This is a genomic window from Pseudomonas sp. 22085, from assembly GCF_052045815.1.
Classification (GTDB): Bacteria; Pseudomonadota; Gammaproteobacteria; order Pseudomonadales; family Pseudomonadaceae; genus Aquipseudomonas; species Aquipseudomonas glycinae.
In genome coordinates this window covers 287469-344818 of sequence record NZ_JBQEQA010000002.1, presented here as the reverse complement: position 1 = coordinate 344818, position 57350 = coordinate 287469, and the positions used below count along the sequence as shown (strand labels likewise).

Annotated in this window: 49 protein-coding genes and 1 pseudogene (2 of these 50 cut by a window edge); 18 read left to right on the top strand and 32 right to left on the bottom strand. The window is 62.5% G+C overall.

The genetic code is table 11. The annotated features are described in order from the left end of the window. From ACTJK7_RS03810 to ACTJK7_RS03775, 8 genes are all read left to right on the top strand, one after another. Positions 1–1801 carry the 3' portion of a hypothetical protein gene (locus tag ACTJK7_RS03810; RefSeq protein ID WP_108560902.1) on the top strand. Its footprint begins 119 nt before the window's first position, so 1801 of the gene's 1920 nt are visible here — the last part of the coding sequence; the start codon falls outside the window, past its left edge; its stop codon occupies positions 1799–1801. A 67-nt stretch (positions 1802–1868) separates the two neighbouring features. After that, the gene (locus ACTJK7_RS03805) at positions 1869–2558 is read left to right on the top strand and encodes a GNAT family N-acetyltransferase (RefSeq protein WP_108560899.1); all 690 of its coding nucleotides are present in this window, start codon (positions 1869–1871) and stop codon (positions 2556–2558) included. Positions 2559–2562: 4 nt separating this feature from the next. Next, positions 2563–3750, top strand: coding sequence for a GNAT family N-acetyltransferase (locus ACTJK7_RS03800; protein ID WP_108560896.1), 1188 nt, complete (start codon positions 2563–2565; stop codon positions 3748–3750). Beyond that, positions 3722–4501, top strand: a complete 780-nt coding sequence (locus ACTJK7_RS03795) for a ChbG/HpnK family deacetylase (protein ID WP_323151237.1) — start codon at positions 3722–3724, stop codon at positions 4499–4501. The genes ACTJK7_RS03800 and ACTJK7_RS03795 overlap by 29 nt, the downstream gene beginning before the upstream one ends. Before the next feature lie 109 nt (positions 4502–4610). After that, positions 4611–6389, top strand: coding sequence for a hypothetical protein (locus ACTJK7_RS03790; protein ID WP_440781004.1), 1779 nt, complete (start codon positions 4611–4613; stop codon positions 6387–6389). 151 nt (positions 6390–6540) lie between these two features. Beyond that, positions 6541–7233: an N-acetyltransferase family protein gene (locus tag ACTJK7_RS03785; protein ID WP_440781006.1), complete on the top strand. Its 693-nt coding sequence runs from the start codon at positions 6541–6543 to the stop codon at positions 7231–7233. Positions 7234–7381: 148 nt separating this feature from the next. Continuing rightward, entirely contained in the window at positions 7382–7675 is a 294-nt protein-coding gene (locus ACTJK7_RS03780) for a type II toxin-antitoxin system RelE/ParE family toxin (RefSeq protein ID WP_108560887.1), read from the top strand. Positions 7676–7677: 2 nt separating this feature from the next. Beyond that, positions 7678–7986, top strand: coding sequence for an addiction module antidote protein (locus ACTJK7_RS03775; protein ID WP_085748448.1), 309 nt, complete (start codon positions 7678–7680; stop codon positions 7984–7986). A 12-nt stretch (positions 7987–7998) separates the two neighbouring features. Here the strand turns inward: ACTJK7_RS03775 and ACTJK7_RS03770 are convergent, their stop codons facing one another. Continuing rightward, on the bottom strand, positions 7999–8805 hold the full coding sequence (locus tag ACTJK7_RS03770) for a class I SAM-dependent methyltransferase (RefSeq protein WP_323151233.1): 807 nt from the start codon (positions 8803–8805) through the stop codon (positions 7999–8001). A gap of 174 nt (positions 8806–8979) precedes the next feature. Between ACTJK7_RS03770 and ACTJK7_RS03765 the strand changes: the two genes are divergently transcribed. After that, entirely contained in the window at positions 8980–9348 is a 369-nt protein-coding gene (locus ACTJK7_RS03765; RefSeq protein ID WP_108560880.1) for a hypothetical protein, read from the top strand. Here ACTJK7_RS03765 and ACTJK7_RS03760 read toward each other — a convergent pair. The 5 genes from ACTJK7_RS03760 to ACTJK7_RS03740 form a co-directional block, all read right to left on the bottom strand. After that, the gene (locus ACTJK7_RS03760) at positions 9339–10775 is read right to left on the bottom strand and encodes a sigma-54-dependent transcriptional regulator (protein WP_064378923.1); all 1437 of its coding nucleotides are present in this window, start codon (positions 10773–10775) and stop codon (positions 9339–9341) included. The genes ACTJK7_RS03765 and ACTJK7_RS03760 overlap by 10 nt on opposite strands. After that, a complete protein-coding gene (locus tag ACTJK7_RS03755; RefSeq protein ID WP_064378922.1) occupies positions 10744–12237 on the bottom strand; it encodes a sensor histidine kinase in 1494 nt (497 codons plus the stop codon). The genes ACTJK7_RS03760 and ACTJK7_RS03755 overlap by 32 nt, the downstream gene beginning before the upstream one ends. Before the next feature lie 104 nt (positions 12238–12341). Beyond that, on the bottom strand, positions 12342–13412 hold the full coding sequence (locus tag ACTJK7_RS03750; RefSeq protein WP_234420610.1) for an SCO family protein: 1071 nt from the start codon (positions 13410–13412) through the stop codon (positions 12342–12344). A gap of 17 nt (positions 13413–13429) precedes the next feature. After that, complete coding sequence (locus ACTJK7_RS03745; protein WP_108563659.1) at positions 13430–16237, bottom strand: multicopper oxidase domain-containing protein; 2808 nt, start codon at positions 16235–16237, stop codon at positions 13430–13432. Positions 16238–16396: 159 nt separating this feature from the next. Next, positions 16397–17845 carry a sensor histidine kinase gene (locus ACTJK7_RS03740; protein ID WP_108560874.1) on the bottom strand — a complete coding sequence of 483 codons (1449 nt, stop codon included), beginning with the start codon at positions 17843–17845 and terminating at the stop codon, positions 16397–16399. 413 nt (positions 17846–18258) lie between these two features. Here ACTJK7_RS03740 and ACTJK7_RS03735 point away from each other — a divergent pair, with 413 nt between their 5' ends. The 4 genes from ACTJK7_RS03735 (at position 18259) to ACTJK7_RS03720 (ending at position 23888) form a co-directional block, all read left to right on the top strand. Then, entirely contained in the window at positions 18259–19605 is a 1347-nt protein-coding gene (locus ACTJK7_RS03735; protein WP_064378919.1) for a hypothetical protein, read from the top strand. Positions 19606–19640: 35 nt separating this feature from the next. Beyond that, on the top strand, positions 19641–21875 hold the full coding sequence (locus ACTJK7_RS03730) for an Ig-like domain-containing protein (RefSeq protein WP_108560871.1): 2235 nt from the start codon (positions 19641–19643) through the stop codon (positions 21873–21875). 70 nt (positions 21876–21945) lie between these two features. Next, a complete protein-coding gene (locus tag ACTJK7_RS03725) occupies positions 21946–22410 on the top strand; it encodes a curlin (protein ID WP_064595177.1) in 465 nt (154 codons plus the stop codon). A 26-nt stretch (positions 22411–22436) separates the two neighbouring features. Continuing rightward, the gene (locus ACTJK7_RS03720; protein ID WP_103387229.1) at positions 22437–23888 is read left to right on the top strand and encodes a curlin; all 1452 of its coding nucleotides are present in this window, start codon (positions 22437–22439) and stop codon (positions 23886–23888) included. Between the two features lie 177 nt (positions 23889–24065). Here ACTJK7_RS03720 and relB read toward each other — a convergent pair whose 3' ends face one another. The 22 genes from relB to ACTJK7_RS03610 form a co-directional block, all read right to left on the bottom strand. Continuing rightward, entirely contained in the window at positions 24066–24293 is a 228-nt protein-coding gene (relB, locus tag ACTJK7_RS03715; RefSeq protein WP_108560865.1) for a type II toxin-antitoxin system RelB family antitoxin, read from the bottom strand. 71 nt (positions 24294–24364) lie between these two features. Further along, positions 24365–24745 (bottom strand): DUF6124 family protein, encoded by a 381-nt coding sequence (locus tag ACTJK7_RS03710; protein WP_108560862.1) that lies wholly within the window; start codon positions 24743–24745, stop codon positions 24365–24367. 980 nt (positions 24746–25725) lie between these two features. After that, positions 25726–26586, bottom strand: a complete 861-nt coding sequence (locus tag ACTJK7_RS03705) for a CsgG/HfaB family protein (protein WP_064378912.1) — start codon at positions 26584–26586, stop codon at positions 25726–25728. A gap of 29 nt (positions 26587–26615) precedes the next feature. After that, positions 26616–27047 (bottom strand): curli assembly protein CsgF, encoded by a 432-nt coding sequence (locus ACTJK7_RS03700; RefSeq protein WP_108560859.1) that lies wholly within the window; start codon positions 27045–27047, stop codon positions 26616–26618. After that, positions 27044–27436 carry a curli production assembly/transport protein CsgE gene (gene csgE, locus ACTJK7_RS03695; RefSeq protein WP_108560856.1) on the bottom strand — a complete coding sequence of 131 codons (393 nt, stop codon included), beginning with the start codon at positions 27434–27436 and terminating at the stop codon, positions 27044–27046. The genes ACTJK7_RS03700 and csgE overlap by 4 nt, the downstream gene beginning before the upstream one ends. After that, on the bottom strand, positions 27433–27969 hold the full coding sequence (locus ACTJK7_RS03690; RefSeq protein ID WP_440780291.1) for a type II secretion system protein: 537 nt from the start codon (positions 27967–27969) through the stop codon (positions 27433–27435). The genes csgE and ACTJK7_RS03690 overlap by 4 nt, the downstream gene beginning before the upstream one ends. Then, positions 27944–28318 carry a type II secretion system protein gene (locus ACTJK7_RS03685; RefSeq protein ID WP_011333435.1) on the bottom strand — a complete coding sequence of 125 codons (375 nt, stop codon included), beginning with the start codon at positions 28316–28318 and terminating at the stop codon, positions 27944–27946. Before ACTJK7_RS03685 ends, ACTJK7_RS03690 begins: the two co-directional genes overlap by 26 nt. Before the next feature lie 5 nt (positions 28319–28323). Continuing rightward, complete coding sequence (locus ACTJK7_RS03680; protein ID WP_064378909.1) at positions 28324–28797, bottom strand: type II secretion system protein; 474 nt, start codon at positions 28795–28797, stop codon at positions 28324–28326. Between the two features lie 2 nt (positions 28798–28799). Then, the gene (locus tag ACTJK7_RS03675; protein WP_011333433.1) at positions 28800–30647 is read right to left on the bottom strand and encodes a secretin N-terminal domain-containing protein; all 1848 of its coding nucleotides are present in this window, start codon (positions 30645–30647) and stop codon (positions 28800–28802) included. Next, on the bottom strand, positions 30644–31162 hold the full coding sequence (locus ACTJK7_RS03670; protein WP_108560850.1) for a hypothetical protein: 519 nt from the start codon (positions 31160–31162) through the stop codon (positions 30644–30646). Before ACTJK7_RS03670 ends, ACTJK7_RS03675 begins: the two co-directional genes overlap by 4 nt. After that, positions 31162–31710, bottom strand: a complete 549-nt coding sequence (locus ACTJK7_RS03665) for a GspMb/PilO family protein (RefSeq protein WP_011333432.1) — start codon at positions 31708–31710, stop codon at positions 31162–31164. Before ACTJK7_RS03665 ends, ACTJK7_RS03670 begins: the two co-directional genes overlap by 1 nt. Continuing rightward, positions 31697–32242, bottom strand: coding sequence for a PilN domain-containing protein (locus ACTJK7_RS03660; protein ID WP_108560847.1), 546 nt, complete (start codon positions 32240–32242; stop codon positions 31697–31699). The genes ACTJK7_RS03665 and ACTJK7_RS03660 overlap by 14 nt, the downstream gene beginning before the upstream one ends. A gap of 1 nt (position 32243) precedes the next feature. After that, on the bottom strand, positions 32244–33047 hold the full coding sequence (locus ACTJK7_RS03655) for a hypothetical protein (RefSeq protein ID WP_064378907.1): 804 nt from the start codon (positions 33045–33047) through the stop codon (positions 32244–32246). Further along, positions 33028–34749 (bottom strand): GspE/PulE family protein, encoded by a 1722-nt coding sequence (locus tag ACTJK7_RS03650; RefSeq protein WP_440780287.1) that lies wholly within the window; start codon positions 34747–34749, stop codon positions 33028–33030. Before ACTJK7_RS03650 ends, ACTJK7_RS03655 begins: the two co-directional genes overlap by 20 nt. A gap of 83 nt (positions 34750–34832) precedes the next feature. Further along, positions 34833–35366 carry a response regulator gene (locus ACTJK7_RS03645; protein ID WP_440780286.1) on the bottom strand — a complete coding sequence of 178 codons (534 nt, stop codon included), beginning with the start codon at positions 35364–35366 and terminating at the stop codon, positions 34833–34835. A gap of 236 nt (positions 35367–35602) precedes the next feature. Further along, positions 35603–36556, bottom strand: coding sequence for a peptidylprolyl isomerase (locus ACTJK7_RS03640; RefSeq protein WP_108560838.1), 954 nt, complete (start codon positions 36554–36556; stop codon positions 35603–35605). Positions 36557–36571: 15 nt separating this feature from the next. Beyond that, entirely contained in the window at positions 36572–38122 is a 1551-nt protein-coding gene (locus tag ACTJK7_RS03635) for an ABC transporter substrate-binding protein (protein ID WP_085655714.1), read from the bottom strand. Positions 38123–38131: 9 nt separating this feature from the next. Continuing rightward, entirely contained in the window at positions 38132–38764 is a 633-nt protein-coding gene (locus tag ACTJK7_RS03630; protein ID WP_108560835.1) for an SCO family protein, read from the bottom strand. Then, on the bottom strand, positions 38761–39411 hold the full coding sequence (locus tag ACTJK7_RS03625; protein ID WP_011333425.1) for an SCO family protein: 651 nt from the start codon (positions 39409–39411) through the stop codon (positions 38761–38763). Before ACTJK7_RS03625 ends, ACTJK7_RS03630 begins: the two co-directional genes overlap by 4 nt. A 13-nt stretch (positions 39412–39424) precedes the next feature. Continuing rightward, the gene (locus ACTJK7_RS03620; RefSeq protein ID WP_108560832.1) at positions 39425–41347 is read right to left on the bottom strand and encodes a YVTN family beta-propeller repeat protein; all 1923 of its coding nucleotides are present in this window, start codon (positions 41345–41347) and stop codon (positions 39425–39427) included. Between the two features lie 75 nt (positions 41348–41422). Further along, on the bottom strand, positions 41423–47245 hold the full coding sequence (gene mnxG / locus ACTJK7_RS03615) for a manganese-oxidizing multicopper oxidase MnxG (protein WP_440780284.1): 5823 nt from the start codon (positions 47243–47245) through the stop codon (positions 41423–41425). Between the two features lie 203 nt (positions 47246–47448). Continuing rightward, positions 47449–48060 carry a lytic transglycosylase domain-containing protein gene (locus ACTJK7_RS03610; RefSeq protein ID WP_221615678.1) on the bottom strand — a complete coding sequence of 204 codons (612 nt, stop codon included), beginning with the start codon at positions 48058–48060 and terminating at the stop codon, positions 47449–47451. A 203-nt stretch (positions 48061–48263) separates the two neighbouring features. Between ACTJK7_RS03610 and gspG the strand changes: the two genes are divergently transcribed. The 3 genes from gspG (at position 48264) to ACTJK7_RS03595 (ending at position 50621) form a co-directional block, all read left to right on the top strand. Continuing rightward, entirely contained in the window at positions 48264–48692 is a 429-nt protein-coding gene (gspG, locus tag ACTJK7_RS03605) for a type II secretion system major pseudopilin GspG (protein ID WP_011333421.1), read from the top strand. Between the two features lie 14 nt (positions 48693–48706). Continuing rightward, positions 48707–49894: a type II secretion system F family protein gene (locus ACTJK7_RS03600; RefSeq protein ID WP_007956102.1), complete on the top strand. Its 1188-nt coding sequence runs from the start codon at positions 48707–48709 to the stop codon at positions 49892–49894. A 76-nt stretch (positions 49895–49970) separates the two neighbouring features. Beyond that, positions 49971–50621 carry a hypothetical protein gene (locus tag ACTJK7_RS03595; RefSeq protein WP_440780283.1) on the top strand — a complete coding sequence of 217 codons (651 nt, stop codon included), beginning with the start codon at positions 49971–49973 and terminating at the stop codon, positions 50619–50621. A 149-nt stretch (positions 50622–50770) separates the two neighbouring features. Here ACTJK7_RS03595 and ACTJK7_RS03590 read toward each other — a convergent pair whose 3' ends face one another. Continuing rightward, the gene (locus tag ACTJK7_RS03590; RefSeq protein WP_236197446.1) at positions 50771–51670 is read right to left on the bottom strand and encodes a LysR family transcriptional regulator; all 900 of its coding nucleotides are present in this window, start codon (positions 51668–51670) and stop codon (positions 50771–50773) included. Positions 51671–51832: 162 nt separating this feature from the next. On the opposite strand from ACTJK7_RS03590, the gene ACTJK7_RS03585 reads away from it, so the two are divergent. Continuing rightward, positions 51833–52849 (top strand): alpha/beta hydrolase, encoded by a 1017-nt coding sequence (locus ACTJK7_RS03585; RefSeq protein WP_440780282.1) that lies wholly within the window; start codon positions 51833–51835, stop codon positions 52847–52849. A 63-nt stretch (positions 52850–52912) separates the two neighbouring features. Continuing rightward, on the top strand, positions 52913–54340 hold the full coding sequence (locus ACTJK7_RS03580; protein ID WP_108560820.1) for a mechanosensitive ion channel family protein: 1428 nt from the start codon (positions 52913–52915) through the stop codon (positions 54338–54340). A 58-nt stretch (positions 54341–54398) separates the two neighbouring features. Here ACTJK7_RS03580 and ycaC read toward each other — a convergent pair whose 3' ends face one another. From ycaC to ACTJK7_RS03565, 3 genes and pseudogenes are all read right to left on the bottom strand, one after another. After that, entirely contained in the window at positions 54399–55025 is a 627-nt protein-coding gene (gene ycaC / locus ACTJK7_RS03575; protein ID WP_040068711.1) for an isochorismate family cysteine hydrolase YcaC, read from the bottom strand. Between the two features lie 69 nt (positions 55026–55094). Further along, positions 55095–56933 (bottom strand): annotated as a pseudogene (locus tag ACTJK7_RS03570) (amidohydrolase). Positions 56934–56978: 45 nt separating this feature from the next. Further along, positions 56979–57350, bottom strand: the 3' portion of a protein-coding gene (locus ACTJK7_RS03565) for an antibiotic biosynthesis monooxygenase (RefSeq protein ID WP_011333415.1). The gene runs 255 nt beyond the window's last position; only the last 372 of its 627 coding nucleotides appear in the window; its start codon lies off the right edge, out of view — the gene reads right to left on this strand; the stop codon is at positions 56979–56981.

Here is a 57350-nt window from a genome sequence, read left to right as displayed (position 1 = left end):
GGTGACCGTGCGCTGGGCGCCGGCGTGGCAGGCGGAGGCCAACGAAGAGCACATTTACCTGCTCGACGGCCGCGGCCAATTGCAGGGCGAGCGCTTCATCAAGGCCAGTGAAACCCGTGGCAGTCAGAGCTGGCCGTTGGCGCCGGGCGCCGCGAGTTATCAGCTGGAAATCCCCGGCTACAGCTTCCGCAGTTATCGGGTCGAGCACGACGAAACCACCGTGGCGCTGTTTGCTCCGGCCAAGGTGCATTTCAGTGCAGAAACCCGTAATGGCGATGAACTGTATTTCAAGGTCGCCGCCGGTGAGCACGCGATATTGGCGGGCAAGTTCCACGGCGGGGTCAGCGCCCTGCAAGCGCAGCGGGTCGGTGATGGGCAGCCCCTGACACTGGCGCTGAAACCCTATCGCGCCTATTGGCAGTTCGATCAGCTGGCGCTGCCGGTCAGCGAACGCGAGCAGATCTGGCGCCTGCGTCTGCAAGGCAGCGGCAAAGCGGCGTTCTGGCTCGACGGCACGGCCAATCTGTTTGCACAGACCCCGCAACAGCTCAAACCGCTGCGTGAAGACGACGGCCAGACGCGCCTGACCCTGCACGACAAAGTCCTCGGCCGCACCCCGGATCTGGGCATCGCCCTGCCCTACGTGATGCCGCCGCCCGCCAGTCATCCGGTGCTCGATGCGCTGAAACCGACGGCCGCCAGTTACTACAGTTTTGTCGACGTGACGGCGAGACAACCGCACTTCGAAGATGCGTTTCGCCAGGTCTATCAGGATCGCTTCGGCATTCGCCAGGACATCACCTTGCTTGCCGGCAGTCAGCGTCAGGCCGATCTGCGCGCCGACGTGCAAAGCAACAACGGCCTCGACGCCTGGCTCGCCAGCACCCGTGCGCTGGGCGGCAAAGGCACGCACTACATCGGGTTCGCCGACGAGCCCAACCTGAATTATTCGAGTTACGAGCAATACCGTTCGATCTTCACCAGCATGGCCCGGCAAGTGCGCAGCGATCCGGCCAATGCCAAGGCCGGCGTGCGTATCGCGATGCCGGCCAGTTCACGGCTGGTCAACGGCCCGTTCGCCGATAACGCCGCGAACAAGCGCGGCATCGACTGGGCCCGGCGCCTGCTCGGTGAGTCCGCCGATCAGGTCGATGCGCTGGCCTGGCACGAATGGATGATTCGCGACCTGCTCGCCACCCGCGTGTACCGCGACAGCGTGCGCCGGGCGGCGGATCTGGTCGGCCTCAATGCCAAGGGTCAGCCGCGCAAAGCCTTGCTGCTGGATCAGACCAACCTCTCAAGCGGATCAAGCCTGAGCCCCTACGATCAGGAAACCCATTTCACTTCGCTGTGGTGGGCCTCGGTGGTGATCAACGCCTCCCAGGACGGCTTGCTGAGCATGCTCAACTGGTTTCAGGCCGCCGATGAGCCGCAATACCCCAAAGGCATGTTGCGGGTGCTGGGTGATGACCGCTTCGAGTTGAAACCGGTGGGTCTGGCTCAGCAGTTCATCCAGCAGCACTGGCTGCACAACGTGCTGTGGCTGGAGAACGACGCGTTCGAAGTCGATGTGCTGGCGATGGCCGGCGACGATCAGCGCGGGCTGCTCGGCGTGAACAAGGGCACGCGCTTGCAGCATGTCGATCTGGCGGGCGCCAAATGCCCGCTAAGCGGCGGCGCACTGCGCTATTTCGGCGCCGACAACCGCAGCCGCGACGCGCCGTTTCGCTGTCAGGACGGCCGCGTGCGCTTCGAACTGCCGGGACAGACCCTGTTTGCCCTGCGCTGGAGCGCCTCATGACCGCCCCGTTGATGTCCGGCCGCGCTGGCCTGTGCCGCGCGATGACTCGTCATCAGGAGCCACGACCATGAATGTTTTGCAAAAAATCCGCGATCACATCAAACACAAAGGCCTGCGGGCCACCTTGGCCAAGGTGTGGAAACACTACGTCTTTTCTCATCAGGAACTGCTGTGGATGGAGCGCGACCTTGTCAGTCCGGTGCCACCCCACAGCCTCAAGCCCTACCCGCCACTGCGGGTGGTGAAGATCACCCCGGACAACGTCAGCGCCTTCGCCCGCCACTTCGGCGACCGCGTCGGCACCATGGCGGAGCTTGCCCGGGAACATCACACCGGGCACATGCACCTGGACGATCAGGGCCATGCGGTGGCCTTCATCTGGGGCACCGCTCAAGACTATTTCGACCGGCACTACTACGGCTGCCTGTTCCCGGTGAAACCCGGTGAGTTCTTCGAATTCGGCGGCGAACTGACCCGTGCCTACTGGGGCACCGAACTGTCGGTGGATCTGCAACTGGAACTGTGGAAAGCCATGGCCGCCCAGGGCTGCGACAAGGTCGTGGACGTCTGCGAATTCCACAACATCCCGGCGCTCAAGCTGCATCTGCGCATGGGCTATACCGAACAGGGTCGGATCATGAACATCTACAAACTGTTCGGTCGCTGGCGCTTCTACCGCGAAACCCGCTACAGCGGCTCGCGCCTGGAGGCGTTGCGCAAACCTTCCCGTCCACCTGTCACAGCAACGGCGACCTGAGCCTATGGCGCGATTCGAATGGCGCACCTCGTTGTGCGCACCCGACTTCCCGGCGGCGGCCTATGAAGCGCTGCGCCTGCGGGTGACGGATCACACGCCGTTCAACAGCCTCGACTGGCTGGGTGCGGCAGAGCAGACGCTCGACACGCATGAGCAGCTGCACGTATTGCTGGGTTGGGAAGCGGACGAATTGCGCCTGTGCCTGCCGCTGGTGAAAAGCCGTGAACGGTTTTTCGGTGTGCCGTTTCGGGTGGTGCATCACCTGGGTTATCCGCTGGCTGATCGCCTGGCGTTGTTATCACAGCTGAATGCCGACGACATGCGCCAAGCCCTGCGGCTGATTCGCCAGCGAGTGCCCCACGCCCTGCTGCAACTCAATGAAATCACCGAGCCGGTCGGTGCCGAAAGCATGCTCACCGAATGGATGGCCCACAGCTCCACCGGCGAACGTCGCTTGAGCTGCCGGGTGCCGGTGCACCTGATCAGCGACGCCGACCGCCAGGAAGTCTCGGGCGACCCGCGCTACAAACTGCGCCGGGCGCGCAAGCGTATTGCCGCGTGCGGCGCCGAAGTCCGGCGGATCACGCCCGACGCGACCAGCATGGGCCCGTTGCTGCAGGTCATCAGCGAAGTCGAAGCGGTGAGTTGGAAAGGTGACGAAGGCGTCGGGATCTTTGCCAGCGAGCGCAGCCGCCGTTGCATGGAAAACGCTTTCACCGCCCTCGCCGCTTCGGATCGGGTGCGCGTGGTGATGCTGGAACTCAACGGACGTTGCATCAGCTATCGGCTCGGCCTGTTCGAGCAGGGCCGGCTCTACGATTACAACCTCGCCTTCCCGCCGCAATACGCCGATCTGGGCAGCGGCCGGGTGCTGCTGGAGGAATGGATTCGCTGGGGGCTGGACGACAACTGGCGCTGGATCGATGCCTCGCGGGTCAGCCTGGAAAACTCCAGCCATCAACTGCACGAACGCATGACCGGGCAACTGGAACACTGGCGCTGGAGCTTCTACTCGTGGCGCCCGAGCGGGCTGCTGCTGGGACTGGGGCTGCGCGTCTGGCACCGGCTCAAGCCTGGGTTGCAACAATGGCGGGCGAAGCGTGCGGCGGCCAGAGCGGCGGTCATTGTGACACCTGTGATCAACCCCACCAAGGAGGGCGAACATGCCTCGCCAAGTCATAGTCAACGCTGACGATTTCGGCCTCAGTCCGAACGAAAACGCGGTGATCCTCGGCGCGTTCCAGGCCGGGGTCATCAGTTCCGCCACGGCCATGGCCAACATGCCGGCGTTCGAAGCAGCCTGCGCCATGGCCCGGCTGCCGTTGCTGGAAGGCCGGATCGGCCTGCACTTCAACCTGACCTACGGTCGGCCCTTGAGCCGGGCCATTCTCCAGCGTCGCACCTTCTGCGACAGCCACGGCGTGTTCGACCTCAACCTGCCTCGCCAGAGCCTGTGGCTGGGCCGGGAAGACCGCGAGGCGGTGCAGGAAGAATTGCAGGCGCAGTGGCAGCGCTGCGTCGATCATGGCGTGCGTCCCAGCCACCTCGATTCGCATCAGCACGTGCACAACATCTGGCCGATCGGCGAGATCGTCGCGCGTTTCGCCGCCCATCAAGGTGTACCGGTGCGCCTGGCGCGCAACCTGGGGCAAAACCTCAGCCTGCCCAAACGTGTGTTCAAGGGCTTGCTCAACCGTCGTTTGCAGGGACTGGCCGGGGTCACTGCCGATTACGTCTGCACCCCGGTGGACCTGCGCAACGCCCCCGCGCCGACCGACGGCGTGCTGGAAATCGTCGCCCATCCGAACCAGCTCGGGGCGGACTTCGGTGATGCGTATCTTGAACCAGGGGAGTCTCTGAGTGCGGTGTTGAATGGCCGATTACAAGGAGTGCCGAGGATCGGTTATCGAGCCGTGAGTCCGGCTGGAATGCACACAGAGTAATCGATCACAGGAAAATAGACTTTGCAGTATAGATAGTGGCACCCTAGCATCATTCTTCAGCAACTGGCTCAAATGCCGGTTCTGCTCAAATTCGCCAGGGAAAGTTTTCATGGAAGAAGCCTGCAAATGGGGAGCCGATTTTTTCCCCTTGGTCAAGGATGCACCGAAGTTTTTTGGCTTTTCTGATTTTCTCGCAGCATCGGCGCTATTGGTGCTTGCCTGGACAATCAGCGGTGCGCGGTACCAATTCAGATTGGAGACGGCACCCTTCTCCATTTTCAAGCTGTCCTATTACTCCGTCGGCTTTGTGGGTCTGTTGACGCTCCTGACCGACTTCTGGCGCGCCCAACAGCTGTGTGTACCCAAGGGTTGGCTTCTTACGCCAGAATCCTGGCAACTTGTGCTGGCAAGCCTGTACTTTCTGACTTTTCTGGTTTGGTTGCTCTTTTCTTTCATCAGACCGTTGAAGTTTTGCCGTTTAAATGATGATCGTTATCTGGAACAGTTCAAGAAAATCATCATCCGGGGCAACACATCGGAAATGGCGATTCTCGCAGAGGAATTGCTTACTTCTGTCGACAACATAATGCACTACGCATTAATCGAACTGCCACCCAGCGACCCCAACCATGACAAGCCCTACCGGGTCACCGTCAATGCAAGTAAGTTACTGTTTTTGATTTCTGATCCGCGCTTTTGCAAAGCGCTGGTTGCAAATGCGCCTGATACTTGCATTGCCTTTTTCAATGCAGTGAACAAACTGCAAGCATTTCCGGCACGCATGAATATCCTCGCAAAAAACATCGTCAACGAAGCGCTGCAAAATAAAGATTCTCAGCTATATCACGAGCAAAGCGGATACGAATCAGGATCCCACGGTGTTGAAAAGCCATTCAGCAATGCGATCTTTTCCAAACATGAAATGGTTGAGTCGTTCGGGATTCTGTTCAAACTGGATCAACATAAACTGGAGCAGTGGGACGCAAGGCAGTGGGAAGTTCTGATCAGCGTCACGATGCAAACGCTCGAGGATTACGTAAAACGGGCGTTTGGCAATCAATTCAATTCATTTGATGACATGTCGGACAATATAGCGGTGGCTACGGCCGATCTGCACTTGATCAATGAACAGGCAGATCCGCGAGTGACTGCAGAACCGTTGAGAAAAGCCCGGATCGCCACACAGTTCATCGATGACGTTCTGCATCTCTTTGATGAACATCCGCTCGCAAAGAATGCCGCTACATATATTCAATCAGCGGGGCGCCCACCCGCCAATTCATACATTTTTGCGGGATTGACCACCTACTACGATCTGCTGGCGGAGATGATTTACACCGTTATCATCCATGCCGCGAAAGTTCAGTCTCCAGTTGCCTTGTGCGACCAACTGCACAAAAAAATCATCTGGCGCCGCTTTTTCGATAGCGAATCCGACTTCCCTGCCTCCTCCGTGATCAAGCAATGGGTCTGCGCCAAGATAATCGATGAAATCAACCTCCATCTGCATCGCACAACTTACGAACGTGCCTACTTGCTGGGCTTTTGCTGGAGCGTAATGGGCATCGCCAGAGATCAACGTGCGATGGGCAACTGTCAGACACTCAAAAATGCCGTGCTGGCCTGGACGCAAAAGCACTACCTCGAGCTTCACTGCAAGTCCCCAAAAATGGCAGCAGCCAGCCTGTTTGAAGGCGTCATCTTCGATCAAGCACGATCTCGACTGATCAAGCCCTATACTTTGGGTGGCCTTTGGCATGAATCCGAGCGAGCGGAACTTAAATTATGGCTCCCGGGCATGCGCTTGCAATTCATCTCAAGCGGCCGGCAACCGTACCAGTATTGGTCGCTGAGAACAGTGGCAGACTTGATCCAAGCCTGTGAATAAAGCGTAATTTTGACGCCTGAAAACCGTGTCAAATCATTTACACAAGTTGCAACAAATTCGATACAGAAGATTGCCATGTACTGACCATCGCTCATCTATACCCAAGTGGAGCGTCACCCACCAGACCCTGGCTCCGGCCACGGAGGGCATCATGACCGTCATTGAAAAGCTGCGTGAACGTATCAAGCAAAAAGGCCTGGGCCGCACCTTCGGCACGTTGTGGAAACGCTACGTGTTCTTCCATTGGGAACTGTTGTGGATGGAGCGCGACCTGGTCAGCCCGGTACCGCCGCACAAGCTGCGCCCCTACGACGGCCTGCGCAAGGTCGACATCACCGCCGAGAATGCCGGCGCGTTCGCCAAACACTTCGGTGACCGCGTGCAGACCATGGCCGAACTGGCCAACGAGGGCCACACCGGGCACATGTACCTGGACGCCGACGGCCATGCGGTCGGATTTATCTGGGGCAGCACTCGTGACTACCACGACCGCCACTATTACGGCTGCACCTTCCCGGTCAAACCCGGCGAGTTCTTCGAGTTCGGCGGCGAAATGACCCGCGCCTACTTCGGCAGCAGCCTGTCGGTGGACGTCCAGGTCGCCCTCTGGGAAGCCATGGCCGCCCAGGGTTGCAACAAGGTGGTCGACGTCTGCGAAACCCACAACATCCCGGCGCTGAAACTGCACATCCGCATGGGCTACCACGAACAGGGTCGCGTCACCCACGTCTATTGCCTGTTCGGCAAATGGCGCTTCTTCCGCGAAACCCGCTACGAAGGCTCACGCCTGGACCCGCTGCGCAAACCGGGACGGCCGGTGGTGACGGCGGCTGCGCAGGCTTGAAGGTCCAAAGCAGCACTGTGGGAGCTATCGGAGACGCTAGCTCCTACATAATCTGAGACTACTTGCCTACACCTGCAGACGACACATCCAAGGCCGATAACAGAACCGGCTGACTGCTCGACCGTATCCAAATGGATACAGTCGAGCCATGAACTATTTCGTGCAACAGACATCCGTGTTCGTGACCTGGCATGCCTCTATTCGAGATCTCCGTGCCAAGGTAGCTATTGCCCGTCGCATAGATCGTGCATCAGCAGGTAATCTAGGCGACATTAAACCCGTAGGTGATGGTGTGTCGGAAATGCGCGTTGATGTCGGCGCCGGGTATCGGGTCTACTTCACGATGCGTAACGGTGTAGTTATCGTTTTGCTGGCCGGCGGCGACAAATCCTCACAAAGCGCGGACATCAGACGTGCAAAAAAAATGGCAAAGGAGGTTTAACCATGAGCCAGACTTTGACAGCTTTTGATATGGCAGCACTGCTGGACAGTGATGAAGCCATCAGTGAATACCTATCCCAAGTGTTGGCCGACGGTGACAACGAAGAGTTTCTTCGTGCAATCGGTTATGTCGTCAAGGCGCGTGGCATGACGCAGATCGCGAAGGATTCGGGCATGGGGCGCGAAAGTCTGTACAAGGCCTTCGCACCGGGAGCCAAGCCTCGCTTCGACACGGTACTTAAAGTCATTCATGCCCTTGGCATCGATCTGTGTGCGCAACCGGGACATGTGCTGAATCACTCCACGTCCTGAAGGCTGCGCTACTCAGCGATTCACCCCCACCCACGTAAAACACATCGGCATCTGCGCCTCGCGGTTCTGGTACTGGTCATACACTTCTTCCCGGTTCGAGTGCGGGTATTCCTTGAAGTGCGTGATGGTCAGGCCGGCCTCGAGGGCGGCGGTGAAGATCGCGCCGAGGGTGTGCGCGAACCAGTAAGACTTCGCCGCCGGCTGTTCGACCTTGCCGACGTAGACGATCGGCTCCTCCTGCACGAACGGTTCTTCGCGGAAATACGAGCTGGCGAGGCGAAACGGGTCTTCGGCCTCGGGGTCGACCATTTCCAGGAACGGGTGGGTCTCGTAGATCACCAGTTGTCCGCCCGGTTTGAGGGTCGAGGCGACGTGGCGAAAGAACTCGCCGATGTCAGGCATCCAGCCAAAGACGCCGATGGTGATCAGCGCAACGTCGAAACGGGCGCGCAGCGATTCGGGCAAATGATGAATATCGGCTTCGATGAACTCGGCGTTATGCGGCGAACGCTTGTTCAGTTCGCGGGCCTGTTCGAGAAACGCGCTCGACTGATCGATGCCGACCACGCTCCGTGCGCCGAGGGCAAACAGCGACAGGCTTTCGCGACCGTTGTTGCAACACAGCTGCACAACGTCTTTGCCATCGACACCGACCTGCTCGAGCAAGCCGCGAAGGGTGTCGTCGAGGCAGGAAAAATCGGCCTGCGTGACTTCGGTCAGCAAGGCCTGCCAGTCGGGGGAGTCCTGGTGATGACGGGCGGAATCGTTCCACGCCTGACGATTGCTCTCGACGGCGTTTTTATTGTTCGGCACTTCCATGGCGCACTCCGGGCGATGCTCACCATTGAGCGGCCCGAGTCTAGTTCAGCCTCGCGTTACAGGTTGTTGCGAACTTGTAAGCCGACAAGTTTGCACCAGCGCCTGCACCAACGCCTGCAACGCGGGCAGCTATAGTTAACAGCCTTGGGGAAATCCGCTTCCACAGGTGCTGCCATGGGAATGTTCAATCGACTGCTGTTGTCCGCCTGTCTGCTCGCCGCCGCCCAGGCGCAGGCGCTGGACAGCAATTTCAACTACTACGGGGCGGACCAGCCCTTTGCCCACCCTGCTCCACCGTCGCTGTCCGCCCAGCCGCCTCGGCCGTTCGATGACACGCCGCCGCAGGATTTCATCGTCATCCCGGATCGCCGTGTATTCCATGACTCGCAACTGCCGACCGTGGCCGATGCGACGGTGCGGGTGTTTATCCGCACCTACGATGCCGAGCGCGGCATTTACGTCAACGACGAGGTGCTGGACCCGACGTGCGTGCTGGAATGCCTCGGCTCGCCGAATCCACGCAGCACCGCCGTTTACCACTGACGCTTGTCCGGCCGCGCCAGGCCGAGCTTTTCGATACGGTAGCGCAGCATGTCGCGGCTCAGGCCCAGCAGGCGCGCCGATTTGGTGACGTTCCAGTCGGTCTTGTCGAGCATCTTGCGCACCATGTCGCGCTCGACCTCCGGCAGGTTCATCGACTCGGTGTTGCTCGCCGGGCGCGGTTCGAAGTGCGGGTGCTGTACCTCGTGCTGATGCTGCGGTGGCAGCTCATCGCACAGGCTCATGCACACGTTCAGTTGATGAGCGGCAATGGTGTCGTTCGGCGCCAGCAGCACGGTCTGTTCAAGCATGTTGCGTAGCTCGCGCACGTTGCCCGGCCAGGTGTAACTGAGCAGCAGTTCTTCGGCCTGATCGCTGAAATGCAGGTTCGGTTTGCCATATCGCTTGCCGTGACTGGCGAGGAAGTGCCGGGCCAGCAGCAGGATGTCTTCGCCACGGGCGTACAGACGCGGCACCTTGATCGAGATGATCCGCAGCCGGAAAAACAGATCGCGGCGGAACTTGCCCTGCTGGACCATCTGTTCAAGGTTGCAATTGGTGGCGCTGATCACCCGCAGGTTGACCTTGCGCTCCTTCACCGAACCGACCCGCCGAATGGTGCGATCCTCCAGCAGTTTCAGCAGTTTGGCCTGGAGCACCAGATCCATTTCACCGATTTCATCGAGAAACAGCGTGCCGCCATCAGCGGCTTCCACCAGCCCGACCCGGCGGTCCTTGGCATCGGTGAACGCGCCTTTCTCGTGACCGAACAGCTCCGACTCCACCAGGTTGGCCGGAATCGACGCGCAGTTGAATTCAATGAACGGGCCTTTGCTGCGCGCGCCGTCGAAATGCAGCGCACGGGCGACCAGTTCCTTGCCGGTACCGGTTTCGCCCTCCACCAGCACCGGCGGCAGATCACCGTTGGTCATGCGCCGCTCGGCTTCGAGCAACTGACCGATGGTGTTCTTCAAATGCAGCATCGGCGCCGATTCGCCGATCAGCGCCTGTACTCCGGATTTCTGCGCCTCACGCTCCTGATAGAACGACAGCGTGCGCTCCATCCGTTCGGTGGCCAGGGCCTTGTCCAGCAGCAGTTTGAGTTCCGGCAGCGCGACCGGTTTGGTGACGTAATGAAAGGCGCCCTCCTTCATTGCGACCACCGCGTCTTCGACGTTGCCGTAGCCGGTCATCATGATCACTTTCAGGTCCGGCGCGCTGATGCGCAGCTTCTGGATCAGATCGTGACCGCTCATGCCCGGCAGCGAGTTGTCGGTCAGGACGATGTCCGGCATGAAGCTTTCCAGTTGCCCCAGCGCGTCCTCGGCCGAGTGGCAGACCGTCACCTCGAAGTCCTTGCGCTCCAGGTAGGTCTGAATATTCTCGGCCAGCAGTTCGTCATCCTCGACCAGCAGAATGCTGTGTTCCATATTCCCCTCCCGATGCCACTCTAAAGTTGAGACTGACGCGGGTTCCTTCCTGCTCGCGGCTGGTCAGCATGACCGAACCCTGAAACCGCTCCATGATTCGCTTGACCAGCGCGAGGCCGACCCCGAGGCCGCCCTGCTTGGTGGTGAAAAACGGTTTGAACACCAGTTGTTGCTGCTGCGCGCTCATGCCTTTGCCAGTGTCGCTCAGGGTCATGCGCACCTGACCGGTCTGCGCCGTTTCAATCTCGACACTGAGTACGCCGCCTCTGGGCATCGCTTCCAGGGCATTGGCAAACAGGCTATTGAGAATTTGCGTGAGCAGCACCTGTTGACTGACCACCGGCGGGCAATCTTGTGGTGCGAATCGCACTTCGACGCCGTTGCGCCGGATCAACGCATCAAACGCCCCCAGGGTGTCCTCGACCGCCGCCAGCAGGTCCACCGCCTCGCCGTCGTCACTCATCGGGCGCAACGACACCAGCAGTTCGCGAACCCAGCGCGACATGCGGTCGACCTGGCTGATGATGTCGCCGATGTTGCGTTGCGCGCCGGGGCTGGCGATTTCCTGGGCCAGCTCGGCGCTGGAACGAATGGTCGCCAGCGGATTGCGCAGGCTGTGGGCCACCGCCGAAGACATCTCGCCCAGAGCGACAAAGGTTTCATTGCTGATCAGTTGCTGCTGCTGGCTCTGCAGCAGCGTCGAGGCGCGCCGCACGATCCAGAACAAGCCGAGGTAAATCGCTGCGCCGCCGAGGATCGTCGCAGCCCAGATCGAGGCGAACCCTCGGTCGATACGGTCGACCAGATCCGCCGGTTCCTTGTAGATCTCGACCATGGCGACCACTTTGCTTTTGTCGGCGTTGAACATCGGAATGTAGTTCTCGATGAACAGGTATTTGGGTTCGCGAGACAGCCGCTGCTCGGGTTTTTCATCGTCGATCTTGTGATAACTGGAAGACACCGGGACTTTCATCTCGAACGACTCATCCAGCTCGTCGTCGTCTTCGAACTTGACGTTGATCAGCTCGGGGTTGGTCGACCAGATAACCGTGCGGTCCAGGGCGTACACCGTGGCCAGCAGAACATCCGGCAAGTGTTCGACGTGATCGAGAAACTCGGCACGGGCCATTGCATGGGACAGCGGATCGACGTCGGGGTAGTTCCCGTCCTGGCGTGAGTCGAGCATCTCGCCCATGGTCCGTTGCGGCGTGATGTTGGCATGGCGCATTTCCGCATCGCCGATGGCCTGCACGAATTGCGCGGTGAGCAGCGCATCGCGCTCCACGCTTTCGGTGACCACGAAGCGCGTGGAGATATACCCCAGCCCCAGCGCCACGGCCGCGATGATGAAAAAACTGGCCAGCGAGAACCAGCGCAGCAGATTGAACTGCCCGCCCCAACTCTTGATGGCTGCCAACGCTATGTTCGGCGCTGCTGTTTTTTGTTCTTCCAGTTGCTGCATGGGATTGCCCTGGCTTTTTTGTGTCGAGCCCGTTACAGCCGCCTTCTCGAATGAGTGTAGGTGGCAATGACCGTGACACACGGTTCAATGATGCTATTTAGCCGCTACTGCATACGACTCACCGCTTCGCTCGCAGAACCCGGTTTTACTGGCGTCAATGTCCCGTCGGCCAAGGGCTGCTCGGACGGATGCTGACGCTCGGTTTCGGCACTCAGAAAGTCGATGATCGACTGCGCCGAGGCCTCGTCCAGGCGCAGATTGGGCATCGGAATACGCTCGTATTGCTCGAACAGTTGCAGTGCGATCGGGTCTTTCTCCGCCAGAACACGATCCGGTTCGCGGATCCAGCGATTGAGCCAGGCCGCGTCGCGCTGACGGGTCACGCCGATCAGGTCCGGGCCGATGTTGCGCATGCCGATGCCTTCGCCATCCTGCGGGCCGAGGCTGTGGCACGAAGCGCAGCGGGTGCGGAACAGTTCTTCGCCATTGCTCGGCGGCCGGATCTGCGGGGCGTCGGCGTAGCTTTCTTCGGTGCTGGCCTGTTTCCAGTTTTGCAGCGTGTTGGCCAGTTGGTCGGCGAGGATCCATGGGTTTTCGAACGGCGAGGCTTTCATCCAGCGCCCGGTGCTCTGGTTGCCGACGATCAGGCTCAGGTTGTGGTCCTTGGTGCGCCCGTTGTCGACGCCTTCGATGAACAGCCCGAGCTTCTTGCGCAGCTCGGTGACGTCTTCGAACTCGCCGGTGAGGAATTTCCAGCCGGGGCCGACCTTGAAGCGTTGCGCATAGGCCTTGAGCACTGCGGGGGTGTCGCTCAACGGGTCGATGGTGATCGAGTAGAAAAAGATGTCTTTCCCGACCCGGTCCCCCAGCAGTTTCTGCACCTGGCGCAGGCGCGCGGTTTCCAGTGGGCAGGAGTCGCTGCACGAAGTGAAGATGAAGTTGATCACCACCACCTTGTCTTTGATCAGGTCATCGAAAAAGCGCACCTGCCGACCGTCCTGGTCGGTCAGCAGGGTGTTGGGGAAATAGTCGCCACCCCACGGGGTGGCGGATTCACTGGCGCCTTCGGGCTGCGCCTGATGGGCGATGAGCACCTGGCTGCCGAGCAGGCAGGTGACCAGCACCAGAATCAGGTGCATGCCCAGGGCGCGGGAGCGCGGCGTTGGCTGGTTCATGTCGGCTCCCTCCCTTTTCATGGTTTCACGGTCACTTGCGGGCCGAAGCCGTCGCCGGTGCGGAAGGTTGGCAGCGCGGCGGAGTTGACGTAGCGCACGCCATCCCAGCTCGGCAGCGGTGTCGGCATCAACTGCAGTTGCCCGGGTTTTTCCAGGTCCCAACGCAGCAGCATCGAGTTGTCCTCATGCTGGGTGTTGTGACAGTGCTCCATGTAGGTCCCGGCAAACTCGCGGAAGTTGATCGCCATCTCGACGTTGTCCAGCCCGTCGGCCTCCGAACCGATCCGGTAGACGTCCTTGCGCGCCCATTTTTCCCACTCAGGCGGGGCCTTGCCGCCACGGCTGAGGATGATCCCCTCCTCGAAGTGCACGTGCACCGGATGGCTCCAGCCCGTGCCGCCAGCCCTGATGTTCCAGACTTCCAGGGTGCCGATGCCGTTGACCCCGGCGTCGGTCGGGCCGCTGGCCAGTTTGGTCGAGGCATTCAACCGGCGTGGGTCCATGTGGAAGCCGAAACCGCTATCGGTCTTGATCGTCCACGGCGCTTCATCGGTGCCGTCGGCGCGACCGAAGGTGAAGGTCCGGTGCAGCGCCTTGGCCAGCAATGCCTTGTCGGCAGCGTTGTCGCGGTGGATCTTCAGCGGAATCATCACCAGGCCTTCGGCCTTGCCCGGTTTGGCCGGTTCGTAGGCCGCCGGGTTCATCGACAGATCCTGGCCGGTATAAGCCTTGACGTTGAGTTGCAGGACCTTGCCTACCACCGGGTCACCCCGATCCCATTGTGGACCCTTGCTGGTCTGTTTGATGACTGCCAGGTATTTCTCCGACAGCACGTCGGCCAGCGGGATCACTTCTTTCGGGCCCTTGCCGTCGTCCTGGGCCTGCAGGTTGACGAAGAACAGCTTGTCGCCCGGCTTGATGCCGTTTTTCGCGAAGTTGACGATGATGTCGAACCGCTCGGCGATGCCCTGGGTCGGCAGAATCGCGTTGTGGTTCTGCTTGTCGCCGTCGGCATCCAGGTCCATCGTGCCGTCGAACGGTACGCTGTGTTCCATGATGTTGCCGTCGTTGGCGATCATGTGGAACGGCACGCGGCTGTACGACACACCGGAGTTTCTCGGCCCCTGGAATTCGCCGCCGGTGCCTTTGACTTCACGCACCAGGGCGAGCTTGAAGTAGCGCGACACCGAACCATTGAGGAGGCGGAAGCGATAACTGCGCGCCCGCACGTCGAGGGTCGGTTTCCACTGCCAGTTGACCAGCACCTGATCGCCGATGAAGCCATCGGTGTTGAACGGGTTGAACCACAGCTGACCCTGCTGATCCCAGGCCTTGTCGGCGAACACCAGGTTGACGTCGTAGTCGCGGTTGCCCCATGGCAAGGCGCTGCCGCTGGGAAAACGCAGGTTGACGCCGTCGTTCACCGATTCGTTGCCACGGTCCAGGGCGCTGTAGTAGTTCATCATCGCCGCGTTGCCCTTGTAGACGTTCTGCGCGGTGAAATCGAGCATGTGGTCGTGGAACCAGTGGGTGCTCATGGTTTCGCGCCAATCGCCACGAATCCTGATGGTGCCGTGGTCGCAGGTCTTTTTCGCAGGCTGCAGGTCATTGACCCACAGGGTTTCCCCCGGTGCGCACGGGAATGCGGCGCGTGGATCTTCAGCCTTGGTGTTGATGCTGTCGTAACCGGCGAGCTGGATCGGCCAGCGATAGTCGTAAAACTGGCCGGGGAAGAAGAACGCGTTGGCATAACCGTCGCTTTCCGCCGGGGCGTGGCCGTTATGCTCGTGGGTGGTGATGGTGTGCAGACCGAAACCACGGTTGGCCGACGGATCGATCGGCAAGCCGTTGTAGTGCCGCATCAGCACCGGTTGGCCGTAGCGCACCATCAACAGTTTCGGCGGCAGCGTGCCGTCGAAGGTCCACACCGAGTTGTGGTCCTGCACCGGCATCGCCGGGTGGAACCGTGGGTCGACACCCTTGGCCGTGCCATCGGTCGCCGGCACGCCCGCGACGTTGTGGTACAGACCGCCGGGGCCGAATTCGCCGACGGCGTAACCGTGCATCTGCCGACTGTCACGCAGACCACCGTTCAGACGCGCGCCGGTCTGCACGGTCTTGTAGGCCACTTGCGGGTAGAACTCGTTCCAGCGCTGATGAGCCCAGCCTTTTCCCGGTGGCCGGCCTTCGGCGGAGGAACCGATGTGACGGTTGAGAAACAGTTCGATCTGCGCCTGCCAAGGGTTGCGGTCAACCGTGTTGGCATACTGGCTCGGAAATGGCGTGAGCCCCGGTTGACGCAAAAACGCATCCAGCGCCGTGCCGGGTGGCGCGCTGCGGGCGATGTTGTTCGGGTCTTGCGCCGGCGCCGGGCCGATGGCCGCCGGCGGAAAACTCAACGGCGCGGCCGGTGTGGTCGGGTCGAGTTTCTCCGGGCCGAACTCTTCGAACAGCACCAGTTGCTGAGTGAACGGCTGGGCACCGTACAGCGGGCTCGGCTTGCCGTTGGTGGGGTAATTGAAACTGGTCTGGACGGTGGGCGGCAGGATGTTTTCCGTGCGCGTCGTATCCCGCGTGCCTTTGACCCCATCAGGCAGATCGAAGGAGTCTACGTTGGCCTCGGGCATGGTCAGGATGGCGTTGAGCGCGCCGGCGCGGTCTGCGGGCTCGTCGTAATAGGCCGACGGGTCGGAGGCCTCCGGCTGATTTTCGTCGTCGATCGGGCTCGCTCGCACCCCGGTCATCTGGCCAAGGGCCAACATCAAGAAGACGCTCAGTGGCGTCAACAGGAACAGCTTTTTGGGGTCACGCATTGCTCTGTCCATCATCAGCCGCCTCATCTAAGGAAGGGGTGATGGTGTTTTGCAATTAACTCGCCAAAAAATCATTTCCAGTTGTTACAGGGGCTTGCGAGCGCTGTTGCATGCCCCACTCCCCGGTGACTGGGGCCTGACACCCACTGCTGGGGAGAAGTTCACCCCAATTTACTGAATGAGTTGAAACGCCAGACGAACGGTGGTGCCCTTGCCTTCCCGGCTGTCGAGGCTTACGCCTCCGCCGAAGCGCTCCATGATCCGTTTGACCAGCACCAGCCCGACGCCGAGGCCGCCCTGTTTGGTGGTGAAGAACGGCCGGAACGCCATGCTGCGCTGCTCTTCGCTCATGCCTTTGCCGGTATCGCTGAGCATGACGCTCACGCCACGGCTGTCGCTCGGTTCGAGGGTGATGGTCAGTGTGCCGCCCTTGTCCATCGCTTCCAGCGCGTTGGCCAGCAGGCTGTTGAGGATTTGTGTGAGCTGCACCGGATGGCTCAGCACCATCGGCGTCTGCTGAGGTTGAAACACCACGTGCACGCCAGCCTTGGCAATCTGCTGCTCGAAAGCCATCAGGCTGTCGTGCAGCGCCGCCACCAGGTTCACCGGTTCCGGGTCGTCATTGAGCGGTCGCAGCGATTGCAGCAGTTCGCGCACCCACTTCGACATGCGATCGACCTGGCCGATGATGTCCTTGATGTTCTTCTGTGCCGGCCCGGCGTCGAATTCCAGGGCCAGCTCGGCGCTCGAGCGAATGGTCGCCAGCGGGTTGCGCAAACTGTGGGCCACCGCCGAAGACATCTCGCCCAGCGCGACAAAGGTTTCGTTGGCGATCAGTTGTTTCTGCTGGGCTGCCAGCAGAATCGCCGCCCGACGCACGATCCAGTACAACCCCAGGTAAATCAGCCCGCCGCCCAGCGCGGTGGCCAGCCAGATCAGCGCCAGACCGCGCTCCATGCGGGCGATCAGGTCCTTGGGCTCCTTATAGATCTCGACCATCGCCGTGACGTTCTTGCCCTCGGCGTCGAACAGTGGAATGTAGTTTTCAATGAAGATGTATTCCGGCGGCACCACGAACTTCTGTTCTTCACGGCCCTTGTCTACGTTGTGGTAACTCGCCGACACCGGGATCCTTTGATCGAACGCCCGGTCAAGATCTTCGTCGGCATGAATGCGGGTGTTGACCAGCGCCGGGTTGGTCGACCAGATCACGGTACGATCCGGCGCATAAACATTGGCGAGGATCACATCCGGCAAATGCTCGATGTGATCAAGAAACTCACCCCTGGCGCTGGCTCGGGCCTGCGGGTCGACATCGGGAAAATCGTTGTCCTGACGAGGGTCGAGCAACTCGCCCATGGTGCGGATATTGGGAATCGAGACGTGGCGCACTTCCGCCGACGCGATGGCCTGAATGAACTGCGCGGTCAGCAAGGCATCGCGCTGCACGCTTTCTTCGATCACGAACCGTGTCGACACCGCCCCGAGCGCCACCGCCACGGTGCCGATCACCGCCATGCTGATCAATGAAAACCAGCGCAACAGGTTGAACGGCTGCTTGCGCGAGTTCAGCCGCTGGCTGCCCTCCTCGACCGGTAGCGATTGTGACTGCATGTTCATGGCGGCGACTTCCCGATACGTCCCTATAGGGTTATAGCCCACGGTTGGGTGTTTGCCCGGATGCGGGTGCCCCACAAGCCACCCGGATAACCACAAAACCCTGTGGGAGCTGCGGTGCGACGATTCGACTTGCCAGCGATAGCGGACTTCCAGTGCCCAAAGTAGTGACTGACACGACGCCATCGCTGGCAAGCCAGCTCCCTCAGTTTTTTGCGCAGCGCCCGCCCCACAATCCCCAATGCTGGGGGATGTCGCCCTATCCACGCTGTCTCCACAACCTACGCGTAAACGCGCGAACCCTTGCGCCACGGGCCTTTGCCGCCGGTTGGCCGGTCGTTGGTATGGAAGTTGTAAAGCCCCTCAGCAACTGACCCATCCCCAAGGGGCAGGTACTTTGATAGAGGGATTAACTCATGCACCCTTTACTGTCCAAAACCGCGACCGTCCTGGTCGTGAGCGCTTTGGCCCAGGGCATTGCCCAGGCCGCTCTGTTCGCCGTCGACCCGGGTCCCTACACACCGGCCAATGGCGGTTTCGCCAGCTGGTATCAGGACACCCACGGTCGCACCCTGGATCTGTGCCTGTCCAAAGCACTCAGCTCCCGCGTGCCGAGCACCCCGGGCGCCCCGTCGTACATGTGCTCGCTGCTGCCGACCCCCGGCGTGTTCGATGACACGCAACCGCTCGTATTCCCCACCAACTTCCCCGATGAAGCCTTCTGGTTCACTGGCGATACCTCCATCGTCGATGCGGCACGCGGCATCAATCTGACTTACGTCAGCGCCGTCGAAGCTGCCTTTGCCGCCGGTGATCCGGTGGAGGGCGACCAGATCAGCTTCGCGCGGATCCGCATCCGGGTCGATGTGCCCACCGCCGGCACCTACGTCATCACCCACCCCTACGGCGTCGATGTGTTCACCGTCGACACCCCCGGCCGGCGCGCGATCAACATGACCCGCGACATCGGCATCGGCACTCCGCAAACCTATGACGGCGCGCTCAAGGGCGACATCGGTCCGTTCCTGCGCAGCGTCAACGGGCCCTACACCGAGACCAACCCTTTGACCGGTGCGGCCGAGCAGTTCGTGGGCGATCCGAACCTCAATGAGGCCGTAACCGGCAGCCCGTTCAACACCAACTTCGTACGCATCGAAGGCCCCGGTGGCATCGACCTGCGCAGCACGACTTTCGCCGTGTCCGGCAAGTTGTCGACAGTGGTGCGGCCAACGCCTCTGATCACCGAGCGCAGCACCTACTCGCGCAAGCCCGGTGAAAGCGCACCAGTGGCCCAACAAGACGTGTTCGTCAAAGCCCCGCCGGCACCGGGCACCGCGGCCATCACCAGCAGCACGCCCGTGGTGAACATGACAGAAGCCGACAGCACCGGCAGCTGGTATGCGCAATCGGCGGTCAACCCGACTTTGCCGGCCGTGTTGCAAGTGACAGCCGACAACCACCTGGCGATCGCCACCAGCTCGCCGACCACCCTGCCCATGACCCTGACCGACCTGGTGGTGATCCAGCGCGCCGAGTACAGCCTCAGTTCCGGGCAATTGACCGTGGTGGCCACGACCAGTGACGAAACCTCGCCACCGGTGCTCACCGCCACCTCCGACACCGGCGCCGCTATCGGTGCGCTGGGTGGCGACGGTGCGGAGAAAACCCTGGCCACCGGGATCACGCCGATACCACCGGCCAAGGTTCGGGTGACGTCGTCCAACGGCGGCAGCGATACCGAAGAAGTGGTCATCGTGCAATGAACGCTCACATGCCCAGATCCGCATCAGGAGGCATCATGAACAAGTGGCCACGCTTCGCGCTCAACGCGCTCGGGCTGACAATCTCGCTGACCGGCAGTGCGTTCGCGCAACTGGCCGCCGTCGATCCCGGCCCCTACACCTTCGCCACCGGGAAATTCCCGATGTGGTACCAGGACAACAACCTGCTGTCGATGGAGCTCTGCCAGTCCCGCGCCGCAAGTTCGCGGGTGCCGGTCAGCACCCCGCCGGCCTACATGTGCACCCTGCTGCCGGAACCGGGCGTGTTCGATGACACCCTGCCGATGGTGTTCCCCGACAACTGGCCGCCAGAGGCGTTCTGGTTCCTGGCTGAAACCGCCATCCCGAACAACGGCGCCGGTTTCGGCGTGGATGCCTACGTGGCGGGGATTGAAGCGGCGTTCGCCTCGGGGAATCCGGTAGATGGCGATCAGCAAAGCTTCGCGCGGATCCGCATCCGGGTGAACGTCCCGGTGGCCGGCACCTACACCATCACCCACCCGTACGGCGTTGAAACCGTCAACGTCACCACCCCTGGCCGGCGGGCGATCAACATCACCAAAGACATCGGCATCGGTGCGCCGGGCAACTTCAGCGGAGCGCTCAACGGCGCCATCGGCCCGTTCCTGCGCAGCATCAACGGCCCGTACACCGAAGTGAACCCGGACACCGGCGGCATCGAAACCTTCGTCGGCGACCCGAACCTCACCGAAGCGGTGACCGGCAGCCCGTTCAACACCAACTTCCTGCGGATTGACGGTCCGTCGGGTGTTGGCTCGATTCAGACCAACCTGTTCACCGTCGCCGGCAAGGTCCTCGACAACCGTCAGCAAACCCACGTCGCCGTCGACCGCGCCACCTATCGCCGTACCTCGGCCGGTGTGCGCGCCGAAGTGTTCGCCAAGGCCGACAGCAGCTCGACCCTGTGCTTCCGCGAAACCCTGGCGCTGCTCCCCGGCCCACCACCGACGCCGTGCCAGACCAGCCTGCTGGGTGACAACAACGGACTGTTCTTCGGCCAGCGTCTGGGTACCGGCACCCTGCCGTCGGTGGTGGTCGTGACCGCGACCAACCCGGCCGGTACGACCCGTCCGACGGCTGTCTCGGCCAAACTCACCGACGTGGTGAAAATCCAGACCGCCCGCTACAGCTGGGCCAACCACAGCCTGCTGATCGAAGCCACTTCGACCGATGAAGTCGCGGTGCCGGACATGGTTGCGCAGGGCTACGGACGCCTGTCGAAAACCGGCACCCTGCAAAAAATCACCGTGGCCGACCTGACCCAGCCACCCGCCACCGTGACGGTCAAATCCGCCGCCGGCGGCAGCGATACCGAGCCAGTCGTAGTGGTCGGTGCAGCACCGGACACCGGTGAGAACCAGGCGCCACTGGCCAACGCCGACACCGGCAGCACCAGCTTCGGCGTGCCGATCACCCTCAGCCTGTTGACCAACGACAGTGACCCGGACAACAACGTGCCGCTGACGATCACCGCGCTGACTCAACCGGCAGCCGGTCAAGGCACCGTGGCCCTGAACGGCACCACGTCGGTGGTCTACACCCCGCCAGCCGTGGTCAATACTCCGCTGACCACCACCTTCACCTACAAGGCCCAGGACAACAAAGGCCTGGCCTCGGTGAACCCGGCCACGGTAACGATCAGCGTCGCGCCGAACCGGCCACCGACCGCCGTCGCCGACAGCGTCGCCACGCTGGGTGTCGCGATCCCGATCAACGTCCTGGCCAACGACACCGATCCGGAAGGCAACACACCGCTGGGCGTCGCCAGCCTGACCCAACCGCCGGCAGGACGCGGCACGGTCAGCACCGACGGCACGGTGATCACCTACACCCCACCGGCCACCGTGACCACAGCCTTCACCACGACCTTCACCTACATCGCCCGGGACAGCTTCGGCGCCCAGTCGACGCCGGCGACCGTCACGGTGCAAGTGTCGCCACGGCCAGCGGCGGAAACCTTCACGATCACCACCTCGACCGTGCAGGCCCGTTCCGGCGGCCGCTTCAACTGGGACTTCGCCGGCACCTCGTCAGTGACCACCGGCAACACCATCACCGTGCAGGTCACCACTCCGACCGGGCTGGTAACGCTGGGCACCACCACGGTACCGGTGACCGGACGCTGGCGGCTGACGCTGAACAACACGCTGGTCGTGCCATCAGCCAACCCGACCGCCACTATCCGTTCGTCCCAGGGCACCGTGCGGACGGTGTCGGTGACCACGCTCTGAGCCAGTGCCCCGCCTGCTTTCGGGCAGGCGGGGCAACGCTCAACGGTTAACGCCCGAGAGGATATTTGCCATGAACACGCCGACCGCCGCCCTGCTTTGCCTGCTCGCCCTGTGCGTCAGTGCGGGCGTGCGCGCCGACGACCTGATGGAAAACGACGACCTGGCGCCCAACAGCGCCGATCTCGGCGAACTGCCACCTCCCGTGGGCCAGCAAGCCCTGATCGACCAGAACGGCCAGGTCAACCTCGCGCTGCTGTCGCAAAACGGTCAGTCGCTGCTGGGCAGGATCGTGCAGTCGGGCAGCAATCAGGAGGCGTACATCCTGCAACAAGGCAGCGACCTGATGGCCCTGATCACGCAAAACGGCTCCGGCAACGCCGCGTCCATCACGCAAACCGGCAGCCACAACCGTGCGCAGATTTCGCAAAACGGCAACAACAACGACGCCAGCATCGAGCAGGCCGGCACGGGGCTGCAAAGCGCCGTGACCCAGTCGGGCAACGGCATGAGCGTTTCGGTCAAGCAATATCGCTAAGCACTGCAATCATCGGAGAGTTCATCATGTTCAAACTGACGCCCCTCACCGCCGCCATCCTGGTCATGATCAGTGCCCAGGCCATGGCCGACGATAGCCTTTCCACCCAGAGCCAGTTCGGTACGGCCAACATCGCTGATGTGAAGCAGACCCAGGCCCCGTTCAGCACCGCGACCCAGACCCAACTGGGCCAGGGCAACAACGCCGCCGCCGTGCAGGACACCGCCACCAGCGTCATCACCCAGGACGCGGTCGGTGACTACAATGCCGGTTACGCCGAGCAGCTGTTCGAAGACAACAGCACCATCACCCAACAACAGACCGGTGCCTTCAACACCGCCCACGCCAGCCAGTCTCTCGGTTTCGGCGCCGGCAACCAGGCCCTGCAACAACAGCAAGGCACCGGCAATTTCTCGTTCGTCTATCAGGACTCGCAGAACGGCAGCGAAGGCAAGACCTTCCAGTTCGGCGACAGCAACGAAGCCAACATCGAGCAACTGTACGAAGGCACCGGCAACAGCTCGGTGATCACCCAGTACGGCACCGCCAACTACGGCACCGCCGAACAAGTGCTGCACAACGGCGGCCAGATCGGGATCAACCAGGCCGGCGAAGGCAACTACGCCTACGGCGACCAGCGCAACGGCACCGGCGGCAATATCACCATCAACCAGTTCGGCAACCTCAACGGCACCGAAATCTGGCAAGACTCGCAACTGGCCAGCCAGGCCACCGTCAACCAGTACGGCGACAGCAACGAAACCGTGGTCGACCAGAGCTTCGGCGAAAACAACACCGCCGCCGTCACCCAGGTCGGCAACACCAACGCCATCTATGCCGACCAGTTCGAATCGGTCAACTCGACCCTGGCCCTGTATCAAGTCGGCAACGGCAACGTGCACTTCACCTACCAGAACGGCGACAGCCACACCCTCAACGCCACCTCGGTGGGCAACGACAACAAGGTCTACGCCAGCAACTGGAAAGGCCCGCAACATGGCGGCCAGTTCGGCAGCAACCAACGCGCCACGGTCAATCAGACCGGCAACGGCAACATCGCCAGCTTCACCCAGGACGGCATCGGCCAGATCATGACCACCAATCAGACCGGCACTGGCAACAAGACGACGGTCAGCCAGGCGGATTCCTACAACGAGCTGTACTTCGACCAGAACGGCAGCGACAACATCCTCATCGCCGACCAACGCGGCACCACCAACCTGGTGCAGGGCTCATCGAACGGCTCGGGCAACAGCGCCGAATTCGATCAATCCGGCACCGGCAACCAGGCTTACACCGCGCAGCTGTATGGCAGCGACAACATGATCACCGTCAAACAGGCTGACACCATGAACGTGGCGTACGTGACCCAGGGCGGGACGGGGAACATTGCCAATGTGGATCAGAGCGGGATGACACAGACCGCGACCATTCAACAGTTCGGGTCGGCTAACCAGGCGACGGTTTTGCAGCAGTAAGTGTTGGGTGTTGGAAAACCGCGATCTTGAGGTCGCGGTTTTTTTTTGCGCTGATGATTGGGTATTGATCGTTCCCACGCTCTGCGTGGGAATGCCTCAAGGGACGCTCCGCGTTCCAGCTCGCGAATTTGACGCGGAGCGTCCGGGGCTGCATTCCCACGCAGAGCGTGGGAACGATCAATCTGGTGCTGCGGTGCAGTCCTTGTTCGACGCCTCAAGTGTCTCGTACCTGCGTTGAACCTCTTCCATCAATACCTGTATTTCAGCCATCACTTGCTCATGCGGAATACTTGAACGCGGGTCATCGATTGACGCTTGGACTTCGGCACGGAACCAGCGGTCGTAGCTGGCGGCCTGCTCTTCGCTTTCGAAGTCTGAAATGATTGGGGAGATCAGGGGATCCATGGTGACTCCAGTTCGAATGTGAAAAACGCGACCCATTGCTGGGCCGCGTTTTTTATTGGGCATGTGCTGGATCAGCCCTTCAGTTCGACGTGATCCAAGGCCTGATTCACGGCCAGTTCACCCAGCATGAGGATCTGTGCAATGCCCAGGGCGGTCTTGCGGTGGGCCGGGTCGAGGGTGGCGGCGAAGTTGTTTAGCATTTCGCTGGCAGAGCCCAGGGATTCGCTGGCGTTGGCGAGCAGGGATTCGGTGTTGTAGGCCGGGTTGGCGAGGTACATCCGCGCGGGTTCGTTGACGCTGCCCATGATGTGGGCGCCGGGGCAGAGGTAATGATCGAGCGCGCGTTCGGCGGCTTCGTGGAGTTTTCTGGAGGTGGTGGAGGTGTATGGGGAGGTTGGGTCGGTTTCGGGGTTGGCTTGGGTTTCGGGTGGGTTGGGTGTTGGTTTCTTCATGATTTTTTACCCTGTATGACGGTTATAGCTGGCCCTATTCGGTTTCCAAGCGAATAGGTGGCAGCTGTACGCAGGCTGGAAACCCGGGACAGAGCAACCCGGCAGACACGAGGTCTCCTACGCACAGCCGCCATAACAAAGTGCACACCATGAGGGTGCGCAGGATACGTTATGAATGGCGCTTGTGCGCTCTGTTGTTATGCGGGTTTCCATGCCCGATCGCTGAATTGGCAGCGACCGAAACAGGCTAGAGCCCGCGCTTCCGACGGACAACCTGAAAACCTTGTGGGAAGGATCGCTGAAACAGACACAACTTTTAAACATTCGAGAATGGAACGCGGAGCGTCCCGGGCTGCATTCCCACGCGGAGCGTGGGAACGATCAAAGCAAAAGCAGTCCGCTTTCTGCTTTCTGCTTTCTGCTTTCTGCTTTCTGCTTTCTGCTTTCTGCTTTCTGCATTCTGCTTTCTGCTTTCTGCTTCTCACCACTCAACACGATGAGCGTTAGCTCGAGTACCGCTTTTGATCGCAAGGCCCGTCGGAAGGCTGAGTGGAGGGATTGATCCGGGGGTGGGAGCGCAGCGACCGTGCGGCGCAGCCGCATGCATCGAGAGGAGGTGCAGCGAAGCAAACCGTAGGCGATGCCCCCGGATCAATCCCGGAGCGAAGGAACCCGAGCCACAGCGAGGGCCGTACGTCAGGGTAAAGCCTTTTGGGTTACCTTTTCGGCGTTTGGAAAAGGTGACTCGCCGTCAGGGCGAAACCCTAAGCAGCCGTTACCGCAGAAATGGATATGTACCCAGCCAGAAAGCCCCCCATCGACTGACCGGACGCCATCGCTGGCAAGCCAGCTCCCACAGGGTTCCGGGTAAATTCGCAATAACGCCCGCGTCTGAAAAACAGCCATTGCCAGCTGTCTGGCTCCCACAATTTGAACCGGATACATCAGCCAGAACCTGGTCGGCCCGAAGGCCGCCACGTTCACTCCGCATCCGGATCAATCTTGTTCTGAGTCAGGTACCGATTCAAAACATCATCCTGCGAAGGCGTAGAAGCATCCCCCGCCACCTGCCACAACCGCCGCTCAATCCCCTGCGCCACCATATGCCCCACCGCCGCCTCAATCGCCGACAACACACACAACTGCGCCGGCTCATTGGTCGTATACCCGACCTCAGCCTCAAGCAACTTCTTGAACTCGATAAACTTGAAAATCCCCGCACTGCGCGCCACCGAATAAATCGTCTTGCTGGTCATCACATTCGCCAGCACCTGCCCGCTACGCACATCCACCGCACGCAAATTCACCGTCACCTGATCCACCCGATACTCGCGGGATAGATCGATCCCCAGATACCGCGCCCCTTCCCCACCGCTGCGCACGTTGGTGTCGTAAGCGATGATCCCGCCCTCGAGCATCATGTTCGCCGCCTGCAACGGTGGCAGCTCGCCCTGAATGTTCACCGGCGTATTCGGTTTCTTCTGCGAAGCGCGAATGATCTTGCGTTCAGTCAGCAGGTTCTGCAGCCCTTCCCGCTCAAGCACCACAAACCAGCCGCTGGCCTGCATCGCGTCCATCAACATCGACGCTGCGCCCTGGGTGACGCTGGTGGAAAACGAACTGGCCGGCGTCGGTTTGTACTGCCCGGTCTGGTCACGGAAGCCGTACACCACCGCCATCAGCCGGCCCTTGGGGCGCGGCATTTTCAGCAAGTCGTAATAAGTGGAGGCCCTGGGGGTCAGGGTCGGGGTATCGGTGTCCTGCTCGGCCGGCATCGGCTCGCGCAGACTGCACCCTTGTAATGCTGCCAACATCAGCCCTAGCGCAATTATTTTTTTCATGTCCATCTCTCCCCGGAACCGTCATCCCGTCATGGGTTGAGGCCGTTCACCTGAATTTCGGAAACTTCGCCGCTCGCTCGGTCGGTCACCTCGATCGTGAGAGCCCCCGAGTCATCAACGACGTTGACGATAAAAGCGTCGGTGGACAGGCTCCCCGCGTTGCCGGTGGAGATGTTGTCCAGCAGTTGCCCCAGCAACCGTGACTGCAATTGACTGGTGAAGCGTTCGAGCGCCGAAGTGCCGGCCACCGTCGAGCGTTTCTTGAGATCCGGATCGTCGTGGTCGTTTTGTGCCTGGGCGTTGTTGAGCAGCCAGGTGCCGTTGAGCGGGTTGCCGCCGAACGACGGGTTGACCGGCGTGTAGACCAGTTCGGTGGCCTGGACGGCAGCGGCGCTGGCAAGCCCGATCAACAACCCCGAGATCCAGAATCCGCTGCGCCGTGAGAACGTTGTCGTGTTCATAGTTCGTCCTTCTCAAGGTCGGTGGTGTCCTGCAACAAGGCTTCCAGCTTGCGCCGGACGACCTCCAGTCGAACCGAGTCGGCGGCCTCGTAGGCCTCGTCCTTCAGTTCCACGGTGTTCGGCGGCAGGAAGCGCCGATACACCAGGCGTTGTTGATACTCGACGGTCACAAGGCTCCCCCAGCGCGCGTCGGGGCGCTCGCGCACCACCAGGTTGAAATCCATGCGGCTGGTGTCGCGCAGGCGCTCGCTGAACGAGTAGTAAAAGTCGTGGCCGATGTGCGAGATCGTGTCGTCGACGATGAAGCCCATCATTTCGTCTTCTTCGCTGGCGCTGGCGAAAGACGCCACGGCCGCGAGGATCAACGCGCACCACACGCGGCGGCTCATGGCTGCAACGCCTGCGGCAGCGCTGACTGGCCTTTGGCAGGGCCGTTTGTGCCATCAAGGAAGGCTTTCTCGGCCACAAACTGCCAGTCCGAATAACGCTGCATGCCTTCAAAATCCGACCACTGCGACGGGAAGTCCGCCTGCTTCAACGGCACCTCGGTGGAGGCACTGTTGATGCCGGTGATGCGTCCGTCGAAACCCCGCTGCAGGGCCCATTCGCCGCCGATCGGGTCCGGGTAGAGCTGGCGCAGATGGTGGCGGGCTTCCGGAAAACGTTCGTCCTGCAACAGGTCGACCAGCTCTTTCGGGTACTGCGCCAGGCCCGGCGAACTGCGGTAGTAGCTGCGCAGCGCCTGGGCGTACTGGGTGCCGACCCACAGCAGTTGCTTCTCGCGATCGCGGCGCGACACGGTCGACCACAATTCGCCGGCACTGGCCAGGCCCATGCCCATGATCACGATCAGGAACAGCACGCCCAGGTAGGTGAACCCACCCTGCTCCGCGTGCTTACCACTCGGAATACTGGCTGCCATCACGCGCCCTCCCGGTAGCTCCGCTCTTGATGTCGGCGACGCCGCCCGCCACACCGTCCGGCGGTGCGATCAGCACCCATTGATCATTGCGTTCGGTGATCGGGTCCAGCGGCGCGTTGCGCAGGTAACGCATCTCCACCAGTTGCTCGATGGAATCGGGATAGCGCCCGGTGTCGCCGTAGTAGTGATCCAGCGCCTCGCGCATGGCCGACAGGCTCTGGTGCAACGTGGTCTCTTTGGAGGCCTCGAGGCTGTTGAAGTAGCGCGGCAAGGCGATGGTCATCAGGGTCGCGATGATCGCCATCACCACCATCAGCTCGAGCAAGGTAAACCCCTTTTCCCGGCGCATGAGAATCACCACTCGCGGTAAGCGATGCCGTTGAGGCCACGGCCCCTGGCGAGGGAGTAGACGTCGAACACGTCCTCGCCATCGCGCGGGTTCTGGGCCGAACTGTTGTAGGCCCGCAGGCCCCAACCGCCGTTGTCGTCACGTTTGGCCGGCACCAGCGGATCCCGCGGTATCCGGCGCAGAAAGTAGAACTTCGCACCCTTGGCGCTGCGCACGTCGCGCACGCCTTCGACCAGCACTTTCAGGTTCGGCGGATAGCCGCTGCTGTTCAGGGATTTCTCGATGTAGCCGGCATCGAAGGCTCGCTTGTAGGCGTCGATGCCATCGCGAATCTGATACAGCGCGGTGCGCAGTTCCTGCTCCTTGCCACGCCGTACCAGGGTCTCGGTCAGCGGCGCGGCCATGCCGGCCAGCAGGCCGATCAGGGCCAGCGTCACCACGACTTCGATCAAGGTAAAACCGCGTTGGGAGGCGTTCATGATCAAGGCTTCTCGACGGTTACACGGGTGGTGGCCACGGCCGCTTCACCGACTGCACGAGGCTGCGCGGCAGGCGCTGGCATCGAGTAGCTTTGCGAGCGATCCGGCGCCTGGATGTGCATGCTGGTTTCGGTGCCGGTGGGGAATTCCATGTCCGACGGGCTCTGGTACGGCAGGTTGCGCACGATCCGTGGGGTGATCGAGAGCACCAGTTCCGATTTGCCGATGGTGTCCTTGTTGCTGCCGAACAACCGACCCAGACCCGGAATGTCGCCGAGGCCCGGAATCTTGTTGCCGGTGGCGCCGTGGTCGTTGCGCATCAGGCCGGCAAGTATCTGGGTTTCGCCGTCATGCAGACGCAGCGAAGTCTGGGCGTTGCGGGTGTCGACCTGCACCGGGATGGTCCCCTGGCGGGTCGGCTCCAGCGGCGTGGCGTTACTCACTTCCAGAGCAATCTTGATCGCCACTTCGTTGTTCAAGTGCACGGTCGGTTGCACTTCAAGCTTGAGACCGACGTCGAGGTAGGTGACGCTTTCGGTGATCACCGGGCCCTGAGTCGACGGCACCGAGGTGGCGCTGATGATCGGTACGCGCTGACCGATATGGATACGCGCCTGTTCGCGGTTGCTGACGCGGATCACCGGGCTGGCCAGGGTGTTGATGTCGTTGTCCTGGGCATTGATCTTGGCTTGCGGCGACGGCGAGATCGAAATCCGGCTGGAGTTGATGCCTTTCAGTTGATCGAGGATGGTCACCGCCGAACCGTCACTGTTGACCACACCAAACGTGTTCGGCCATTGCAGGCCCAAGTCGAGAATGCGCTGGGTGGCGACTTCCATCACTTCCACTTCCAGCACCACTTCGGGGTTGGACTGGTCTTGCGATTGCAGGAGTTTCTCGGCCATGCGCACGGCGTCTTCGGTGTCGCGCATGGTCAGGGTGTTCAGGCGTTCGTCGACGAACACGTCGCGGGTCTTGAGCATGGTCTTGATCATGTTCAGCGCGGTGTTGGCGTCGATGCTGGTCAGGTAGAAGGTGCGCATCACCAGCTCCTGGTAATCCTTCAGCTTCTGCGGCGAGTCCGGAAAGATCAGCAAGGTGTTTTCGTTCACCACTTTCTGGTGCAGCTGGTTCTGTTGCAGCAGCAGTTGCACGGCGTCTTCGATGCGCACGTCACGCACGAAGATCGTGGCTTTCATGTCCGGGCGCAGGTCCTTGTCAAAGATGAAATTCAGGCCGGCGACCTGCGACAGCACTTCGAAAATGGTCTTGAGGTTGGCGTCGCGAAATTCCAGGGTCACCGGGCGGTCGAGCCGGGTGCGCAGTTGCGGGTACTGGATCACGTTGCGGCTCTGCACCAGACGGATGTTGCCTTGCAGCTCCAGCGCGCCGTCGTTTTTCGGGTCGAGTTCGAGGATCTGTTTGACCTGACGGTCGGCGCCGTAGATGTCGCCCCGGCGCAGGTCGCCACGGGCCAGTTCCAGTTTCTCGTCCATGCTGCGCAGGTAGTCGAGCTGGCGCAGGGCATCCTGGGCGCGGCGGTTGTTCGGTTCGATGGTCAGCACCCGGCTGTAGGCGGTGCGGGCCGAAGCGAAATCGCGACGGGCGCGGTCGGTGTCGCCGGAGGTCAGCAGCGCGGTGATCGCCTTGGCCCGGCCGCTGTTGAGCAGCAGGTGCAGCTCGGTGTCGCGCGGATTTTCCCGCAAGCCTTCCTCGATCCGGGCCAGGCCCGCCTCGTACTGCCCCTGATCGATCAGGTCGGCGGCTTCCTTGTTGGCAACCTGCGCGGAACTGCACGCGGCCAGCCCGGCACACAGGCCGAGGCTCATCAGCAAACGGGATCTGTTCATTGCGTACTCCCCACAGACAAGGTCTGCGACAAATGCAAAGGCAGGTAGACCAGGCTCAGTTCCACATCGGAAATCGCCGCAATCTTCCAGGTGTCGTCGATCACATCCCCGCTGCGCACGACGTAGATTTTCTCGCCGTCCTGCAAGAACACCTGCAGGTCGCTGCGGTCATGCAGCCTGCCGACGAACTGAAACGGCACCGGTGGCAGGCTCGGGGCTTGCACCACCGGGGTCGGGTTGATCGCTTGTTCGGTGACCGTCGCCAGCGTTGGCGCGGCCTTCCAGGATTTGCTCGCAAACAGGTCGCCGGCCGGGCTCAGGTCCTTGATCGGCGCCGCATTCGCCTTGGCGCTGCTGGCGGGCAAGGCGCCACGGGCGCTGGCTTTCGCCGGGCTGGCCACGGCGACTTCGGTCGAATCCGCCTCGTCGCTCGGCGAGAAATATTCCGGCAACCAGGCCAGCGCCGCCGCCACGCCGAAGAACGCCACCCAGCCGGTTACGCGTTTGGTGTCCATCACGACCTCGACAGGTAGAGGGTCATACGGATCCGGCCGCTGAGGTCGGTGTCGGCAATCTTCTTGCGTTGAAACTCGACGTCTTCCACCACCACCGCCGGCAACTGGCCGAGCAAGGCGTGCAGGAAGCGGCGCAGTTGCGGGTAGCTGCCGCGCACCGGCAACAGGATCTGGTAGCGCGCCAGATGGGTCTTGGGATCGACGCCGAGAGCGTATTCGCCGCGCGCCAGGGTGATGTGTTCCTGCGCGGCCAACGCATAGATGCGGTCGATGGCGACGGTGGCTTGCGGCTGAGCCGGCAGCTTGTTGCGAAAATCATCCAGCTGACGTTGCGGCACCACGGGCGGGGCGATGCTGCCGTCCTCGACCTTGGCCAGGTACTCGGTGGCTTCCTGGGTTTGTTGGCTGAGCTGTTGCAGCGATTGCCAGCCCGGCAGCAAACCGCCGAGTGCCCAGGCCAGCGTGACCAGCAGCAGCGCCAGACCGGCCAGGCCCGGTACGCCGAGGCCTTGCAGGTATTCGTGAACGATCAGTCTAGGGATTCGCATCGCCTATCTCCCAGGTCGCCGACAGGTTGAATTGCACCGGTTGCTCCGGCGATTTGACGACGATCTCGTGGCTCAGCAGCGACACGTCGGACAGCTCGTCACTGGCCTCCAGCCGTTTGTGGAAATCCAGCATCGCTTGCAGATCCCGCGCCTCGGCGCTGATCCGCACCTGGCCCTTGCGTGCATCCGGGGTCAGGGTCAGCAAGGCGATGTCGTCGCGCGGCATGGATTCGAGCATGGCGAACAGGCGTTCCCAGGGCCGGCGCAGTTGCTGCGAGACCTTGCGCATTTCGGCGAGGTTCTGCGCCTGCTCGCGGGTTTCCGCCGGGCTCAGCATTGTCTTGGAGCCGCTGTCGCCGGTGAGCTGGCGCTGGGTGTGCTGCAAGTGACCTTGCTGTTGTTCGGCCTGCTCGCCGAGGTGCTGCTGCACGCCGAAGCACACCAGCGCGAGCAACACACCGCCGCCGAGCAGGCTCCAGCCCAACGGGCCGGAACGCGGACGAGGCTGGAAGTCGAGGTTCAAGGCGCGCATGTCAGGCCACCGCCCGGGACATGACGTACAAGGCGTCACGCACGGTCATCGAGTTGTCTTCGAGGGTGCGCAGGTGCACCCCCGCCACATCCGGTTGCGCATCGAGCCGCGCCGGGGCGTGCAGATAAACGTTGAAGGCGCGTTCGCTGGTGGAGGCTTGCAGTTGCCGTTCACGACCGATCAGCGCGCTGAGTGCCGCGTCGCTGTCGCTGCCGCCCACCGAGCGCACCGACGACCAGCGCCCTTCCCTTGCCAGCAGCAACACGCTGCGTTGCGGTTCGGCGACGATGAACAGGAAGTCACCGGCGTCGAGGCTTTTGTCGAAACGGTTGAACGCGGTCATCAGGTACGGCTGCACCGAACGCAGGCGCAGGCCGCGACCGCTGACCAGCGTGCGCAGGCGTTCCAGCAAATCCTGCGGCAAGGCACTGGCGATCCGGTCATGCCCGGCCGGCTCGGCCGACAGCACCAGGCTCCACGGTTGGGTCGGGGCGCCGAACAGGTCTTCGAAGCACAGTTGGGCGAAGCCGCGCAGTTCGTCAGGGCTGCTGATCTGCTCGCTCCACGGCACCAGGCAGAAACGGCTGAAGTGGCCGGAGATCACCACGCTCAGCTCGGCGCCGGTACGGGTGTGTTCGCCGAGCAGACGGTCGAGTGTGTCCAGCGCCACCGCGTAGCTCTGGAAGCCTTCGTCGATGTAGCCGACGCTGCCCAGCCACAGGGTGTCGCTGCCCCGGCGCTGGCCGAGGCCAACACCGCTGGCACCGAGCACGGCGATAAATTGATCACGCGATAAAAGTGACACGATTGATCTCCTCCAGCGTGGTCCGACCGTGCTCCACCAGCTCCAGCGCCGATTCGCGCAACAGGCGCAAACCACGGGCGCAGGCCAGGGCTTTGATCTGGGTGATGGGTTGGCGCTCGACGATCATCTGCCGCAGTTCGTCGTCCAGATGCAGCAGCTCGGCAATCGCCGTGCGGCCGCGATAGCCGCTGCCCCGGCAGTGGCCGCAACCCTTGCCGTGGACGAAGTGGTAGTGATCGACTTTCTGAGGGTCGAGGCCCGAAGCGCGCAGCTCTTCATCGCTCGGGTTGACCGGCGTGCTGCAACTGCTGCACACCAGCCGGATCAGGCGCTGGGCGAGAATCGCGTTGAGCGCCGAAACCAGGCTGTAGGGGTCGATTTCCATCTGGGTAAAACGACCGATCACGTCGAACACGTTGTTGGCGTGAATGGTGGTGAATACCAGGTGACCGGTGAGCGCCGATTGCACGGCGATCTGTGCGGTGTCCGGGTCGCGGATCTCGCCGACCATGATCTTGTCCGGGTCGTGACGCAGGATCGAGCGCAGGCCACGGGCGAAGGTCAGGCCTTTTTTCTCGTTGACCGGGATTTGCAGCACGCCCGGCAGCTGATATTCCACCGGGTCTTCGATGGTGATGATCTTGTCCACGCCGTGGTTGATCTCGGTGATCATCGCGTACAGCGTGGTGGTCTTGCCGCTGCCGGTGGGGCCGGTCACCAGTACCATGCCGTAGGGTTCGGCGGCCAGGCGACGCAGTTGGCGCAGGGTTTCGTCTTCAAAGCCCAGCGCTTGCAGTTGCACGCCGCAGACCTTGTCGGCCAGGTCCTGTTTGTCCAACACCCGCAGCACCGCGTCTTCGCCGAAGATGCTCGGCATGATCGACACCCGGAAGTCGATCTGCCGGCCGCTGATGCCGATCTTGAAGCGACCGTCCTGAGGCACGCGTTTTTCGCCGATGTCCAGCTCGGCCATGACCTTGACCCGCGAGATCACCTGCTCGGCGAACTCGCTGCCCTGGATCTTGCCGATGTTGTTCAGCACGCCGTCGATCCGGTACTTGATCACCAGGCCCTGGCCAGTGGTGCCGAGGTGGATGTCGCTGGCGTGCATTTTCAGCGCGTCGTACAGGGTCGAGTTGACCAGTTTCACCACCACGCTCGAGTCTTCGCTGATGCTGGTCAGCGACAGGCTTTGCAGGGTGTCGGTCTCGCTGCCGGCGTCGGCCTGGGCGTTGAGCGATTCGACGGCGTGGAAGCTTTCTTCGTGGCGGGCCAGATAGGCCTTGAGGTCGTCGGCGTGCACCAGATACAGCGGCGCGCCGTGCAGGCATTCGTCGATCCAGGCCAGGCGCGCGGTGTCGAAGGGGTCGGCGAACACGCCGATGACTTCGTCGTTGTGGCGCAGCAGGATGAATTCACGTTTGAGGCATTGCGCGAGGGTGACCCGGTCGAACACCGGGGTCGCCAGAAACAGCGTGTCGGTGTCGAGCACCGGGTAATGCAGGGTGGCGCCGAGGCTGGCAATGAACGGCATTGGCGCCAGTTCGCAGAGCACGGCCAGCGCATCGAGCACCCGTTCCCCGGAAGTGCTGGCCCGTACCCGGGCCTGGGCCAGTTGCTCACTGGAAAAGCGTGGCGGGGTCTGGGCCTCCTGTGGAGGATTGACCGACAGCGGTTCGACGACAACGGACAGACGATCCATGGCTTGCTCTCCAACACCCGGGGCTTGAGGCCCTGACGGCGCGGGAGGCGAATTCGGCGAGTGCCGGAACGTCTATCGCGCCATTACTCCCCGGTGAGCATTTGATCGTCGTCCGGTGCCATGACCTCCGACCGGTTTCGTCGGCGGTCCGCCAGCACCCAACTGCCATCGTACAACTGCAACGGGAAGCTCTCGGTCCTGCTCTGGCGTCGTTCGACAAAGCCTTCGGATGGGCTCGCACCGGGTTTCGCTTCGCGCTGGATCCCCAGAAGGTCACAGACAGCTCGGGCCAGTTCCGCCAACGGAAACGGTTTGAACAGGATGTGACTGACCCCCAGTTGCCGCGCCCGCTCACAGACTTCAGCGGTCGGGTGACCCGTTATCAGCACGAAATGACACGTCCTGTCCTGGCGGACCGCGTCGAGCACCTCGAACCCTTCCATATCGGGCAAGCGGTAATCGAACACCAGCACGTCGGGGGCGAAAGTCTCGGCCAGGCCGATTCCCTCTGCGCCGTCATGTGCAATCCGGACTTCCAGCCCTTGCGCCGACAGATAATCCTGAAGGTTCTGTGCAAGCAGCTGTTCGTCTTCGACAACCAGTACTTTGTTAACCAAGGTGGACTCCCTGAAACCTCAAGTGCCGGCAATTGAAATTCAATGAACCGAACCTGCTGGAGTGCGCCTCACAAGAGGTAACGCACACTTCATGCCAGGCTGAATGCCGGTAATTTTTTGTCTTCATGTCCTTGAATTGAATGGAAATGCCCGCTCGTCCCGGTACCCCGTTCCCCAGAAACGGGGAAGCACCTGAATGGGCATCGAAGCCATTCCCCACTATTGGGGGGGAACCTTCAGTCGTCGTCAATTCGTTCGATCCTGTTCTCTGCCCGTAATTGCGCGAGCACCTGACGACGAGCCTGGGTCTGTTGCTGTCGGGCGAGGTACGCCCTGACTGTTTCCAGCCCTTGCTCCTCTGGGACATCGGCCGCCTCCCTGTGGTTCTCGACAAAAATCAAATGCCAGCCGAACGGTGTGCGCACCGCCTCGCTGACCTCACCAGGCTTGAGGGCAAACGCTGCCGTTTCGAAGGCCGGCACCATCTGCCCACGGGCGAAATACCCCAGGTCCCCGCCCTGGCTGGCGGTGACATCTTCCGATCCCGATTGCGCGACGCTAGCAAAGGTTTGCCCCCCTGCGATAGCGGCACGCATCTGCATCAAGCGTAGTCGTGCCGCTTCAACCGTGGCGGCATCGGCATCGCCGGCAACCTTGATCAGAATGTGCCGGGCCTGGACCTGCTCCGGTGCGCCCATTTCGGCGCGGTGTTCGTTGAAGAAAGCCCGCACGGTCTGCTCGTCCGGGGCCTGGACTTGGGTCAGTTCGGCAAACATCCGCTGCGCCGCCAGTTCGCGATGGGTGTACTCGGTGAACGAGGCCTCATCGAAACCGGCGTCCTGCAAACGCTGGAGGAATTTGTCGGTGCCGCCGATGGCGGTGCGGGTCTGTTCGACCTGTTCGCGCACGGCTTGCTCATCGATCTTCACCCCGCGCTTGCGCGATTCCTGCCAGAGCAATTCCTTGTCGATCAGCGTGTCCAGCGCGGCCTGACGCAGTTGTTTATAGGCCTTGGGGTTGCGGATGCTCGCCACGGCACGCCCCTGATCTTCCAGGTACTCGGCGAAAAAACGTTCCAGGCGAAACTCGGAAATCGCCTCGCCGTTGACCCGGGCGGCCACCGGTTCATTGTTCGCCATTCCCACCGACAACCAGCCTGTCAGCAGCCAACACAGGGTTTTGAGCTTCATGATCAGGGCCTCCGGTCAGGGCGTGGCAATAATCGGTTTGTAGGGAGCGACCAGATAAAAACGCTGGTCGGGCAAGTCAACGGTGACCACGTGCGCCCCGCTCAGGCCCAATCGTCGGCCGGGGCCGAAGCTCAGGCGCGGGGTCAGGCCGGTGTCGAAGTCGTGCAGGCCTTCGAGGGCCGCCACCAGTTTTTCGCGGCTGGCATCGCGCCCGGCCTGCTTCATGCCTTCGCTGAACAACAGCATCGAGGCGTAGGCGCCGACTTGCAGCACCGCGTGCTGGGCGCCGAGGCCTTGATGCTCGCGCAACAGCGTCAGGGCCATGCGCCCGGCCTGAGTCCAGTCGCTGGGCACGAACGGATACGCCAGAAACACCCGCCGGGAAAAACCTTCCGGCACCTGCAACAAATCCCCCGCCACCTGGCTCGACGCAGCAAACAGGTACGGCACCTGCCCGGCATTCTGCAATCCGGCCGCCAGCCGACTGAAACCTCCGCCGCTACCGAGGTAGAACACTGAGCGCGAGCCCAGCGGCAAGCTGTCCGCCGCCGGGTCGTAGGCCTGCAGATGGACTTTTTCCCAGCCGTGATCCTGTAGATATTGGCCGAGGACCTGTGCCGCCAGCACCTGCGCCGGGTCATCGGGATAGGCAATCAGCGTCGGCCCTTGCAGCACTCGCAAACTGGCGGTGGCGTAATCAGCCAGCGCGATCAGTTGCTCGCGCAGCCCCGGCAGCGGTTCGAAAATCTGCGGGCTGGCCTGCACCGGGCCGAGCAACGACAGGGCCCCGATCAGCGGCACGCCGGACTGCTCAAGGCGCGGCGCCAGTTCGCTGTCCAGCGCCGGGGCCAGCGGCGCGATCAGGGCGAAGACTTGCTCTTCCTCGATCAGCCGTTGCAGGGCCTGTTCGGCGCTGGCGCGATCCGGCCCGGGATCGGCCACGGTCAGGCGCAACTGCCGGCCGTGAATGCCACCGGCCTGATTGATCCGCGCCACACTGCCGTTGAGCACCGCTGCGATGGTGGCGCCCTCCTCGGCCAGCGGCCCCTGGCTGGGCAGCAAAGTGCCCAAATGTAAGGTCTGGTCATCGAGCCCCGGATCGCGGTCATCGGCCAGACGCTTGAGGTACGCGGTGAGGTTGCGCTGATCCTTCATCGACAGCAGGAAGCGCGGCATGCTCGGGTCAAGGCGATTGTTGCCGGGGTCGCGGCCTTGCTGGATCACCCGCGCCAGACTGCTGTCGGTGTAGGCCGGGTAGTTGCGCCCGTTGACCTGTTGCTGACCGTGGATGCTGGTCAGCCGCGACCAGTTCAGTTCCGGCGGACGCACCCCGCCCTCGGGCCGGCCGAGACCGTCGGCGCCGTGGCAGTTGGCGCACGGCAGGCTGGTGGCCGGCAGCAACACATCCGCCGCCCCGACCCGCGCCATGATCGGCTCGCCGCTGGCGGACAGGCCTTCGCGGTACAGACGCTTGCCGGCGCTTTCTTCATCGGTCAGCGGCAATGCGGCCGCGCCGAGGCTGACGCCAGCGAGCAGGATCAGGGCGAGGACGCGGCCGAGGTTCATGGCGCGGACTCAGCGGCCGGCCACAGGCATTGTCAGCAGCTGCAAGCGCTGGGCAATGGCGGCGGCCGGGGCGTCGGGACGGATTTTGCTCCAGCGTTTGTTGGCCACATCGCCGACGATCAACTGGGTCGAGTGCTGCTCGGGCGTCGGCACGATCTGGCCGATGCGACCCAGTACCAGGTCCATCTGCGCCTTGTCGCCGGTAAGGAAAAGCCAGTGAGGGTCATCGGCGCCCTGCTTCAAGGTGTAAGCCTTGAGCACCGCCGGCGTGTCGCGCAGCGGATCACTGGTAAGGGAAATGAAGGTGATGCCGTCAGCCTTGTCGCCCAGCAGCTCACGGACTTCCTTGAGCTTGCGAGTGATCAGCGGGCAGGCGTCATTGCAACTGGTGAAGATCACGTTGAGCAGCACCACGCGGTTGTGCAGCGCATCGCTGTAGAAACGCTGGACGTCGCCGTTCTGATCCAGCAGCGGCGTGTCGGTGAACCAGGTTTTCGCGTCGTGGGTGCCTTTGGCCGGTGCGGGCGCAGCGCTGGCCGTTGTCGTTGCCGGTGCCGGTTGTTCGTGGCCTTCGTGGGCCAGGGCCATGGCGCTGAAAATCCACAAACACACTGTCAGGGTGATCCGGTCCAGGGTCCTCATGGTTGTTGCTCCATGGCAATCGCGGTGTGTTTGGCGTGGGTGCGCAGGCCGCTGAGTTTCTCGACTTCTTTGGCCAGTAATGCCGGGTCGGTGAAGCCGTAGTAGCGCGTCCAGTGGCGACTGTTGCCGTCACCGACGAGGATCAGCGGCTGGTGATTCTTGAAGTCGCCGCTGAAACTGCCGAGGCCCTTGAGGGTGGCGCTGATCGATTGCGGCGAACCGGTGAGCCAGCTCCAGCCCGGGCCTTTCTGGAAGGTGCGGGCGTAATCCTGCAAGCGTTTCGGGTCGTCGCGCTGCGGGTCGATGCTGATCGACACCAACTGCACTTCCGCGCCGACCCGGGCACCGAGCTGTTTCTGCACCTTGCCCATGATCGACGAGACCACCGGGCAGACCGTGGTGCAACTGGTGTAGATGAAACTCATGACCACGATTTTGTTGTGCACCAGATCCTGCTCCAGGTGCACGGTCTTGCCGTTCTGGTCGAGCAACGGCACGTCGGCGAACTTGACCTGGGCGTGTTCCTGGCTGTTGGCGGCCGGTGCGGTGTGGCCGGCATGCTCGTCCGCCGAGTGGGCGCTGGCCTGCTGGATACCGACGGCCAACAGGCACAGGGTCAGCAGGCCACGGGATGCAAATCGGTTCATGGTCGTTTCCTCGTCACTGAGTCTGGCCGGGCAGCACCCGGACACTGGCAAAGGTCTTGTCATCGAAACCGGCGCCCAGCGAGGCCGCGCGCACGTGCAGGTACCAGGCGCCGCTGCGGTCGAGGGTCACCGGTGCTTCGTACACGCCGTCGGCGACTTCCAGCGCCGCCACTTCACGGGGCCGGGAAGTCGGGGCGAGGAAGTAGCGCAACTGCACGTCGGTCACACCGCTGCGCTGGATCTTCTGTTTGCCCTGGACGATGCGAAAGCGCACCACGTACGGGTCGTTGAGGGCCACGGCGGTCTTGTCCAGCAGGAACTCGACTTTTGCCGCGCCCAAGTGTTTTTCCGGCGCGCCGTCGGACGCCACCTGCGCGGTGAAGCAATGAATGATGTTCGGTTGATTGAGCAGGAACGCCACGTCGAAGCGCCCCGCCGCCGGCAGTTTCACTCGTGAGCTGTAGAGACCCGGCGAGACTTCGCGCAGGCTGCGGTCGATCACCAGCGCGGCGCGGGCGATTTGCCCCCGGTTGGGGTAACCGGACATCGGCGCGTTCATGCCTTCGGCGTAGAAATAGGTGGTGTTGTCCACCGGGTTGACCACGAACACCGCGTTGTCATCGCGCGATACCGCGAGGCTCGATGCCAGCGGCAGATCCCCGGCCAGCCGTGGCGGCTGCGGCCCGGCTTCAAAACCCTGAGTAATCGGCTGACGCCCTTCGCCCAGCGAAGACAGTTTGATCATGGTGACTTTCGGCGAGGCCAGTCCGCGCACGTAGGCATACGCCTGGGTGAACACCACTTGATAGGGTTCGGCTGAAACCTCCAGGTCATGGATCGCCGAATCGTTGGCCGCGTCGATGACTGTGGCGCGGTTTTCCACCGTGTTCAGCACCACGCCAAACCGGCCGTCGGCGCTGAAGCCCATCGGGCCGAGGCCCTGTTGCAGCTTGATCACCCGCCTCACGGCGCGGCTGTTGCTGTCGATCACGGTGACGGTGCCGTCCTTGCCATCGGCCACGTACACCGCGCCGGACAGCGGCGAATACGCCACCGACAACGGGCTGGAGCCGGTCTTGACCTGTTGCACCAGGCTCAGGCCGGCGACGTCGATGACGCTCAGGGTGCCGTCGTCGCGGTTGCTGACGAAGGCGAAACGGCTGTCCTTGCTGAACGTGATTTCATGGTGGCCGCGTCCGGTCGCCAGGTGTTTCAGCGGTTTGAGGCTCTGGGTATCGATCACCGTGACCCCGGATTCTTCAGCCTTGGCCGCGTTGTTGCCGACCCACAGCAGACGCTCGTCCGGTTGCAGCGCGACCCGCACCGGTTGGCTGCCGGCGGCCACCGAGTCGATGACCTTGAATTGCTCGCTGTCGATCACCGCCACTTCTCCCGCCGTCGGCATCGACACGAAGACCTTTTTGTTGTCCTTGGGCGTAACCCAGTCCATCGGCGATTGCTTGAGTTCGATCCGCGCCAGGGTGCTGGTAATGCCGCCGACCGAGACGGACGGATCAACCACCGAAACGCTGGCATCGCGGTTCATCACCAGCAGGAAATAGCTGTTGAGGTCGAGCAGCGGCCGCGCGCCGATGTTGGATTTGAGGAACGTGCCGACCCGCGACTTGCAGCTCTGGTCACGGCCCTGGGCCTGGTCGGCGGCAAGGGCTTGCGGATCGATCCACGCCCCCGGCGCCACACCGGACAACGGCTGGCCGGACGCACCGTCGGTGACGCGAAACTGCACATCGGCGAACTCCCCCTCACGCAACTGACCGTCGCTGGCCAGCGGCTTCAGATCGAAGGCGATCGACACACCGTCGCGGGTCAGCACCTGCCCGGCGCCGGTTTGCGCCAGGGCAATCTCGCTCAGCGTGAGCAGCGCGCCGGCCATCGCCAGCAGGCAGACGCCGATGATGTTGATGATCCTGTTCATGTCGCTCTCCCCTACAAATCCTGTCCCCACCTGTGGGAGCGGGTTCACCGGTTCCCACAGGTTGCGCATTGGCACCTACTGAGCAGGCGGCGCCGGCTCCGGCTCATTGGTCACCCGCAGCAATCCCCACAGCCCCGAGGTGTTGCCATAGGCGCCGTAATCGCGAAACAGGTAGTCACCCGGTATCGCGTTGCTGCCCCCGGCGCTCGGGATCATGAAGCTGAAGTGCGCCGCCGGCAGGACGCTTTCGTGAGCGCCGATGTACATCGACATCGGGTTGTAGCCGTAGCGCACCGAACCCACGCCCGGCGTGCCCATCGGGTAGCCGCCGGTGTCGCTCTTCTCGGCCTGGAACGGGTTGAGCGACCAGACGTGTCCGTCGAGCTGGAACGTCGTGCCGCGACTGCCGCCGCTCGGCATCAGGATGTGCGTACGGAACGGCTGACCCGGTTTGGCGTACAGCACCGGCGTCTGCGGATCGCCGCCCACCAGCGCATTGCTGTAGGCCATGTGTGCGTTGGTCATGTCGCCATAACCCGCGCCATCGGCATGACCGAACGGCGCATCCGGGGCGAGGCCGAAGCGATACCACAAAGGTTCGGTCTTGTAGTTGATGGCCATGCTCGAGTTGTCCTGCGGATCGGTCGGCACACCAAAGCCCTCTGCAGCGATGCCTTCGACCGGCCGGCCATTGGCCCAGCGGGTGTTCAGCGCCTTGTGCCAGACCATCGCGAAGTCGCGGTAAGTCGTCTGCCCCGGTGCGGTGACCGTGGCGTTGACCTTGCGCGCATCGTCGACCCAGGTCGCGCCGATCGGCAGGATGCTCATCGCCCCACCCAGGCCTTTTTGCGGTTGCTTGATCACATCTGCCGGGGTGAAGTTCAGGCCACCGAACTCCACGGCCGTGGCGTTGATGTTGTCGACACTGCGCCCCAGTTGCGTGACCGGTTTGCCTTCACGCTCCAGGTGCCCGGCGTAGTACTGATAGGTACGGGTCGGGTAGGCGCCGCTGCTGCCCAACCGTGGTGGCACGGTCTGGACCGGGTTGGCGCCGACGTTGGCACCGTCGGACTTGGTGATGTCATAGGCCAGCAGTTGGGCGTGCAGCCCCACATGGCTGGACGGCCGCATCAGGTTGTTGCTGAAGGTGGTCGAGCCGAGGCCGCTGTTGCGATCACGTTTGACGATGCCCTGCATCACCGCGGTCTGGGTCAGGTCCGGCATTACGCTCGGCAGCCGGTTTTCCAGGGTGATATTGATGCAGTCCCCGGCCGCTGCGCGCAGCACCAGCGGTTCGACCGGAATGCCGGGTTTGAGCTTGCCGCTGACCGGATCGAGGTCGGATTTGCGCACGTACAGGATCGCCGTCGGATCATGCAGCGGCCCGCTCTGGCCACCGATGGTGATGGTCTCGCCGTCCTCCGGATCAGTGACCGTGACCTGCGGGATGCTCACCGTGCGCGAGTTCAGCACCAGGGTGCCGCCCGCCGGATTCAGAGGCCCGCCGACATGCTGACCGAGCCCGGCCGAATCGCCGATGCTCAGGCCCAGCGAATTGCCGAGGATGTCGTTGGCCAGCGCGGCGACCACTTCATAGTTGCGCTGCACCGTCGGCCGGGTGCCGATGCCGTTGGGGTTGGCGCTGATCCGTGGGCAGCTGCCTTCGAACGCCACGGTGTTGCGCATGCCGGCCGGACTCGGGTTGTTCGGGATGGCAAACAGGTCATTGCGTTTGGCCGTGTAGTTGCGCATCACGCCCCAGATCCCGCTCCAGTAGCCTTCGATCGAAGCGTCCATCGAGTACAGATAGTCACCGGTGGTCGCCGCAGAGCTGGACAGCATCGACACCGGTGCGATGAAGCCCATCTGTTCGGAGATGCCGATCATCTGCGAGGCACGCCAGCCGGAGTTGGAGCTGTTGCCGAAACCGGAACCGCTCTGCAGCCACTTCACGCCGTGCAGGGTGACGTTGTGCTCTTCCTCGTGGCCGCCGGCATGCACCCGCAGGCGCACGTTGTCACCGGTGTAGGTACGCAGCATCGGGGTGAATGGATCGCCCGGCTCGCTGCCGCCCTTGTTGATGTGCGGCGGGAACAGCGTGGTGCCGCCAGTCGGTCCGGTGGCAGCCGTCACCAGGTTCGGTGCCAGGTTCATCGCCGGGATCGCACGGTCGGTACGGCTTTGCATGGCGTACGCCAGATCGCCGCCGAGGCCGTCGGCCTGCATGCCGCGCTTGCCGTCCGGGCCGACCTTGTTCGGGTCGTAGACCCGCAGGGCCAGCGGCTCGTTGCGATAGTTGACGACGAACATGCCCGGATCATCCACGGAGATCGCTTGCGGGCAAGGCCGGCTCGGGCAGCCCGGCACCTGACCGCCCTGTACTTCCAGCACGCCTTCGAGCAGGGTGCTGGCGTTGTTGCGCACCGGCGGGTTGATCGCGTAGCGGAAGCTGTCGGCGGTGGCCGGGAAGGCTTGCGGATTCGGCACACCGTTGGGGCCGGCGCCCACGTACACACCGGCTTCATAGGCGTGCTGGAAGTCGCTGTATTCGAGGAAGAATTCACGGAAGCTGTCGTTCTTGCCGTCGCCGTCGAGGTCGCCGGTGTTGATCACCGCCTGCCATGAAGTCGGCCCGCCGTCCTGGCGCGCGCCGCTGTACAGAGGCTCGCCGGTTTCGGCGTGGAACCAGGTGGAACCGGCCGGTTCCGCCAGCACCGTGGCATACAGGCCAATCTGCTGGTGAGTCGATGGGCCGAGGTGGTCGTGGGTGAAGATGGTGCCCAGCCCCCGATCCACGCCCTTGGCGTTGACCACCGGGTCGACGAACCAGCGTTGCATGGCCGTGCGCGCGCCCATCCAGTCACTGCGCCCGAACTGGCCGAAGAACGGATGTGCCTTGGCTTTCGGGCAGGCCTGGGTGCCGTCGCGCGGATCGCTGCCCTCGCACTGGTTGAATTCGCGGATCGCGTGAATGCGTTCCTGAACGGCGCCCGGAGAGAGCACGCCGTCCTCGTAGTTCCAGCCGTTGGAAGAACCGTCGGCGGAGGTCAGGTCCCACTTCGGCAAGTGAATGTGCTGGCCGATCACGTCGGTCGGCGTGCGCACCTGATAGTCGTCCATCTCGTAGGTGGCGGGCACCAGGTTGGTTTGCTGGTATTGCACGCAGTCGAAGGTGTTCATGCGCATCACCAGCGGCTCTGGCGGACGCTGCTTGGTGATCACCGGCCAGGCGTCTTCCCACAACGCCAGAATCCGGGCTTGCGGGAAGTGATAACCGACCTTGTTGTAGACCGCGTCGAACTGGATGTTGGCGGCCTTGTAGATCCGTGGCCGGTCGGCGGTGAAAGTCGAGGCGCCGACGAAGGACATGCCGTCCAGCCGGTCGCCGCTGGCGAATTCACCGCTGCCGGCGCTGCTGGTCAGGCGTTTTTGCCGGTCGTCCATGCACGGTTCGTAGTACGGCGCGCCGGCCATCGGCAAGGCGCCGTTGGTGCGGAAGGCCTTGGCCACGATCTGGTTGCCGGGCAGCAAGGCAAAGCTTGGGTGATCCTTTTTCGCGTGGAACGCCATCGCGGCCTGTTCGACTTCAGTGCCCTCTTCCGGCAGGTAAATCGGTTTGGCGCGGGTGACTTCCTTGGAGAAGTCCAGCGAGGTGGTCACGGTGTGCGCCGCGCCTCCGGCCGATACCCCGTCGAGGGTGTGACGCTGCAAGCCGCCGTCCCAGCCGCCGGACTGATTCGGGTCGAGGTTGGCCCACAGCGCTTTGCCGCTGGCTTTCAAGGATTGCGCGGTGGCGGCGTCGAGCATGTCCAGCGGTGGGGTTGGCGGACGCTGCCCCACCGAACTTTCCATGCCGCCGATCCAGAACGGATAGCCAGGATTTTTCAGGCTGCCGTCGGCGTTGCGGTTGGCTTCGCTGCGATCGACCAGTGCCAGCGAACCAATGGCTTGCGATCCACCGTTGCCGCCGTGGTGTTCGCCGTCGTCCTCTTCTTCATCGTCGTCGTTGCCGGCGACCAGGGTTTCGCCGATTTTCGGCACCACCACCACTTTGCCCGGCATCGGCGCCATGGCTTTGCCGGGCAGCGGCACCACGGCAGGAATCGGCGTGCCGGCAATGATCTCGCCATCCGGCAAGGCGCGGGCACCGGCAGCCGGTTTACCGCTGCGCAGGGCGTAAGGTTCGCTGTGATAACCATCGGCGCCCTGTTGCGAGACTTCCAGCCGAGTGCCTTCCTCGAACACATCGTGCACCCGCCACATCGACCACATGCCCTGGGCGAAATGCGGGTAGAAGTGGCAGTGATAGATCGCATCGCCGGCCACCCGGTTGCGATTGCCGGAGCCGCCGTTGGCGATTTCGTAGGTATAGCCGGCGCCTGGGCCAATGCCTTGGGCATCGACGTAATCGGAGTTGTCGTCGTTGGGGTTGAACAGCCACTGATGGCCGTGCAGGTGAAAGATGTGCTGCTCGTGGCCATTGTGGGTGTTGCGGAATTTGACGAAGTCACCGATGTAGCTGTGGTTGACGTTCGACGGCTCCGACGGATACAGGGCCATGGTGGCCTTGACGCCAACCTGATCGGCGCTCGGTGTCTGGCCGGGGGCGATGTTCTCAAGCCCGGTATTGGCCGGCACGTCCACCAGCATCGCCACGTCACCGACGGTATGCGAGCTGAGGAAGAATTCTTCGTAGGCGCACGACAGGCAATCGTGCATCGGTCCCACGCCGAGGCGGTTGGCGACCACTTCGGCACCCATGCCGCCGGAACCGTAGTTGATCATGAACGAGTCGCGGGTCGGCTCCAGCACATGGGCCATGACCGGGTCGGCCCAGTAGGCAGGGAATGCCTGGGTAGCGGCGGTTTCGTCCTGGAACTGCGAGGCGAAATCGCGAAACGGCTCGAGGCGGTTGGGGATCGCCGGGTTGCGTTTGCCCATCGATTCCAGCGGATAGGTGCTGGGCGCAAAACTGCCATCGGCGTTGCTGCCCATGACAATTGCATCGCTTTCGCTGGAGATGATTTCGTTGCCGTCGACCATGCTGATGATCGGTGTACCGGCCTTGCCTTCGCGCAGCCACGGTTCACGCTGCGGATAGCGAGCCTGGTAATCGACGATGGGGTGACCCGCTGGTGTGCGGCCGGTGGTGGCCAGACGCATTTCTTCTTCGGTGAGGGTGTTGCGATAGGTGCGTCCCGACTTCGGCACCACCACGACCTGGCCGAACAGGCCATTGGCGGTGTTGCCGGCCGCGCCTTCCCCACCGAATGTCGCACCACGGCTGCTGACGGCAAACGCCCCTTCGCGCTCGGCGTACAGCACGTACGAACGGCTCGCGCCCGGCGGCACCAGGGTGTTGGCGTTACGCCCGGTGTAGGAGGAAATGTCGTCGATGCTGTTCACCGCTTGCAGGCCGTTGACCTGGAAGCCGACATGGCGGTCGGCGACCTGCTCGTCGACCTTGAAAGCATCGGCGCCACCGGGGTTCACGGTGCCCTCCTCGCCTTCAGGCCCTTCGAAGTGCTTGTTCGGGTTGGCCTGGTAATCGAGCAGGTTCTGCAGGTTGATCGTCAGGCAATCACCGGCGGCCACCCGCAGCACCAGCGGCCGTGGACGTTTGTCCGCACGCAGCGACACCTTGCCCGGCACCGCGCTGCCGCCGTAGGCCAGCGAAACGTCATGCTCATCGACCACATCGCGGCGCAGGGCGTACATCATGCCGTTGGCGTTTTGCGCACCGAGGCGGTTGAACATCAGCGGTTGATCGAAGGCGACCACATTGGCCACCAGATTGCGCTCGCAGCGCACAGCGGCACTGGCCAGTTCGACGCTGAGCATCGAGACCAGCAACAGCAGCCAGTTCAACAGGGGCGGTGCGTGGTGAATGCCAACCATGATCGGAAACCTCGTAGTGGGTGCTCACAGGGAACGATTCTCGATAAAGCCCTTGGAGCAATCCGCATGCCACAAAAAATGTCGTTCCAACTCAAACGGTTACACAGGTCACTTGAGAATCCGGGGGATATTCCCCACCCGTTTCCCCACTTTTCCGAGCCCCTCGGGTTTGCCCCGAAAGTGGGGAAAACCAGGACTGGGGGCTACAACGGCGCATCCACCGCCAGCCCCTGCAAGCGCCGGTACTGACGCAGCACGCTCGGGACATAGCGCTGGGTTTCGGCGAACGGCGGAATCACCCGACCCCGGCTGAGCACCGCGTCCGGCCCGGCGTTGTAGGCCGCCACGGCCAGGGCGATGTCGTTGTCGAACAGGGTCATCAGGCGCTTGAGGTATTTGGCCCCGCCCTGGATGTTGGCCTTGGGGTCGTAGACGTCTTTCACCCCCAGCTCGCGGGCGGTGTCGGGCATCAATTGCATCAGTCCGCCAGCGCCTTTGGGCGAGGTGGCACCGGGGTTGTAATTGGATTCGGACTTGATCACCGCGTGCAGCAAAGCCTCGGGCAGGTGATTGGCGCTGGCCGCCGCTGACACCAGCTCGGCGTAGGGCTGGTTGGCGATCAATTGCGGTTGCTGGTCAAGGCTGACCAGCGGCGCATCGGACTCGCGAATCACCCGCTCGTAAGTGCGTCCGGGACGGTGGACGTTCGACAGCACGTAGCTGCCCTTGGCGTCCATGGAAACGAAGACATCGGCTTGCGCGACACCGACCGACAGCACGCAGCCGAGCAGTCCTGCAGTGAATGAATGGATCATTGGGCCTCCCCTGACAGGCCCCGAAAAATTGGGGGAAATGCCCCACTGACCCGTCGTTGATCAGCCGTACGCAAGCACTGTGCCGACTCTTGAAAAGCCCGTAATACAAGGGCTTCAGCCCGACCACAGAATTTATCGGGGGCTGAGCATGGCAATTGCATAAGCCCTTTCGGCGACACGGCTGCCACTCACGGGAGGTCATCATGAAGCTGCAATTTCGTCCGCGTGCCCAACGCGGTTTCACCCTGCTCGAATTGCTCGTGGTGCTGGTGGTGCTCGGCCTGTTGGCCGGGATCGTCGCGCCCAAATATTTCGCCCAGCTGGGGCGTTCCGAGGTAAAGGTCGCCAAGGCGCAGATCGAAGGCCTGAGCAAGGCGCTGGATCTCTATCGACTGGAGGTCGGCCACTACCCGTCCACCGAACAGGGCTTGCAGGCGCTGGTGACCGCACCGAGCGACGAAGCCAAATGGACCGGCCCGTACTTGCAGAAAAAACTGCCGCAGGATCCGTGGGGGCGTAACTACACCTACCGCTATCCCGGCGAAAACAGCGAGTACGACCTGCTCTCGATGGGCAAGGACGGCCAGCCCGGCGGCGAAGGCGAAAACGCCGAAGTCACCAACTGGCAATAAGCGGAGCTCACGGCATGCGATTTCAACTCAAAGCAGTGGGCAAGGCCGGAGTGGTGTCGCTGAGCGTCGAGGCGCCCGGCCAGAGCGAAGCACGGCGCATCGCCGAGGATCAGGGCTTGCGCGTGGTCAGCCTGCACGCCGAGAGGCACTGGCGTTCGTTACGCCTGAGCAAGCGAGAAACCTTCAACCTGGTGCTGTTCAGCCAGGAACTGACCACCCTGCTCAACGCCGGCCTGCCGCTGATCGATGCGCTGGAAAGCCTGGCCGAAAAAGAAACCGCCCCCGCCGCCCGCAAAACCTTGAGTGAGCTGGTGCGGCTGCTGTACGAGGGCAAATCCTTCTCCCAGGCGCTCGGACAGTTGTCGGCGGTGTTCCCGCCGTTGTACGTGGCGCTGGTACAGTCCAGCGAGAAGACCGGCGCGGTCGGCGATGCGCTGGGCCGTTACGTGAGCTATCGCCAGCGCATGGACGAGGTGCGGCAGAAGATCGTCAGCGCTTCGATCTACCCGCTGCTGTTGCTGGTGGTCGGCGGTGGCGTGGTGCTGTTTCTGATGGGTTACGTGGTGCCGCGCTTCAGTCTGGTGTTCGAAGGACTGGGCTCGAACCTGCCGTGGCTGTCGCAGATCCTGATGAGCAGCGGCATGTTTCTGCACGCCCATCAGGGTGAGTTTTTCGGCCTGTTGGCGACAATCGTCATCGCCCTCGCCGTGCTGCAGAAACAACCGGCGTTTCGCCGTGGGCTGGATCGGCTGGTGGAGAAACTGCCTGCCGTGCATCAGCGGATTTTCATGTATGAGCTGGCGCGGTTTTACCGGTCACTGGGGATTCTGCTGCAAGGCGGAATTCCGCTGGTGACGGCCATGGGCATGGTGCGCGGCCTGCTCACCGTGGCCTCGCGAGCGCGGCTGGACCAGGCCTGCGAGCGGGTGCGCGAGGGGCAATCGTTGTCCACTGCCCTTGAGCTCAACCGGCTGGTGACGCCCGTGTCCCTGCGCCTGCTGCGCGCCGGTGAACAGTCCGGCAACCTCGGGCAAATGATGGAACGCAGCGCCGATTTCTACGACGAGGAAATCAGCCGCTGGATCGAGTGGTTCGTGCGGTTGTTCGAACCGCTGCTCATGACTTTCATCGGCCTGTTGATCGGGGTGATCGTGATCCTGATGTACATCCCGATCTTCGAACTGGCTTCGAGTATCCACTGACCTCGGGAACGGGTCGGATCACACGCAACAAGCCACATCCACGTTCCCAATCAAGACAACAAAGACGGAGAACGATATGCACATTCAAAAGCTCGTGCTCGCAATGGCCATCGGCGCAGTCCTGTCGGCGTCTACCGTACTGATTCCGGACAACCTGTACGGGGTGTCGAGTGTTCAGGCCAAGGAAGGGGGAAGTGGTGGTGGAGGAAGCGGCGGGGGCGGCGGTGGTAACGGTGGGGGTGGCGGCGGTAATGGAGGGGGCGGTAGCGGAGGCGGTGGTGGCGGTAATGGAGGCGGCGGCAGCGGTGGCGGTAATGGAGGCGGCGGCAGCGGTGGCAATGGTGGTGGTCACGGCGGCGGCAGCGGCGGTGGCGGCAACAGTGGCAGTGGCGGCGGTGGCAACAGTGGCCACAGCGGCAGTGACCACGGTTCGAGCCATTCCGGCAACACGGCGTCATCGGGTCGCAGCGGCACGCATTCTGAACCCGGCGACGACCACGGTGTGCATCGGGCCGGAGAGGTCGGTGATGACCATGGCGTGCATCGCGCTGGTGAAATCGGTGATGACCATGGCGTACATCGTGCCGGTGAAGTCGGCGATGACCATGGCGTGCATCGCGCTGGCGAGATCGGTGATGACCGTGGCGTACATCGCGCTGGCGAGATCGGTGATGACCGTGGCGTACACGTTGGCGGCGAGCCTGGCGATGACAAGCGCGCCAACTGACCCGAACTGAAAGCATCACAATCCCTGTGGGAGCTGGCTTGCCAGCGATGAGGCCTGGTCAGTTAAAGCATCACTGACTGACCCACCGCTATCGCGGGCAAGCCCGACTCCCACAGGGCTCATCGGTGCCCACCAGTTCACCGCAAAACCTAGAGAGCGACATGATTCTGATCCAGCCGCTCACGCAAAAACTCGATCAACGCCTGCACCGGCCGTGATGCCTGACGATGCTGCGGGTACACCGCCGACAGCGTCAGCGGTTCCGGCCGAAACTCGTCCAGCACCGGCACCAGCCGCCCATCCTTCAGCGCCGCGCCGACAATGAACGTCGGCAGATAGGTAATCCCCATCCCCGCCACCGCCGCATCCCGCAGCAACTCACCGTTGTTGACGCGCATCCGCCCGGTGACATTCACCAGCAGCGGCTTGCCCTGCCCCGCATTGAACCGCCACTGCACCGAACGCCCGTGGCCGTAAGGCAGACAGTCGTGGCCCAGCAGATCTTCCGGTTTGACCGGCGCACCGCGCTCGGCCAGATAAGCAGGACTGGCGCAGTACACCCGCTCGATTGACGCGATGCGTCGGGCGATCAGGGTCGAGTCCTCCAGCACACCGATGCGCAGCGCCAGGTCGTAACCCTCGCCCAGCAGGTCCACCGGCCGGTCGCTCAAGTCCACCTCCACCGTGACCTCGCGATAACGCTGCAGAAACGGCGGCAGCAGACAGCCCAGATGCGCCAGCGCAAACGACAGCGGCGCACTCACGCGAATCGCCCCGCGCGGCTCGGCAGTCTGCCCCGCGATGCCCTGCTCCACCGACTCGACTTCACCGAGCAAACGCAGCGCCGACTCGTAATAGCTCTGGCCCAGCGGCGTCACGTCCAGGCGCCGGGTCGAACGGTTGAGCAATCGCACGCCGAGGCGCTCCTCCAGTTGCATCAAGCGACGGCTGACGAACTGCTTGGACAGGCCCAACTGATCGGCCGCCGCCGTGAAGCTGCCGGAGTCCATGACCTGGCAAAAAATACGCATGTCTTCGAACGGGTTCATTGTCACTCTCTGGTTGACAGTTAAACGCTTTATAGCCGCTTTTTCACTTTCCGGCACCTCATTAATCTGTGCTCACGGTGTTGCTGAGGCCTGAAGCCCAGCGCCACAGCAGCCCGATCCCAAGGCATACAAAAACTCAAACGACTTAAAAAGGAATTGCACATGAACATCAAGAAAACCCTCGCCGCTTCCCTCCTCGCCCTGTCCATCGGCAACGCCTTCGCCGCCGAAAGCACTGGCGTCGAACACAACACCCAGGCCTTCCTCGACGCCCTCGCCGCCGGCGGTGGCAAACCGCTCGAGCAACTGAGCCCGAAAGACGCCCGTGCGGTGCTGACCGGCGCCCAGGCTTCGGTGAAGGTTGACCTGTCCGGCGTTGAAGTCAGCGACAAGGCGATCAAGGTCGACGGCCAGACGATCAACCTGAAAGTGGTGCGTCCGGCCAAGGTCAAAGGTGAGTTGCCGGTGTTCATGTTCTTCCACGGTGGCGGCTGGGTGCTGGGCGACTACCCGACCCACCAACGCTTGATCCGTGATCTGGTGGTGGGTTCCGGCGCGGTCGCGGTGTATGTCGACTACACGCCGTCGCCGGAAGCGGAGTACCCGACTGCGATCAATCAGGCTTACGCGGCAACCAAATGGGTGGCCGAGCACGGCAAGGACATCGGTGTCGACGGCAAGCGTCTGGCGGTGGCCGGCAACAGCGTCGGCGGCAACATGGCAGCGGTGGTGGCGTTGATGGCCAAGGAACAGAAAACCCCGGCGCTGCGCTTCCAGTTGCTGATGTGGCCGGTGACCAACGCCGGGTTCGATAACGGCTCGTACCAGCAATTCGCCGAGGGCCACTTCCTGACCAAGGGCATGATGCAATGGTTCTGGGACAACTACACCACCAACCCGGCCGAACGTGCACAGATCCATGCCTCGCCGCTCAACGCCAGCGCCGAACAGCTCAAGGGCCTGCCCGCCGCGCTGGTGCAGACCGCCGAGTTCGACGTGCTGCGTGACGAAGGCGAAGGCTACGCCCGCCACCTCGACGCGGCCGGTGTGCCGGTGACCTCGGTGCGCTACAACGGGATGATTCACGACTTCGGCCTGCTCAACCCGCTGAACGGGATTCCTGAAGTGAAAGCCGCCGTGCGCCAGGCTGCGGCAGAACTCAAGACCCATCTGAACTGAGTGCAACCCCTCGCCACACCTTCGGGTGTGGCGTTTTCTTTTGTGCCCGCCGGAGTTCATCCCATGAGCCTTTTTTCTGCCCACCTGCTGTCCTGGAGCGCTCTGCTGCTGGTGCTCGACACCTTGCTCTGGCACCTCGCACCGTTCAAGCATCGCGCGCAACGGGTCGCCGTGCGACTGGTGCTGTTCCTGGCCTTCAACGCGCTGGCCATCAACGCCGGCGTCAGCCCGTTGCAGGCGCCGCTGTTTGCCGACGACCCGGTGGCGCAACTTGGGGCGACGGCACTGGGCATTCTCTGGTGGCTGTACGCCGCGCGGGTGCTGACCGAAGTCATCGGTTTGATCCTGATGCGCCGCATCGGTCACAGCGGCCGCCTGCTGCAGGACGTGATCGGTGCGCTGGTGTTTCTGGCGGCCATCGTCGCAGCGGCCGGTTATGTACTGGATCTGCCGGTCAAAGGCCTGCTGGCGACTTCCGGGGTGGTGGCGATCGTCATTGGTCTGGCGCTGCAAAGCACCTTGGCTGACGTGTTTTCCGGCATCGTGCTCAACACCACCAAGCCGTATCAGGTGGATGATCTGGTGGTCATCGACGGCGTCGAAGGCAAGGTGCTCGACATCAATTGGCGCGCCACGCACCTGCTGTCCAGCAGCGGCACTCTGGCCGTGGTGCCGAACTCGGTGGCGGCCAAGGCCAAGATCGTCAACCTCAGCCGGCCGAACAACCTGCACGGCGTGTCGATCAGCATCAAGGTGCCGAACCACATTCGCCCGCGCCGGGTGCTCGACGCCCTCGAGCGCACGCTGCAAGGCAGCAGCAGTCTGTTGCTGACGCCCGCGCCGAAAGCGGTGCTGAAAGAGGCCGGCGACGAAATGTCGGAATACGTGGCCAGCGGGTTCATCGCCGAACTGGGCAAGAAAAGCGAGGTGCGCAATCAACTGTTCGACCTCGCCCACCGCCATCTCGAAGCGGCCGGTATTTCGCGGCACCCGGACGGTGTGATCGAACCTTCTACCCGCGCCCGCGCGTTGCTCGATGAAGTGAAAATCTTCCGCTCGCTGAGCCACGAGGAACGCGATCGCCTCGCCGAATCGATGGTCGCGCAGCAGTACAGCGCCGGGCAGGTAGTGCTCAATCTGGAGGAAGTCCCGGACAGCCTGTTCGTGATCGCCACCGGCGTGGTCAGCGCCAGTGTGCCGGACGGCAACGGCTTCACCGAGGCCGGACGCATGGGGCCGAGTGAGGTCATGGGTGAGCAAAGCATCCTCGCGGACACGCCTTCGCAAGCGACGTTTACCGCGCTGACGTCTTCGATCATTTATCGCCTCGACAAGAACCTGACCCGCCAGTGCATGGAACAACGCAGTGAAGTGGGTCAGGCGTTGAACAAGTTGCAGGCGGTACGGCAGCAGAACAGTCGGCTGGCGTTGATGGCCAAGCCGGCACCGGTGAAAAAAGGTGGATTTCTGGGCTGGCTGCAAAAGCGCTGAGCCCTTTTCTGAAGGCAAAAAGAGGCCCGCCATTTTGGCGGGCCTCTTCATTACAAGCTTACTTGGCCGTGAACTTGGTGTAGCTGTTGATCAGGTTGCGGTAGTTCGGCAGACGCTGGGACAGCAGATTCGCCAGGCCTTCCATGTCGTTGCGCCAGTCGACTTGCAGCTCGCAGGCCACAGCAAACCAGTTCAGCAGGTGTGCGCCGGCAGCCGACATACGCGCCCACGCCGCTTGTTGCACGGTGGTGTTGAAGGTGCCGGAAGCGTCGGTGACCACAAACACTTCAAAACCTTCAGCGATGGCCGACAGGGTCGGGAACGCCACGCACACGTCAGTCACGACACCGGCGATGATCAGTTGCTTGCGGCCGGTGGCCTTGATCGCCTTGACGAAGTCTTCGTTGTCCCAGGCGTTGATCTGGCCAGGACGGGCAATGAACGGCGCGTCCGGGAATTGCTCTTTCAGCTCAGGCACGATCGGGCCGTTCGGGCCGGAATCGAAGCTGGTGGTGAGGATGGTCGGCAGGTTGAAGAACTTGGCGATGTCGCCCAGTGCCAGCACGTTGTTCTTGAACTCGTTCGGCGAGAAATCCTGTACCAGCGAGATCAGACCGGTCTGGTGGTCGACCAACAGCACAACGGCATCGTCTTTGTTCAAGCGTTTGTAAGGAACGTTGCTCATGTGAAACTCCTCGATGGATGGTTGTTGCGGGGAGCGCCGCTCACACAGAGCGGCGCTTTTTCAAAAGGATCAGAACGCGAAGCAGGAACAGCCGAACGCGCCCCAGAAGCCGGCGAAATCGCTGACCGGCGCATTCGACATCCGCGCTTTTTCATGGCTGTGGGTATGCACCGCGCACGGGCCGCTGCACTGGTGTACCTGAGCCTGCAAGGGCGAATTCGGGCGCCAGTGGCCCGGGACTTTCACCACCGGCGACCAATCCGGCAGCACCGGCAGCGAACGCGGGCCGAGGTCTTCGAAGTCGCCGGCGGCGTACACGATCTTGCCGCCAACCACGGTCATTACCGACTCGATCCACTTGATCGCTTCTTCTTCGACGCTGAAGAAGTCCGCGCTCAGCGCTGCCAGGTCCGCCAGTTGCCCGACCTTGATCTGGCCCTTCTTGCCCTGCTCGGACGAGAACCAGGCGCTGCCATGGGTGAACAGTTCCAGCGCGGTGCTGCGTGGCAAACCTTCTTCGTACAGCGCCAGACCGCCAACGGTGCGACCGCTGACCATCCAGTACAGCGAAGTCCACGGGTTGTAGCTCGACACCCGAGTGGCATCGGTGCCCGCACCGACCGGCACGCCTTCGGCGAGCATGCGCTTGATCGGTGGCGTGGCTTCGGCGGCTTGTTTGCCGTAACGGTCAACGAAGTATTCGCCCTGGAACGCCATGCGATCCTGAATCGCGATGCCGCCGCCCAGCGCCCTCACCCGCTCGATGTTCTGCGGGGTGATGGTTTCAGCGTGATCGAAGAACCACGGCAGACCGTTGAACGGAATGTCGCGGTTGACCTTCTCGAACACATCCAGCATGCGGCTGATGGATTCGTTGTAGGTGGCGTGCAGACGGAACGGCCAGCGCTGTTCGACCAGGTGGCGCACCACCGGCTCCAATTCCTGTTCCATGGTCTGCGGCAGGTCCGGGCGCGGTTCGAGGAAGTCTTCGAAGTCCGCTGCCGAGAACACCAGCATTTCCCCGGCGCCGTTGTGGCGCAGGAAGTCATCGCCCTGATGCAACTTGACGCTGCCGGTCCAGTTCTGGAAGTCGGTCAGCTCTTCTTTCGGCTTCTGGGTGAACAGGTTGTAGGCGATGCGCACGGTCAACTGGTCGTCTTTGGCCAGTTGCTCGATCACCTGATAGTCGTCCGGGTAGTTCTGGAAACCGCCGCCGGCATCGATGGCGCTGGTCAGGCCGAGGCGATTGAGTTCGCGCATGAACTGACGGGTCGAGTTGACCTGATACTCCAGCGGCAGCTTGGGCCCCTTGGCCAGCGTCGAGTACAGAATCATCGCGTTTGGCCGCGCCACCAGCATGCCGGTCGGGTTCCCGTTGGCATCGCGCACGATCTCGCCGCCCGGCGGGTTCGGCGTGTCGCGGGTGTAGCCGGCGACGCGCAACGCGGCGCGGTTGAGCAGCGCACGGTCGTACAGGTGCAGGATGAACACCGGGGTGTCCGGCGCGGCCTAGTTGATTTCTTCGAGGGTCGGCATGCGTTTTTCGGCGAACTGGAATTCGTTCCAGCCGCCGACCACGCGCACCCATTGCGGGGTCGGTGTGCGGTCGGCCTGATCCTTGAGCATGCGCAGCGCATCGGCCAGCGACGGCACGCCTTCCCAACGCAGTTCGAGGTTGTAGTTCAAGCCACCACGGATCAAGTGCAAGTGCGAGTCATTGAGGCCGGGAATCACGCAGCGGCCCTTGAGGTCGACCACTTGAGTGCCGGCGCCCTTGAGCGCCATCGCCTCGGCATCGTTACCGACGGCGACGAAGCGCCCGTCCTTGATTGCCACGGCGCTGGCGAGGGGTTTTTCGCGGTCTACCGTATGAAATTGGCCATTGAACAGAATCAGATCGGCGTTCATCGCAGTTCCTTCGAGATAGGTGAAACGGAGCCCGGACCCGCCGCTTCAGCGCGGCGGATTGGCATTGGATTCGAGGTGTTTGTGTGACTGACCGGCTTCCAGCCACGGCGCGAACAGACGGGTCACCGGCGGCATGAACACGTAGACCACCGATACCACGATGGTCAGGGTGATCAGGAACGTGGCGACCACGTAGTTGGACAGGAATGCATTGAGTTGCAGCAACGGCCCCCAGATCAGCGGCACCAGCAAGGTGTGCGGCAGAATCACCAGCAGCGTCACCACGGCCTGCTTCCAGCGTGGTGGCGGCGATCCGGCCTCGGCCGTCGGCGTGAACCAGAATTCGTTGGCTGCGTTAACTTCGGTCTGATCGCCGTCGGCGAGCATCGGCGCGGCTTCATCGATCAGTTTCTGACG

Bases quoted from the DNA above. Each gene is read 5' to 3' on its own strand.
- ACTJK7_RS03805 (WP_108560899.1), top strand. From the start codon at position 1,869: ATGAATGTTTTGCAAAAAATCCGCGATCACATCAAACACAAAGGCCTG.
- ACTJK7_RS03800 (WP_108560896.1), top strand. From the start codon at position 2,563: ATGGCGCGATTCGAATGGCGCACCTCGTTGTGCGCACCCGACTTCCCG.
- ACTJK7_RS03795 (WP_323151237.1), top strand. From the start codon at position 3,722: ATGCCTCGCCAAGTCATAGTCAACGCTGACGATTTCGGCCTCAGTCCG.
- ACTJK7_RS03790 (WP_440781004.1), top strand. From the start codon at position 4,611: ATGGAAGAAGCCTGCAAATGGGGAGCCGATTTTTTCCCCTTGGTCAAG.
- ACTJK7_RS03785 (WP_440781006.1), top strand. From the start codon at position 6,541: ATGACCGTCATTGAAAAGCTGCGTGAACGTATCAAGCAAAAAGGCCTG.
- ACTJK7_RS03780 (WP_108560887.1), top strand. From the start codon at position 7,382: ATGAACTATTTCGTGCAACAGACATCCGTGTTCGTGACCTGGCATGCC.
- ACTJK7_RS03775 (WP_085748448.1), top strand. From the start codon at position 7,678: ATGAGCCAGACTTTGACAGCTTTTGATATGGCAGCACTGCTGGACAGT.
- ACTJK7_RS03770 (WP_323151233.1), bottom strand. From the start codon at position 8,805: ATGGAAGTGCCGAACAATAAAAACGCCGTCGAGAGCAATCGTCAGGCG.
- ACTJK7_RS03765 (WP_108560880.1), top strand. From the start codon at position 8,980: ATGGGAATGTTCAATCGACTGCTGTTGTCCGCCTGTCTGCTCGCCGCC.
- ACTJK7_RS03760 (WP_064378923.1), bottom strand. From the start codon at position 10,775: ATGGAACACAGCATTCTGCTGGTCGAGGATGACGAACTGCTGGCCGAG.
- ACTJK7_RS03755 (WP_064378922.1), bottom strand. From the start codon at position 12,237: ATGCAGCAACTGGAAGAACAAAAAACAGCAGCGCCGAACATAGCGTTG.
- ACTJK7_RS03750 (WP_234420610.1), bottom strand. From the start codon at position 13,412: ATGAACCAGCCAACGCCGCGCTCCCGCGCCCTGGGCATGCACCTGATT.
- ACTJK7_RS03745 (WP_108563659.1), bottom strand. From the start codon at position 16,237: ATGGACAGAGCAATGCGTGACCCCAAAAAGCTGTTCCTGTTGACGCCA.
- ACTJK7_RS03740 (WP_108560874.1), bottom strand. From the start codon at position 17,845: ATGAACATGCAGTCACAATCGCTACCGGTCGAGGAGGGCAGCCAGCGG.
- ACTJK7_RS03735 (WP_064378919.1), top strand. From the start codon at position 18,259: ATGCACCCTTTACTGTCCAAAACCGCGACCGTCCTGGTCGTGAGCGCT.
- ACTJK7_RS03730 (WP_108560871.1), top strand. From the start codon at position 19,641: ATGAACAAGTGGCCACGCTTCGCGCTCAACGCGCTCGGGCTGACAATC.
- ACTJK7_RS03725 (WP_064595177.1), top strand. From the start codon at position 21,946: ATGAACACGCCGACCGCCGCCCTGCTTTGCCTGCTCGCCCTGTGCGTC.
- ACTJK7_RS03720 (WP_103387229.1), top strand. From the start codon at position 22,437: ATGTTCAAACTGACGCCCCTCACCGCCGCCATCCTGGTCATGATCAGT.
- relB (WP_108560865.1), bottom strand. From the start codon at position 24,293: ATGGATCCCCTGATCTCCCCAATCATTTCAGACTTCGAAAGCGAAGAG.
- ACTJK7_RS03710 (WP_108560862.1), bottom strand. From the start codon at position 24,745: ATGAAGAAACCAACACCCAACCCACCCGAAACCCAAGCCAACCCCGAA.
- ACTJK7_RS03705 (WP_064378912.1), bottom strand. From the start codon at position 26,586: ATGAAAAAAATAATTGCGCTAGGGCTGATGTTGGCAGCATTACAAGGG.
- ACTJK7_RS03700 (WP_108560859.1), bottom strand. From the start codon at position 27,047: ATGAACACGACAACGTTCTCACGGCGCAGCGGATTCTGGATCTCGGGG.
- csgE (WP_108560856.1), bottom strand. From the start codon at position 27,436: ATGAGCCGCCGCGTGTGGTGCGCGTTGATCCTCGCGGCCGTGGCGTCT.
- ACTJK7_RS03690 (WP_440780291.1), bottom strand. From the start codon at position 27,969: ATGGCAGCCAGTATTCCGAGTGGTAAGCACGCGGAGCAGGGTGGGTTC.
- ACTJK7_RS03685 (WP_011333435.1), bottom strand. From the start codon at position 28,318: ATGCGCCGGGAAAAGGGGTTTACCTTGCTCGAGCTGATGGTGGTGATG.
- ACTJK7_RS03680 (WP_064378909.1), bottom strand. From the start codon at position 28,797: ATGAACGCCTCCCAACGCGGTTTTACCTTGATCGAAGTCGTGGTGACG.
- ACTJK7_RS03675 (WP_011333433.1), bottom strand. From the start codon at position 30,647: ATGAACAGATCCCGTTTGCTGATGAGCCTCGGCCTGTGTGCCGGGCTG.
- ACTJK7_RS03670 (WP_108560850.1), bottom strand. From the start codon at position 31,162: ATGGACACCAAACGCGTAACCGGCTGGGTGGCGTTCTTCGGCGTGGCG.
- ACTJK7_RS03665 (WP_011333432.1), bottom strand. From the start codon at position 31,710: ATGCGAATCCCTAGACTGATCGTTCACGAATACCTGCAAGGCCTCGGC.
- ACTJK7_RS03660 (WP_108560847.1), bottom strand. From the start codon at position 32,242: ATGCGCGCCTTGAACCTCGACTTCCAGCCTCGTCCGCGTTCCGGCCCG.
- ACTJK7_RS03650 (WP_440780287.1), bottom strand. From the start codon at position 34,749: ATGGATCGTCTGTCCGTTGTCGTCGAACCGCTGTCGGTCAATCCTCCA.
- ACTJK7_RS03640 (WP_108560838.1), bottom strand. From the start codon at position 36,556: ATGAAGCTCAAAACCCTGTGTTGGCTGCTGACAGGCTGGTTGTCGGTG.
- ACTJK7_RS03635 (WP_085655714.1), bottom strand. From the start codon at position 38,122: ATGAACCTCGGCCGCGTCCTCGCCCTGATCCTGCTCGCTGGCGTCAGC.
- ACTJK7_RS03630 (WP_108560835.1), bottom strand. From the start codon at position 38,764: ATGAGGACCCTGGACCGGATCACCCTGACAGTGTGTTTGTGGATTTTC.
- ACTJK7_RS03625 (WP_011333425.1), bottom strand. From the start codon at position 39,411: ATGAACCGATTTGCATCCCGTGGCCTGCTGACCCTGTGCCTGTTGGCC.
- ACTJK7_RS03620 (WP_108560832.1), bottom strand. From the start codon at position 41,347: ATGAACAGGATCATCAACATCATCGGCGTCTGCCTGCTGGCGATGGCC.
- mnxG (WP_440780284.1), bottom strand. From the start codon at position 47,245: ATGGTTGGCATTCACCACGCACCGCCCCTGTTGAACTGGCTGCTGTTG.
- ACTJK7_RS03610 (WP_221615678.1), bottom strand. From the start codon at position 48,060: ATGATCCATTCATTCACTGCAGGACTGCTCGGCTGCGTGCTGTCGGTC.
- gspG (WP_011333421.1), top strand. From the start codon at position 48,264: ATGAAGCTGCAATTTCGTCCGCGTGCCCAACGCGGTTTCACCCTGCTC.
- ACTJK7_RS03600 (WP_007956102.1), top strand. From the start codon at position 48,707: ATGCGATTTCAACTCAAAGCAGTGGGCAAGGCCGGAGTGGTGTCGCTG.
- ACTJK7_RS03595 (WP_440780283.1), top strand. From the start codon at position 49,971: ATGCACATTCAAAAGCTCGTGCTCGCAATGGCCATCGGCGCAGTCCTG.
- ACTJK7_RS03590 (WP_236197446.1), bottom strand. From the start codon at position 51,670: ATGAACCCGTTCGAAGACATGCGTATTTTTTGCCAGGTCATGGACTCC.
- ACTJK7_RS03585 (WP_440780282.1), top strand. From the start codon at position 51,833: ATGAACATCAAGAAAACCCTCGCCGCTTCCCTCCTCGCCCTGTCCATC.
- ACTJK7_RS03580 (WP_108560820.1), top strand. From the start codon at position 52,913: ATGAGCCTTTTTTCTGCCCACCTGCTGTCCTGGAGCGCTCTGCTGCTG.
- ycaC (WP_040068711.1), bottom strand. From the start codon at position 55,025: ATGAGCAACGTTCCTTACAAACGCTTGAACAAAGACGATGCCGTTGTG.